The organism is Nocardioides abyssi (genome assembly GCF_030412915.1).
Classification (GTDB): Bacteria; Actinomycetota; Actinomycetes; order Propionibacteriales; family Nocardioidaceae; genus Nocardioides; species Nocardioides abyssi.
Map to the genome: position 1 here is coordinate 677,294 of NZ_JAUHJR010000001.1, position 55,655 is coordinate 732,948.

52 protein-coding genes and 3 tRNA genes (2 of these 55 running past the window's edge) are annotated in these 55,655 nt (G+C 72.4%); 28 read left to right on the forward strand and 27 right to left on the reverse strand.

All coding sequences use genetic code 11. The features are described 5' to 3' along the window. Positions 1 to 1,179 carry the 5' portion of a SpoIIE family protein phosphatase gene (locus QWY29_RS03365; RefSeq protein WP_300959237.1) on the reverse strand. 1,071 nt of this gene lie to the left of the window's left edge, so only the first 1,179 of its 2,250 coding nucleotides appear in the window; it begins with the start codon at positions 1,177 to 1,179; the stop codon falls past the left edge of the window. A gap of 64 nt (positions 1,180 to 1,243) precedes the next feature. After that, positions 1,244 to 1,957 (reverse strand): HAD family hydrolase, encoded by a 714-nt coding sequence (locus QWY29_RS03370; RefSeq protein WP_300959238.1) that lies wholly within the window; start codon positions 1,955 to 1,957, stop codon positions 1,244 to 1,246. A 176-nt stretch (positions 1,958 to 2,133) separates the two neighbouring features. Here QWY29_RS03370 and QWY29_RS03375 point away from each other — a divergent pair, with 176 nt between their 5' ends. Next, positions 2,134 to 2,631, forward strand: coding sequence for a pyridoxamine 5'-phosphate oxidase family protein (locus QWY29_RS03375; RefSeq protein WP_300959239.1), 498 nt, complete (start codon positions 2,134 to 2,136; stop codon positions 2,629 to 2,631). 289 nt (positions 2,632 to 2,920) lie between these two features. On the opposite strand, the gene QWY29_RS03380 is transcribed toward QWY29_RS03375, so the two are convergent. Next, positions 2,921 to 3,250, reverse strand: coding sequence for an STAS domain-containing protein (locus QWY29_RS03380; RefSeq protein WP_300959240.1), 330 nt, complete (start codon positions 3,248 to 3,250; stop codon positions 2,921 to 2,923). A gap of 155 nt (positions 3,251 to 3,405) precedes the next feature. Here QWY29_RS03380 and QWY29_RS03385 point away from each other — a divergent pair, with 155 nt between their 5' ends. The 3 genes from QWY29_RS03385 to QWY29_RS03395 are packed head-to-tail and all read left to right on the forward strand — an operon-like array spanning position 3,406 to position 4,762. Continuing rightward, positions 3,406 to 3,549, forward strand: a complete 144-nt coding sequence (locus tag QWY29_RS03385) for a hypothetical protein (protein WP_300959241.1) — start codon at positions 3,406 to 3,408, stop codon at positions 3,547 to 3,549. Continuing rightward, positions 3,549 to 4,517: an iron-containing redox enzyme family protein gene (locus QWY29_RS03390; RefSeq protein WP_300959242.1), complete on the forward strand. Its 969-nt coding sequence runs from the start codon at positions 3,549 to 3,551 to the stop codon at positions 4,515 to 4,517. Before QWY29_RS03385 ends, QWY29_RS03390 begins: the two co-directional genes overlap by 1 nt. After that, positions 4,514 to 4,762, forward strand: a complete 249-nt coding sequence (locus QWY29_RS03395; protein ID WP_300959243.1) for a CDGSH iron-sulfur domain-containing protein — start codon at positions 4,514 to 4,516, stop codon at positions 4,760 to 4,762. Before QWY29_RS03390 ends, QWY29_RS03395 begins: the two co-directional genes overlap by 4 nt. Before the next feature lie 149 nt (positions 4,763 to 4,911). Here the strand turns inward: QWY29_RS03395 and QWY29_RS03400 are convergent, their stop codons facing one another. Both QWY29_RS03400 and QWY29_RS03405 read right to left on the reverse strand, forming a co-directional pair. Then, positions 4,912 to 5,547, reverse strand: a complete 636-nt coding sequence (locus tag QWY29_RS03400; RefSeq protein WP_300959244.1) for a methyltransferase — start codon at positions 5,545 to 5,547, stop codon at positions 4,912 to 4,914. After that, positions 5,544 to 5,738 carry a hypothetical protein gene (locus tag QWY29_RS03405; RefSeq protein ID WP_300959245.1) on the reverse strand — a complete coding sequence of 65 codons (195 nt, stop codon included), beginning with the start codon at positions 5,736 to 5,738 and terminating at the stop codon, positions 5,544 to 5,546. The genes QWY29_RS03400 and QWY29_RS03405 overlap by 4 nt, the downstream gene beginning before the upstream one ends. Before the next feature lie 115 nt (positions 5,739 to 5,853). On the opposite strand from QWY29_RS03405, the gene QWY29_RS03410 reads away from it, so the two are divergent. After that, on the forward strand, positions 5,854 to 6,522 hold the full coding sequence (locus QWY29_RS03410) for a response regulator transcription factor (RefSeq protein WP_300959246.1): 669 nt from the start codon (positions 5,854 to 5,856) through the stop codon (positions 6,520 to 6,522). Positions 6,523 to 6,570: 48 nt separating this feature from the next. Here QWY29_RS03410 and QWY29_RS03415 read toward each other — a convergent pair whose 3' ends face one another. Continuing rightward, a complete protein-coding gene (locus QWY29_RS03415; RefSeq protein WP_300959247.1) occupies positions 6,571 to 7,011 on the reverse strand; it encodes an SRPBCC family protein in 441 nt (146 codons plus the stop codon). Further along, positions 7,008 to 8,186, reverse strand: a complete 1,179-nt coding sequence (locus QWY29_RS03420; RefSeq protein WP_300959248.1) for a zinc-dependent alcohol dehydrogenase — start codon at positions 8,184 to 8,186, stop codon at positions 7,008 to 7,010. Before QWY29_RS03420 ends, QWY29_RS03415 begins: the two co-directional genes overlap by 4 nt. A gap of 254 nt (positions 8,187 to 8,440) precedes the next feature. Between QWY29_RS03420 and QWY29_RS03425 the strand changes: the two genes are divergently transcribed. From QWY29_RS03425 to QWY29_RS03445, 5 genes are read left to right on the forward strand one after another with little or no spacing between them, the layout of a single operon-like run. Further along, positions 8,441 to 9,526 carry a glycosyltransferase family protein gene (locus QWY29_RS03425; protein ID WP_300959249.1) on the forward strand — a complete coding sequence of 362 codons (1,086 nt, stop codon included), beginning with the start codon at positions 8,441 to 8,443 and terminating at the stop codon, positions 9,524 to 9,526. After that, on the forward strand, positions 9,511 to 10,578 hold the full coding sequence (locus QWY29_RS03430) for a glycosyltransferase family 4 protein (RefSeq protein WP_300959250.1): 1,068 nt from the start codon (positions 9,511 to 9,513) through the stop codon (positions 10,576 to 10,578). The genes QWY29_RS03425 and QWY29_RS03430 overlap by 16 nt, the downstream gene beginning before the upstream one ends. Next, positions 10,575 to 11,588, forward strand: a complete 1,014-nt coding sequence (locus QWY29_RS03435; protein WP_300959251.1) for a glycosyltransferase — start codon at positions 10,575 to 10,577, stop codon at positions 11,586 to 11,588. Before QWY29_RS03430 ends, QWY29_RS03435 begins: the two co-directional genes overlap by 4 nt. Positions 11,589 to 11,590: 2 nt before the next feature. Then, complete coding sequence (locus QWY29_RS03440) at positions 11,591 to 12,436, forward strand: glycosyltransferase family 2 protein (protein ID WP_300959252.1); 846 nt, start codon at positions 11,591 to 11,593, stop codon at positions 12,434 to 12,436. Between the two features lie 30 nt (positions 12,437 to 12,466). Beyond that, positions 12,467 to 13,096 (forward strand): flavodoxin family protein, encoded by a 630-nt coding sequence (locus tag QWY29_RS03445; protein WP_300959253.1) that lies wholly within the window; start codon positions 12,467 to 12,469, stop codon positions 13,094 to 13,096. Positions 13,097 to 13,287: 191 nt separating this feature from the next. On the opposite strand, the gene QWY29_RS03450 is transcribed toward QWY29_RS03445, so the two are convergent. Further along, a complete protein-coding gene (locus tag QWY29_RS03450) occupies positions 13,288 to 14,238 on the reverse strand; it encodes a TIGR03557 family F420-dependent LLM class oxidoreductase (protein WP_300959254.1) in 951 nt (316 codons plus the stop codon). 186 nt (positions 14,239 to 14,424) lie between these two features. On the opposite strand from QWY29_RS03450, the gene QWY29_RS03455 reads away from it, so the two are divergent. Both QWY29_RS03455 and QWY29_RS03460 read left to right on the forward strand, forming a co-directional pair. Next, positions 14,425 to 15,753, forward strand: a complete 1,329-nt coding sequence (locus QWY29_RS03455) for a serine/threonine-protein kinase (protein ID WP_300959255.1) — start codon at positions 14,425 to 14,427, stop codon at positions 15,751 to 15,753. A 51-nt stretch (positions 15,754 to 15,804) separates the two neighbouring features. Beyond that, a complete protein-coding gene (locus tag QWY29_RS03460; RefSeq protein ID WP_300959256.1) occupies positions 15,805 to 15,978 on the forward strand; it encodes a hypothetical protein in 174 nt (57 codons plus the stop codon). A gap of 43 nt (positions 15,979 to 16,021) precedes the next feature. Here the strand turns inward: QWY29_RS03460 and QWY29_RS03465 are convergent, their stop codons facing one another. The 3 genes from QWY29_RS03465 to QWY29_RS03475 form a co-directional block, all read right to left on the reverse strand. After that, positions 16,022 to 16,969, reverse strand: a complete 948-nt coding sequence (locus QWY29_RS03465) for an alpha/beta hydrolase fold domain-containing protein (RefSeq protein WP_300959257.1) — start codon at positions 16,967 to 16,969, stop codon at positions 16,022 to 16,024. Positions 16,970 to 17,050: 81 nt separating this feature from the next. After that, positions 17,051 to 17,123, reverse strand: a tRNA-Lys gene (locus QWY29_RS03470). A 71-nt stretch (positions 17,124 to 17,194) separates the two neighbouring features. Beyond that, on the reverse strand, positions 17,195 to 18,781 hold the full coding sequence (locus tag QWY29_RS03475; RefSeq protein WP_300959258.1) for a phytoene desaturase family protein: 1,587 nt from the start codon (positions 18,779 to 18,781) through the stop codon (positions 17,195 to 17,197). A gap of 164 nt (positions 18,782 to 18,945) precedes the next feature. Between QWY29_RS03475 and QWY29_RS03480 the strand changes: the two genes are divergently transcribed. From QWY29_RS03480 to QWY29_RS03490, 3 genes are read left to right on the forward strand one after another with little or no spacing between them, the layout of a single operon-like run. After that, positions 18,946 to 20,991: an ATP-binding protein gene (locus tag QWY29_RS03480; RefSeq protein WP_300959259.1), complete on the forward strand. Its 2,046-nt coding sequence runs from the start codon at positions 18,946 to 18,948 to the stop codon at positions 20,989 to 20,991. Positions 20,992 to 21,018: 27 nt separating this feature from the next. Beyond that, entirely contained in the window at positions 21,019 to 23,109 is a 2,091-nt protein-coding gene (locus tag QWY29_RS03485) for a penicillin acylase family protein (RefSeq protein WP_300959260.1), read from the forward strand. Beyond that, the gene (locus QWY29_RS03490) at positions 23,106 to 23,630 is read left to right on the forward strand and encodes a GNAT family N-acetyltransferase (RefSeq protein ID WP_300959261.1); all 525 of its coding nucleotides are present in this window, start codon (positions 23,106 to 23,108) and stop codon (positions 23,628 to 23,630) included. Before QWY29_RS03485 ends, QWY29_RS03490 begins: the two co-directional genes overlap by 4 nt. Positions 23,631 to 23,752: 122 nt before the next feature. Here QWY29_RS03490 and QWY29_RS03495 read toward each other — a convergent pair whose 3' ends face one another. The 3 genes from QWY29_RS03495 to orn form a co-directional block, all read right to left on the reverse strand. After that, positions 23,753 to 24,364 (reverse strand): helix-turn-helix transcriptional regulator, encoded by a 612-nt coding sequence (locus QWY29_RS03495; RefSeq protein ID WP_300959262.1) that lies wholly within the window; start codon positions 24,362 to 24,364, stop codon positions 23,753 to 23,755. Positions 24,365 to 24,501: 137 nt separating this feature from the next. Beyond that, positions 24,502 to 24,577 (reverse strand) — tRNA-His (locus QWY29_RS03500). A gap of 45 nt (positions 24,578 to 24,622) precedes the next feature. Beyond that, complete coding sequence (orn, locus tag QWY29_RS03505) at positions 24,623 to 25,273, reverse strand: oligoribonuclease (protein WP_439117390.1); 651 nt, start codon at positions 25,271 to 25,273, stop codon at positions 24,623 to 24,625. A gap of 143 nt (positions 25,274 to 25,416) precedes the next feature. Between orn and QWY29_RS03510 the strand changes: the two genes are divergently transcribed. From QWY29_RS03510 to QWY29_RS03530, 5 genes are read left to right on the forward strand one after another with little or no spacing between them, the layout of a single operon-like run. Then, positions 25,417 to 25,956 carry a MauE/DoxX family redox-associated membrane protein gene (locus QWY29_RS03510; protein ID WP_300959264.1) on the forward strand — a complete coding sequence of 180 codons (540 nt, stop codon included), beginning with the start codon at positions 25,417 to 25,419 and terminating at the stop codon, positions 25,954 to 25,956. A gap of 40 nt (positions 25,957 to 25,996) precedes the next feature. Next, positions 25,997 to 26,734, forward strand: coding sequence for a DsbA family protein (locus QWY29_RS03515; protein ID WP_300959265.1), 738 nt, complete (start codon positions 25,997 to 25,999; stop codon positions 26,732 to 26,734). 15 nt (positions 26,735 to 26,749) lie between these two features. Continuing rightward, positions 26,750 to 27,817: an adenosine deaminase gene (locus tag QWY29_RS03520; protein WP_300959266.1), complete on the forward strand. Its 1,068-nt coding sequence runs from the start codon at positions 26,750 to 26,752 to the stop codon at positions 27,815 to 27,817. 44 nt (positions 27,818 to 27,861) lie between these two features. After that, a complete protein-coding gene (locus QWY29_RS03525) occupies positions 27,862 to 28,518 on the forward strand; it encodes a response regulator transcription factor (protein WP_300959267.1) in 657 nt (218 codons plus the stop codon). Between the two features lie 17 nt (positions 28,519 to 28,535). Continuing rightward, positions 28,536 to 29,780 (forward strand): cytochrome P450, encoded by a 1,245-nt coding sequence (locus QWY29_RS03530; RefSeq protein WP_300959268.1) that lies wholly within the window; start codon positions 28,536 to 28,538, stop codon positions 29,778 to 29,780. On the opposite strand, the gene QWY29_RS03535 is transcribed toward QWY29_RS03530, so the two are convergent. From QWY29_RS03535 to QWY29_RS03545, 3 genes are all read right to left on the reverse strand, one after another. After that, positions 29,719 to 30,525, reverse strand: coding sequence for a sigma-70 family RNA polymerase sigma factor (locus QWY29_RS03535; RefSeq protein WP_300959269.1), 807 nt, complete (start codon positions 30,523 to 30,525; stop codon positions 29,719 to 29,721). The two genes, QWY29_RS03530 and QWY29_RS03535, sit on opposite strands and share 62 nt — an antisense overlap. 131 nt (positions 30,526 to 30,656) lie before the next feature. Next, positions 30,657 to 34,493: a SpoIIE family protein phosphatase gene (locus QWY29_RS03540; protein WP_300959270.1), complete on the reverse strand. Its 3,837-nt coding sequence runs from the start codon at positions 34,491 to 34,493 to the stop codon at positions 30,657 to 30,659. Between the two features lie 7 nt (positions 34,494 to 34,500). Then, on the reverse strand, positions 34,501 to 34,863 hold the full coding sequence (locus tag QWY29_RS03545; protein WP_300959271.1) for an STAS domain-containing protein: 363 nt from the start codon (positions 34,861 to 34,863) through the stop codon (positions 34,501 to 34,503). 332 nt (positions 34,864 to 35,195) lie between these two features. Here QWY29_RS03545 and QWY29_RS03550 point away from each other — a divergent pair, with 332 nt between their 5' ends. After that, positions 35,196 to 35,534 carry a transglycosylase family protein gene (locus QWY29_RS03550; protein ID WP_300959272.1) on the forward strand — a complete coding sequence of 113 codons (339 nt, stop codon included), beginning with the start codon at positions 35,196 to 35,198 and terminating at the stop codon, positions 35,532 to 35,534. 76 nt (positions 35,535 to 35,610) lie between these two features. Here QWY29_RS03550 and QWY29_RS03555 read toward each other — a convergent pair. The 3 genes from QWY29_RS03555 to QWY29_RS03565 all read right to left on the reverse strand — a co-directional run bounded on the left by QWY29_RS03555 (position 35,611) and on the right by QWY29_RS03565 (position 38,612). Then, positions 35,611 to 35,684: transfer RNA gene (locus QWY29_RS03555), tRNA-Arg, on the reverse strand. Positions 35,685 to 36,023: 339 nt separating this feature from the next. Continuing rightward, on the reverse strand, positions 36,024 to 36,794 hold the full coding sequence (locus tag QWY29_RS03560) for a TIGR02391 family protein (protein WP_300959273.1): 771 nt from the start codon (positions 36,792 to 36,794) through the stop codon (positions 36,024 to 36,026). A 117-nt stretch (positions 36,795 to 36,911) separates the two neighbouring features. Then, entirely contained in the window at positions 36,912 to 38,612 is a 1,701-nt protein-coding gene (locus tag QWY29_RS03565; protein ID WP_300959274.1) for a hypothetical protein, read from the reverse strand. Positions 38,613 to 38,897: 285 nt separating this feature from the next. Between QWY29_RS03565 and QWY29_RS03570 the strand changes: the two genes are divergently transcribed. After that, on the forward strand, positions 38,898 to 39,284 hold the full coding sequence (locus tag QWY29_RS03570) for a hypothetical protein (protein WP_300959275.1): 387 nt from the start codon (positions 38,898 to 38,900) through the stop codon (positions 39,282 to 39,284). A gap of 320 nt (positions 39,285 to 39,604) precedes the next feature. On the opposite strand, the gene QWY29_RS03575 is transcribed toward QWY29_RS03570, so the two are convergent. Further along, positions 39,605 to 40,807: a hypothetical protein gene (locus QWY29_RS03575; protein WP_300959276.1), complete on the reverse strand. Its 1,203-nt coding sequence runs from the start codon at positions 40,805 to 40,807 to the stop codon at positions 39,605 to 39,607. 143 nt (positions 40,808 to 40,950) lie between these two features. After that, the gene (locus QWY29_RS03580; protein ID WP_300959277.1) at positions 40,951 to 41,073 is read right to left on the reverse strand and encodes a hypothetical protein; all 123 of its coding nucleotides are present in this window, start codon (positions 41,071 to 41,073) and stop codon (positions 40,951 to 40,953) included. On the opposite strand from QWY29_RS03580, the gene QWY29_RS03585 reads away from it, so the two are divergent. Both QWY29_RS03585 and QWY29_RS03590 read left to right on the forward strand, forming a co-directional pair. Further along, positions 41,074 to 42,323 (forward strand): IS3 family transposase gene (locus QWY29_RS03585; RefSeq protein WP_300959278.1). Its coding sequence is split into 2 segments (ribosomal slippage): positions 41,074 to 41,347 and positions 41,347 to 42,323, totalling 1,251 coding nucleotides; the frame shifts between segments, so codons are not numbered across the junction. 34 nt (positions 42,324 to 42,357) lie between these two features. After that, positions 42,358 to 42,663, forward strand: coding sequence for a MerR family transcriptional regulator (locus tag QWY29_RS03590; RefSeq protein WP_300959279.1), 306 nt, complete (start codon positions 42,358 to 42,360; stop codon positions 42,661 to 42,663). A 118-nt stretch (positions 42,664 to 42,781) separates the two neighbouring features. Here the strand turns inward: QWY29_RS03590 and QWY29_RS03595 are convergent, their stop codons facing one another. The 3 genes from QWY29_RS03595 to QWY29_RS03605 form a co-directional block, all read right to left on the reverse strand. Then, complete coding sequence (locus QWY29_RS03595; protein WP_300959280.1) at positions 42,782 to 43,609, reverse strand: PIN domain-containing protein; 828 nt, start codon at positions 43,607 to 43,609, stop codon at positions 42,782 to 42,784. A gap of 55 nt (positions 43,610 to 43,664) precedes the next feature. Beyond that, on the reverse strand, positions 43,665 to 45,710 hold the full coding sequence (locus tag QWY29_RS03600) for an AAA family ATPase (RefSeq protein WP_300959281.1): 2,046 nt from the start codon (positions 45,708 to 45,710) through the stop codon (positions 43,665 to 43,667). A 244-nt stretch (positions 45,711 to 45,954) separates the two neighbouring features. Then, a complete protein-coding gene (locus tag QWY29_RS03605) occupies positions 45,955 to 49,929 on the reverse strand; it encodes an SIR2 family protein (protein WP_300959282.1) in 3,975 nt (1,324 codons plus the stop codon). Between the two features lie 228 nt (positions 49,930 to 50,157). Here QWY29_RS03605 and QWY29_RS03610 point away from each other — a divergent pair, with 228 nt between their 5' ends. After that, positions 50,158 to 51,120, forward strand: coding sequence for a S1 family peptidase (locus QWY29_RS03610; protein ID WP_300959283.1), 963 nt, complete (start codon positions 50,158 to 50,160; stop codon positions 51,118 to 51,120). A gap of 320 nt (positions 51,121 to 51,440) precedes the next feature. On the opposite strand, the gene QWY29_RS03615 is transcribed toward QWY29_RS03610, so the two are convergent. Beyond that, positions 51,441 to 52,061 (reverse strand): TetR/AcrR family transcriptional regulator, encoded by a 621-nt coding sequence (locus tag QWY29_RS03615; RefSeq protein WP_300959284.1) that lies wholly within the window; start codon positions 52,059 to 52,061, stop codon positions 51,441 to 51,443. 23 nt (positions 52,062 to 52,084) lie between these two features. Between QWY29_RS03615 and QWY29_RS03620 the strand changes: the two genes are divergently transcribed. After that, positions 52,085 to 53,338 (forward strand): MFS transporter, encoded by a 1,254-nt coding sequence (locus QWY29_RS03620; RefSeq protein ID WP_300959285.1) that lies wholly within the window; start codon positions 52,085 to 52,087, stop codon positions 53,336 to 53,338. Between the two features lie 26 nt (positions 53,339 to 53,364). Here QWY29_RS03620 and QWY29_RS03625 read toward each other — a convergent pair whose 3' ends face one another. Then, positions 53,365 to 53,994: a hypothetical protein gene (locus tag QWY29_RS03625; protein ID WP_300959286.1), complete on the reverse strand. Its 630-nt coding sequence runs from the start codon at positions 53,992 to 53,994 to the stop codon at positions 53,365 to 53,367. 147 nt (positions 53,995 to 54,141) lie between these two features. Here QWY29_RS03625 and QWY29_RS03630 point away from each other — a divergent pair, with 147 nt between their 5' ends. Both QWY29_RS03630 and QWY29_RS03635 read left to right on the forward strand, forming a co-directional pair. After that, positions 54,142 to 54,576, forward strand: coding sequence for a hypothetical protein (locus QWY29_RS03630; RefSeq protein WP_300959287.1), 435 nt, complete (start codon positions 54,142 to 54,144; stop codon positions 54,574 to 54,576). Further along, positions 54,573 to 55,655, forward strand: the 5' portion of a protein-coding gene (locus QWY29_RS03635; RefSeq protein ID WP_300959288.1) for a hypothetical protein. It continues 378 nt past the right edge of the window; 1,083 of the gene's 1,461 nt are visible here — the first part of the coding sequence; its start codon is at positions 54,573 to 54,575; its stop codon lies off the right edge, out of view. Before QWY29_RS03630 ends, QWY29_RS03635 begins: the two co-directional genes overlap by 4 nt.

The window sequence follows — 55,655 nt, forward strand, 5'->3', positions numbered from 1 at the left end:
GCGCACGACGTCGTCGTCCGGCACCTGCCCGGCCGTGTGCAGCTCCTGGTCGTGACACAGCGCGACGCCGCCGGCGTCCATGAGCCGCAGCAGGTCGGGGTCGGTGACGAGCCCGTCCAGCGGCGCCGCACTGGAGGCCGAGAGACGGGCGGTCATCTGGGCGAGGGTCGACTGGGCGACCAGGGCGGCCTCGCGCTGGTCGGCGCGCTCGCGCTCGGAGACCATCTGGGAGGCGACCTGCCCGAGGAACTCCGCGGCGGCGCGGGCGTCCTGGCTGGGCCGGTGCGGGCCGGAGTAGTGGTGGCACGCGACCAGGCCCCACAGGTCGTCGTCGACGATGAGCGAGACCGACATCGACGCCGTGACGCCCATGTTGGACAGGTACTCCACGTGGATCGGCGAGACGCTGCGCAGCGTCGAGTGCGACAGGTCCAGCGGCGCGCCGGTCGCGGGGTCGAGCACCGGGTGCAGCGGCACCGGGGTGTAGCCGATGTCGGCGATCAGGCGCGTCCAGTTGGCGGTGTAGAGCCGCCGGGCCTGGGCGGGGATGTCGGTGGCGGGGTAGTGCAGCCCCAGGAACGGGTTGAGGTCCTCGCGCCGCTCCTCGGCGACGACCTCGCCGTTCCAGTGGTGGTCGAAGCGGTAGACCATGACCCGGTCGAAGCCGGTGATCTGCGCGACCTCGTGCGCGAGCTGCGCGGTCAGCTCGTCGACCGTCGTCGAGGCCGCGAGCCGGCCCATCGCGCTGCGCGCGGAGCGGTAGGACATCGGCAGGGCGCGGCCGCGCTCGAGCGACTCGACCTCGACGACGAGGCGCTCGCCCGAGACGTGCACGCCCACGTCGACCGTGCCGCCGGCCAGCGCCCCGCCGCTGTCGGCGGGCAGCAGCAGGGTCAGGGGCTCACGGGCCGTGGCGAGCTCCGCGTGCTGGAGGACCGCGTCGGTCGCGCCGGGGCCGATGAGGTCGGACAGCGGCCGGCCGAGGGCGTCCTCGAGCGGGATGCCGAGCATCTCCTCGACGTTCGCCGAGACCATGACGGTCGCGCCGGAGGACCGGTCGACCGAGAGCAGCACGCCGTGCGGCTGGATGGCGCCGGGGATGTGGATCGGCTCCCGGTCGCAGTTGTTCAGGTCGACGTGGCCGTACGCCGGGGTGTGGGGCGACGCCGTCTCGGTCATCGGGCTCCATCGGCAGTCGCAGCAGGTCGGGGGCCACTTTACCGGTCGGTGACCTCCCGCGGGCTCACCCCTCCAAGGGTGCTGCCGAGGCGGCCTCGGCGACCGCCGAGAGCACCTCGTCGAGCCGCTCCGCCAGCTCGCGGGGCCCCTCGACGACCACGACCGCGCCGGCGTCCTCGAGCTCGGCGCGGGTGATCCCCCCGGTGAGGACCCCGACGAACGAGACCCCGGCGGCCTTCGCCGACTCCGCGTCCCACACGGTGTCGCCGACGGCGAACGAGCGGCCGGCGTCGACCCGCTCCAGGCTGAGCGAGAGCAGGTCCGGCGCGGGCTTGCTGGCCTCGGCCTCGTCGCCGGCGAGGGTCGAGCGGATCGCCGAGGTGCTGGGCACGAGGTCGAGCAGCCGGTCGGTCAGCTCGCGCTGGCCGGAGCTGGCCAGCACCACCTCGAGGCCGGAGGTCCGCAGGGTCTCCAGCAGCTCCTCGGCACCGTCGAGCGCCGCGACCTCGCCGAAGCGGTTGTCGAGGTGGTGGGCGTGCCGCGCGCGCACGTCGTCGCCGACCGACCGCTCCACGCTGTCGTCGGTCACCGCGGCCACGAGACGGTCGCCGCCCATGCCGATCGCGCGGTGCAGGCGGTGCGCCGCGACGTCGAGGCCGACGTCGCGGAACGCCGCGCGCCAGCAGCCGACGTGGACGTAGACGGAGTCGACCAGCGTGCCGTCCAGGTCGAGGACGACGGTGTCGGGTCGGGCGGGGGCAGGGGTGCGCTCGTTCATCGGGCCCTCGGTGCCCAACGGCCGCGGTGCGCAGTCACGCGCGGGCGTCGGGCGGGGCCGCCGGGGGACTGACGACGGGGGAGCAGGGCGGGTGTGCCGGGCCCCGGCGGGCGGGTACCGCACCGGTGCGCCGCGCCACGCGGCGTACGCACGTCCGACCACGGGAGGGAACCCACGTGAGCAACACCGGCCAGGACACCCCGCACGCCGAGGAGCGCAAGCTCGTCGACCTGATCGACGGCATGCCGATCGCGATGATGACGACCGTCGACGCCGAGGGCCGGCTGCGGTCGGTGCCGATGGCGCGGCAGGAGGTCGAGCCGACGGCCGACCTCTGGTTCATCACCGCCCGCGACACCCAGCACGTGGCCGACGTGCGCGCCCGCCCCCAGGTCGGCCTGACCTTCTCGGCGCGCGACTCCTGGGTGGCGCTGCGCGGGACGGCGACCGTCGTGGACGACGAGGCCAAGCTGCGCGAGCTGTGGAACACCTTCGCGGAGGCCTGGCTGCCGGGCGGGCCCGAGGACCCGCAGGCGGTGCTCATCCACGTCGAGGCCGAGCACGGGGAGTACTGGGACACCCCGGGCGGCAAGGTCGCCTCGCTGATCAGCTTCGCCAAGACCAAGCTCACCGGCGACACCTACGACGCCGACTCCGGCAGCGTCGACCTGTAGCCGCCTGGCGTCGGCCGGCGGCCGACCGGTCCGGGGGCAGCCGCCCCCGGGTGCGACGAGGCCCGGCACTCGATGAGTGCCGGGCCTCGTGCCGTCCGGACGTCGCGACCATCCGGGAGAGATGTGCCGCCGTCTCCTGCTGCAGTCACCCGGGTCTGCGTGAGCCCCGTGCATCGGATGCGCCGGCGCTCGGGAAGTACCCGGGGGTCGCGACGACAATCACATCCGATGTCGTTTTCACCCCTTGGGGTGACCGCGGGGGGTCTGCGGCGGTGGGTCGGCCAGTGGGTCAGGCGCCGGGCGTGCCGCGCTCGGGCACGGCCTCGAAGTAGGGCATGCCGGTGATGAACAGGACGCGGTGGGCGATCGTTCCCGGAGCCGCGACCAGGGCGAGCTCGGCACCGTTCTCCTCGGCGCGGCGCAGGCCGGTGGCGAGCACGCCGATCGCGACGCTCGGGAGGAAGTCGACGTCGCTGAGCTCGACGGTCAGCGAGCGGCGGTGCTCGTCGGAGTGCTCCTCGACCGAGGAGCGGAGTGCGGCCACGGCGTACTCGTCGAGGGAGCCACCGAGGGTGAGCACCCCGTCGGCGTACGAGGACGAGAAAGGCCGTTCCAACATGCTCCGACCCTAACCGCCGCGCTCAGAGGGCCGAAACCCGTGGCCTCACCCCTCGGGGTAGTTCCCGGACGTTCGACCGCGCCGGCGGGGCCGGTGTGGTGCGAGCGGCGGGCGGGGCACGTTTCCGGCAGCGGGGGCGCGGACACCGGGCCCGCATGACGCTGCTGACCGACGGGCGCCCGGTGCCGCCCGCCCAGGTGGACCACCACCTGCTCGCCGACGGACCCGGGACGGGCTTCCGGGACTGCCGCGGTGTGTGGCACCGCCTCGACCGCGACGACGACGGAGGGCGGGACTGATGCGGCTGCCGAAGGCCCGCGGGACCCTGAGCGAGCAGCTCTTCACCGCGCTCCGCGAGGAGCCCGGCACCCCGGTGACGATCGACGCGGCCGTCGCCGACGACGCCGAGGACCGCGCGATCGCGCTGTGGGCGTCCTACGAGCTGCACTACCGCGGCTTCGAGGACGTCGACGACCGCTGGGAGTGGAGCCCCGACCTGCTTCGCGTCCGCGCCGGGCTCGAGGAGGTGCTCGAGGCCGACCTGCGCGAGCGGTACGCCGCGCACCGGCCCGACCGCACCAGCGACCGGGTCGAGGACCTCGCCAAGGACCTCTTCGACTACGTCGCCGCCCACGACGGCCCGTCGATGGCCCGCCACGTGCAGACCGACGCGACCGAGGCGCAGGTGATGGAGCTGCTGCGGCAGAAGTCGGTCTACCACCTCAAGGAGGCCGACCCCTCCGCCTGGGTCGTCCCGCGCCTGCCCACGGGCCCCAAGGCCGCGCTGATGGAGCTGCAGTTCGACGAGTACGGCGACGGCAACCCGGCCCGGCTGCACCAGCACCTCTTCGAGCGTGGCCTGGAGGCCGCCGGCCTGCGGTCGGAGTACGGCGCGTACGTCGACGAGGCCGCGACCACCGTGCTCGAGGCCAACAACGTCCAGTCGTTCCTCGGCCTGCACCGACGGTTGCGCGCCGCGTCGCTCGGCCACCTCGCGGCGTTCGAGGCGACCTCCTCGATCCCGTCGCGCCGGATGGCCCAGGGGCTCGAGCGCCTCGGCTTCCCCGACGAGATCGTCGAGTACTACCGCGAGCACGTCGAGGCCGACGCCGTCCACGAGCAGCTCGCCGTGCGCGACATCTGCGTGCCGCTCGTCGAGCTCGAGCCGCACCTCGCCGACGACGTCTTCCTCGGCGCCTTCGCCTGCCTCGACACCGAGGACCGCCAGGCCCGCGACCTGCTCGCCCGCTGGGGGGTGGCCGCATGAGCGCCCAGCCCGCCGACGGGACGCCCGACGTCGCCGCTCGCCCGGTGGTGGAGGAGCGGCCGACGATCGTCATGTGCCCCGAGGGCCCGATGCTGCTGCGTGGTGACGCGGTCATCGAGGACGCCGAGGGCAACCGCCACCGCACCACCCGCCCCGTCAGCGCGGTCTGCCGGTGCAACAAGTCCGCCACCAAGCCGTGGTGCGACGGCACCCACAAGCTGCTGCCGAAGAAGCTGCGGCCCTAGCTGGTCGGTGCGTCAGGCGGTCGGTCGATCGGGTTGTGAGGTTCATCGGCTGGCCGACGAAACTGTCGGTGAGCCGACGAAATTTCATCGGCCCACCGACAGCTCCAGCGGCCAGCCGATGAAACATCCGACCGGCTGCCGCGGCCGGCTCAGCCGCGGACGAACCGCGCGACGACGCCCCGCTCGAAGAGGCGGGTGGAGTCGAGGCTGAGGCCGGAGGTGGACGCGACCGAGCCGGCGAGGGCGTCGACCTGCTCGACGTTGCCGAGCTGGATGAGCAGCGAGGCGCCGGGCAGCAGGTGGGCGGCGGCGACCTCCACGCAGGCGACGGCCACGACGAGGCCGTCGACACCGCCGTCGATCGCGAGCAGCGGGTCCTCGGGGAAGCGGCCCGTGTCGGAGGCGGGGACCCACGGCGGGTCGGCGACGACGAGGGCGTACCGCTCGTCGGCGGGCACCATGGCCGACAGGTCGCCGTTGCGGACCTCGACCCGGTCGCCGAGGCCGGCGGCGGCGGCGTTCTGCAGGGTGTAGGCGCAGGCGACGGGGTTGGCGTCCACGCAGACCAGCCACCGGTCGCTGTCGTGGACGGCGAGCAGCCCGATCTGGCCCGCGCCGGAGCACAGCTCGAGCACCGGGCCGGCAGGGGCGCCGGCGAGGAGCTCGGCCGCCCACGCGGACTGAGCCGTGGTCCAGGGCCGCGGCCGCAGGACGCGCTCGTCGAAGGTGATGGTCAGGGGTCCGAAGGCGACCTGCTCACCGACGGCGGTGCCGGAGTGGTTCACCGCAGCTGCCCCGTGAGCGCCGGGACCGGGACGAGCTCGGACGTGGGCTGGTCGGGTCCGGTCGACGTGTCGTCGCCGCGGATGATCCCGATCAGGAGGAACGTGCCGCCCACGACGACGAGCAGGACGAGCACGGCGGCGGCGATCAGGTAACGGGCTCGCCGGTTGTCCACCGGCTTCTGGTCGGTCATGACGGCTCCCCGTCTCGGCGCAGGCACATGCCCGCCCTGTGTCCCGAAGCCGCGGGCGCCATGCAGCGTGGCCGAGCCCGGGCGACCGTCACTAGGGCTGTGGTGGGATGGCGTCATGGCCGAGCACCCGCGTCCCGTGCGCCTCGCGATCGTGAACGACTACGAGCTGGTGGTCGCCGGCGTGGCCGCGCTGCTCGAGCCGTTCCGCGAGCGGGTCGAGGTCGTCGAGCTCGACAGCCGCACGCCGGTCGTCAGCGACGTCGACGTGGTCCTCTACGACTCCTTCGGGCAGGTCCAGGGCGACCGGATCGACGTGGACGGGCTGCTCCAGGACACCGACGCGCGGCTCGTCGTCTTCAGCTGGAACGTCCAGCCCGAGATCGTGCAGCGGTCGCTGGACAACGGCGCGACGGCGTACGCCTCGAAGGGCATCAGCGCCGAGGAGCTCGTCTCGCTGATCGAGCGGGTGCACCGGGGCGAGACCGTCACGCCAGTGGTGACGACGCCGGAGGAGTCCGGTGAGTTCGGTCGCTGGCCCGGCGAGGAGCTCGGGCTCAGCCAGCGGGAGGCGGAGGTGCTCGCGCTCATCACGCAGGGGCTGTCCAACGACGAGATCGCCAAGCACGCCTACCTCGGCATCAACACCGTCAAGACCTACATCCGCACGCTCTACCGCAAGATCGAGGTCACCCGCCGGGCGCAGGCGGTGGCCTTCGGCATCGAGCACGGCTTCCGACCCGACCGGGTCCGGCACGTAGACGGCCGGACCCAGCGCCAGCGCTGAGCCCGGCCGTCAGGTCGAGCAGAGGATCGCGGTACGCCGCGGCGCGGGTCAGCCCGCGACGCGGCCCTCGACGACGTACGCCAGGCGCCGCAGCGACTCGACGTTGCGCCAGCCGAGCTGGAGGTCGCGCAGCGGCTTGGGCATCAGTCGACCGGGTCCGTCCTCGACGTCCTCCTCGATCGTCACCTCGGTCTCGGTGCCGACCGCCTCGAGGCGCAACCGGACCCGGGCGGTGCCGGCGGGCCAGCCGCGCGCCTTGAGCTCCAGCAGTGCGGGCGGCCGTGCCTCGAGCACCTCGGTGTTGTCGTCGATGAGCAGCGGCCAGGTGCCGACGGAGTGGTGCAGCTTGGCGCCGACCTGGGGCCAGTGCTCGTCGACGTCGCGCATGCGCGACGCGCCGACCACCCACAGCGGGTAGAGCCAGCCGTCGCAGAGCACCTCCCAGACCTGCTCGGGGGTGGCGTGGATGCGTCGGGTGTTGGTGCTCACGGGCGGAAGACCACCTTCACCATGCCGTCCTCCTTGGCGCGGAACTTCGCGTACGCCTCGGGCGCGGCGTCCAGCGGGAGGTGGTGGGTGGCGAAGTCCTCGGTGCCGAGCGGGTCGCCGTCGGTGAGCAGCGGGAGGATGTCGTCGCTCCAGCGGCGCACGTTGGCCTGGCCCATCCGCAGCTGCACCTGCTTGTCGAAGAGCTGGAACATCGGCATCGGGTCGGTCGCGCCGCCGTAGACGCCCGAGAGCGAGACGGTGCCGCCGCGACGGACGCAATCGATCGAGGCGTGCAGCGCGGCGAGCCGGTCGAAGCCGGCGTTCATCATCAGCGGCTCGGCGACGGCGTCGGGGAGCAGGCCGACGAGCTTGATCGCCTTCTCGGCGGCCGGGTTGCCGTGGGCCTCCATGCCGACCGCGTCGATGACCGAGTCGGCGCCGCGGCCGCCGGTGCGGCTGCGGACCTCCTCGGCGAGGTCGTCGACGGCGTCGAGGTCGATGGTCTCCGCGCCGCGGGCGCGCACGCGCTCGAGCCGCTCGGGCACGCGGTCGACCACGATCACGCGGTGGCCCTCGTGCATGGCGATGCGGGTGGCCATGTCGCCGATCGGGCCGGCGCCCATGACGAGCAGCACGCCGTCGGGCGGCAGCTCGGCGTACCGCACGGCCTGGTACGCCGTCGGCAGCACGTCGGAGAGGTAGAGGAAGCGGTCGTCCGAGGGGCCCTCGGGGACCTTGATCGGCAGGGTGTCGGCGAACTGCACGCGCAGGAACTCCGCCTGGCCGCCGGGCACCTGGCCGTAGAGCTTGCTGTAGCCCAGCAGGCTCGCGCCGGTGCCGTGCTCGCGGTTCTGCGTGGTCTCGCACTGGCTGTGCAGGCCCTGGGAGCACATCCAGCAGGTGCCGCAGCTGACGTTGAACGGCACGACGACCCGGTCGCCGACCTTGAGGTCCTTGACACCGGGGCCGACCTCCTGCACCACGCCCATCGGCTCGTGGCCGACGACGTCGCCCTTGGTCATGAACGGCGACAGCGGCTCGTAGAGGTGGAGGTCGGAGCCGCACAGGCCGGTCGAGGTCACCTTGATGATGGCGTCGGTGGGGTCGACGATGGTCGGGTCCGGCACCTCGACCACCTGCATGTTCTGGGATCCCTGCCAGGTCACTGCCTTCATCCGGTGCTCCTCCTCGTCGGCCCTCGCAGGCCGGGTTCGTCCGTGGGGTGTCTCCCTGGGAGGTCCGGTTACCCAGGCCGTCGTCGGGCACACGGGCCGTCCGCGGGCCGGTCGGGTCCGCCCGTCCTCGGGGTCCTTTCGTCCTTTGGGGTGAGGTCGCCGACCCCCGGGTGGGGCACCGGCCATCAGTGACGCTCCTCGACCCGGCCCCGACGACCTCGGCCCGCCGTCGCCGCACACCCGGGGGACGCCCGGTGACGGTGGCCTCCGTGCCCGCCGGCCACGTCTACGTCCGCCATCTCGCCCCGGAGGCGGGCGGCGGCCCGCGCCGCCTGCCCGACCCGAGGCCTCAGGGCCGCCCCGCGGACTCGCAGGTCTGGTGGCCGCCGCGGATGCTGGAGCCCGACTGGGTGCGTGAGCACGAGTTCGACCTGCTCCACCTGCACTTCGGCTTCGACGCCCGCACCCCCGAGCAGCTCGCCGAGCTGGTCCGCGCGCTGCGCGAGACGGGCCGCCCGCTGGTGCAGACCGTCCACGACCTGCGCAACCCCCACCACGAGGACCGCACCCTGCACGACGCCCAGCTCGACGTGCTCGTCCCCGCCGCCACCGAGCTCGTCACGCTCACGGCCGGCGCCGCGGCGGAGATCGAGCGGCGCTGGGGCCGGACCGCCACGGTCGTGCCCCACCCGCACGTGGTCGACCTGCGCACGATGGCCGTCGCCCAGGACGCGCGCGCCCGACGCCGCACCGACGACGTCCGGGTCGGCCTGCACGTCAAGAGCCTGCGCGCCGGGATGGCGCCGATGACGATCCTGCCCGCGCTCGTCGAGACGGTCGCCTCCCTGCCGGGGGCGGTCCTGCAGGTCGACGCCCACCACGACGTGATGGACGACGACGGCTCCCGCCGCGACGACCGCCTGGCGACGTACCTGCGCCGGCTCGAGGCCGACGGCCTCGTCGACCTCCGCGTCCACGACTACTTCAGCGACGCGGAGCTGTGGGCCTACCTGTCCTCGCTCGACGTCTCCGTCCTGCCCTACCGCTTCGGCACCCACTCCGGCTGGCTCGAGGCGTGCCGCGACCTCGGCACGACGGTGGTCGCGCCGACCTGCGGCTACTACGCCGACCAGGGTCCGGTGCTGTCCTACGTGCACGCCGAGGGGTCCTACGACCCCGAGAGCCTGGCCGAGGCGATCCGCACCGCGCACGCGACGCGGCCGCGGCTCGGGGCCTCGATCGACGAGCGCCGCCGGCAGCGTGCCGACGTCGCCGCCGCGCACGACCGCGTCTACGCCGCGGCGCTGGAGAAGGTGGGGCAGCGGTGCGCATCTGCCTGATCGCGTCGAGCCGCTTCCCCGTCGCCGAGCCGTTCGCGGGCGGCCTCGAGGCGATGACCCACGCGCTCGCGCGCGAGCTGGTCGACCGGGGCCACGACGTCGCGCTCTTCGCCGGCCCCGGGTCGGACCCGCGGCTGCCGGTCGAGCTGCTCGACCTGCCGGACTTCGAGCCCAGCGAGATCGCGATGGCCGACGTCAACGCGCCGTCGCGGCGCTGGATGGCCGAGCACCACGCGTACCTCTCGCTCATGCTGGGCCTCGCCGGCGGGCAGGACCGCCGCTTCGACGTGGTCCACAACAACAGCCTCCACCACCTGCCGATCGCGATGGCGCGCACGCTGTCGGTGCCAGTGGTGACCACGCTGCACACCCCGCCGCTGCCGTGGCTGGAGTCGGCGATCGCGCTCGCGCCGGAGGAGTCGTCCTTCGTCGCGGTGAGCCGGGCGACCGCGCGCGCCTGGTCCCACGTCACCGACGCCGCCGCCGTGCACAACGGCGTCGACGTCTCGACCTGGCTGCCCGGACCCGGCGGCGGGCCCGCGGTGTGGACGGGCCGCCTGGTGCCGGAAAAGGCGCCGCACGAGGCCGTCGACGCCTGCCGCATCGCCGGCGTGCCGCTGGTGCTGGCCGGTCCGCTGTCGGACCCCGACTACTTCGCCGAGCACATCGCCCCCCGCCTGGGGGACGGCGTGTCCTACGCCGGCCACCTCGACCACGCGGCGCTCGCCCGGCTGCTCGGCCAGGCGTCGGTCGCGGTGACGACGCCCGCCTGGGACGAGCCCTACGGCCTGGTCGCGGCCGAGGCGATGGCGTGCGGCACCCCGGTGGCGTCGTACTCCCGCGGCGCCCTGCCGGAGGTCGTCGCCCCCGGCGCCGGAGTGCTGGCCCACCCGGGCGACGTCGCGGACCTCGCGCGGGCCGTGCTCGCCGCCCGCGGCTGCGACCGCGGTGCGGTCCGGCGGCACGCCGAGCTGCACTGCTCGCTGACCCGGATGACCGACCAGTACGAGCGGATCTACGCCCGGCTGGTCGACCGGGACCTCGCGGCGTGACCCGCGCCGTCGGCTACTACGTCCACCACGTCGGCCGCGGCCACCTGCACCGCGCCATCTCGATCGCCGCCGAGCTGGCGCGGGACGGGGCCGAGGTCACCGGGCTGTCGACGCTGCCGCGTCCGGCGTCGTGGCCCGGCCCGTGGGTGCCGCTCGCCCGTGACGACGAGGGCGTCGACCCGGCCCGCGACGCGGTGACCGCCGGCGGGCGGCTGCACTGGGCGCCGCTGCACCACCGCGGCCTGCGGGAGCGCACCGCCGCGGTGTCCGCCTGGATCGCCGAGGCGGCGCCGGCGGCCCTCGTCGTCGACGTCTCGGTCGAGGTCTGCCTGCTCGCGCGGCTGCACGGCGTCCCGGTCGTCTCCGCGGTGCTGCCCGGCGTCCGGGACGACGGCCCGCACCTGCTCGGCGCCGACGTGCCCGACGCGCTGCTGGCCTTCTGGCCGCCCGAGGCGGCGGGCATGGTGGCGCCGCCGTCGCTGGCCGAGCGGGTGACCGCCGTCGGCGGCCTGGCGCGGTACGCCGTCGCCGAGCCCGGCCCGCGCCGGCCGGGGCCGCTGCGGGTGACCTACCTGGCCGGCTCCGGCGGCCACGAGCTCGACCCCGCGCTGCTCGACGCCGCGCGGGCGCAGACGCCTGCGTGGGAGTGGACCGTGCTCGGCGGCACCGCGGCCTGGGTGGACGACCCGCACGCGACGATCGCCGAGGCCGACGTGGTGGTGAGCCACGCCGGGCAGAACGCGCTCGCCGAGGTGGCCGCCCTCCGCCGCCCGTGCGTCGTCGTCCCGCAGGACCGCCCGCACGAGGAGCAGCGCACCACCGCCCGCGTGCTCGGCGCCGGACCGTGGCCGGTGGTCGCGCTCGACGCGTTCCCCGCCGACGGCTGGGCCGCGCTGCTCGACGAGGTCCGCGCGCTCGACGGCGCCGCCTGGGCCGGGTGGTGCGACGGAGGCGCGGCCGGGCGCGCCGCCGAGGTGGTACGCCGCGTCGCCGGGCGGGGCACCTGGTGAGCATGCCCGGCACGACCCCCGCCCCCGAGACCCCGGTGCGGGTCGGCGTGGTCACGGTCGCGCACGGCCGTCACGACCACCTGCACCACCAGCACCGCGCGCTCGCGCGCTCCGACCGGCTGCCCGACGACTACGTGGTCGTCGCGATGGGCGACCCCGAGATCACCTCCCGCGAGGTCGACGGCCTGGCCGCGCGCGTGCTCCCCGTCGGCCTGCCGCCCGACGGCCGGCTCCCGCTGGCCACGGCGCGCAACCACGGGGCGCGGGCCGTGCTCGAGGCCGGTGCGGACGTCGTGGTGTTCCTCGACGTCGACTGCCTGGCCGGGCGCGAGCTGGTGGCGGCGTACGCCGATGCGGCCCGGCGCGAGCCCGGCGTGCTCTGGTCGGGCCCGGTCACCTACCTGCCGCCCGGCCGGGGCGGCGCCGACCTCGACCGGCTCGACGACCTCGACGACCCGCACCCCGCCCGACCGGCGCCGGCCCGTGGTGAGCTGGTCACCGGCGGCGACCCCGACCTGTTCTGGTCGCTGTCGTTCGCCGTGTCCGCCGACGGCTGGGCGCGGGTGGGCGGCTTCTGCGAGGACTACACCGGCTACGGCGGCGAGGACACCGACTTCGGCCGCTCCGCCGTCGCCGCCGGCCTCGACCTCGGGTGGGTGGGCGCCGCCCGCGCCTACCACCAGCACCACCCGGTCGAGAGCCCGCCGGTGCGCCACCTCGACGACATCCTGCGCAACGGCGCCCTCTTCCACCAGCGGTGGGGCGAGTGGCCGATGCGCGGGTGGCTGCTGGCCTTCGAGGAGCAGGGGCTCGTGCGGCGCACCGCCGACGGGTGGGAGCGCACCTAGGTGACCTGGGTCGGTGGGTACCGGTGCGGCATGACGAACTCCACCGACGGCTCCACCGGGGACCTCCGCTCGCTCGTGCTCGTGTGCACCCTGAAGAAGGGCACGGAGGCGTCGAGCTCGGAGCTCATCGGCACCCAGGTCCTCGACCGGCTCGCGTCCTACGGCGCCCCCGGCGAGGTGGTCCGCGTGGTCGACCACGACGTGGCCTTCGGGGTCACCACCGACGAGGGCGACGGCGACGGCTGGCCCGCGATCCGCGAGAAGATGCTCGCCGTCGACGTGGTCGTCCTCGCCACCCCGATCTGGTTGGGCCAGCCCTCCGCGGTCTGCAAGATGGTGCTCGAGCGGCTCGACGCCGAGATCGGCGAGACCGACGACGAGGGCCGGATGCTCACCTTCGGCAAGGTCGCCGCCGTCGCGGTCGTCGGCAACGAGGACGGCGCGCACCACGTCGTCGCCGAGTGCCTCCAGGCGCTCAACGACACCGGCTTCTCCGTCGCCGCCAACGGCAGCACCTACTGGGTCGGCGAGGCGATGCAAGGCGTGGACTACCAGGACCACGACCAGACGCCGGAGCAGACCGCCGGCACCAACGACACCGCCGCCAAGAACAGCGTGCACCTGGCGCGGCTGCTCAAGGCCGCGCCGTACCCCGCCTGAGCCGGCGCTGGGGAGGCAGGGAAGCAGCGCGCATCCCACGTTAACTTGGGATCCTCACGCTTCCCTGCCGATGCATCGGCCGCGGAGCGGGAGAGATGGCCGCACAGTGGCGGCCGACCGGGCCGGATCGACTCGCCGCCACCCACTCCGAGCCGGCCGGGCCGCGCACGGCCCGGCCGGCGCGCCCCGGGTCAGCCGCGCAGCTGGGGGAGCACCTCGGCGCCGTAGGCCTGGATCATGTCGAGGTAGTGCGGGCCCATGTTGGCGACGTACACCTCGTCGTAGCCGGCGTCGACGTACTGCTGGAGCTGCTCGACGTGGCGGGCGATGTCGGGGCCGGCGACGATGCTCTCGGCGGTCGACTCGCGGGTGACCAGCTGCGAGGCCTGCTCGAAGTGCTTGGGCGAGGGCAGCACCTGGGCCAGCTCGCCGGGCAGGCCGGCGTTGGCCCAGAGCCGGTGGGCGTGGTCGACGCCCTCGTCCTCGGTCGGCGCCCAGGAGACCTTGACGCCTCCCTGCGTGGGCTTGCCGCCGGTCGCCTCCTTGAACTCCGCGACCGAGTCGGCGTCCGGCGCGGTCGACACGAAGCCGTCGCCGATCGCGATCGCGGTGCGCAGCGCCTTCGGGCCGAAGGCGGAGACGTAGACCGGCACCGGCTGCTCGGGGAGCGTGTAGAGCCGGGCGGTGTCGACCTGGTAGTGCTTGCCCTGCCGGGTGACGGTCTCGCCGGTCCACAGCTCGCGCATCACCTCGACGGCCTCCTCGAGCATCTCCAGGCGCACGTCGAGCGAGGGCCACGGGCCGCCGAGGATGTGCTCGTTGAGCGCCTCCCCGGTGCCGACGCCCAGGGTGAACCTCCCGTCGAGCATCACCGACGCGGTGGCCGCGGCCTGCGCGACGACGGCCGGGTGGGTGCGGACTGTCGGGCAGGTGACGGCGGTGGTCACCGGCAGCGAGCAGACCTGCGACAGCGCACCGATGACCGACCAGACGAAGGCGCTCTCGCCCTGCTCGTCGTTCCACGGGTGGAAGTGGTCGCTGATCCACAGCGCCTCGAACCCGGCCTCCTCGGCCGCGACAGCCTGCTCGACGAGCTGCTGGGGCGTGTACTCCTCGCAGGACAGGAAGTATCCGAAGCGCATGGGGTCTCCTCGCGGGTCGTGGTGGGGCGCGGGAGAGGTACCCCGCGCACCACGGCGGCAGCCGCCCCAGGAACCGGTGGTTGCGACCTCCGCCGGTGGGCACCGGACCTCCAGCGCGGATCCCCCGCCGCGCGAGGACGGTCCCCCGGCCGTCCGTACCGTGCCCGACCCTGCCCGGAGGCCCGGATGGACCTGCTCGACGAGCGGTACGAGCTGCGAGCCCTGCTCGGCCGCGGCGGATCAGCCGACGTCCACCGCGCCTGGGACCGCGTGCTCGAGCGCGAGGTCGCCGTCAAGGTGCTCCTCGCGCCGGGCGCGCTGGAGGAGGCCACGACCGCGCGGCTGCGGTTCGAGTCCGAGGCCCGGCTGCTCGCCCGCCTCGACCACCCCAGCCTGGTCCGCCTCATGGACGTGGGTACGTCGGCGGGGCGCCCCTACTTCGTGCTCGAGCTCGTCGACGGCGGCACCCTCGCGGCGCTCCTGGACGCGGCGCCGCTCGACCCCGTGCTGGTCGCCCGGGTCGGCGCGCACGTCGCCGACGCGCTGGCCCACGCCCACGCCCGCGGGATCGTCCACCGCGACGTGAAGCCCGGGAACGTCCTGCTCACCTCCGACGGGCACGCGAAGCTCGCCGACTTCGGGATCGCCCGCCTCCTCGGGGAGAGCACGGGCGTCACCCGCACCGGCCACACCGTCGGCACGATCGCCTACCTCGCCCCCGAGCAGGTCCGCGGCGAGGGCGTCGGCCCCGCCGTCGACGTCTATGCGCTCGGTCTGCTGCTGCTCGAGGGCCTGACCGGGGTACGCGCCTTCCCCGGCACGTCGACCGAGTCCGCGTTCGCCCGCCTGCACCGTGGGCCCACCATCCCCGTCTCGCTGCCCGCCGGGTGGCCCCGACTGGTCGCCGCGATGACCGCCGCCGACCCGGCCGAGCGGCCCGACGCCGCCGCCGCGGCCACCGCCCTGCGCGCGCTGGCCACCACCGGCCCGGTCGCCGCGCCCCTGCTCGACCTGCCCCTGACCGTCGACACCGTCGCCGCGGCCGCCGGGCCGCGGACCCGCTCGACCCGGCTCACGCCGGCGCGGCGGCGTACGACGCGGTGGGTGGGTGCGGCCGCGGCGCTCGTGGTCGGCGCAGCGGTCGGGATCGGCACGCTCGGTCCCGAGCCCGCCGTCAGCGACGAGGTGCCGCCGGCGCCGGCCCCGACCCGGATCCAACCGGCCTCGGAGCTCTCGCGCGTCGCGACCACCGACGACGACCCGGCGCGGACGACCGCGCCGCGCGGTCCGGCGGCGGCCCGGGGAGGGGCCGGCCAGCGCGCGGACGGACGCCACGGCGGGAAGGCGGGGCCGACGGGCGGCCCCGGCAAGGCCAAGGGCAGCCCCGGCAAGGCGAAGGGCGGCCCCGGGAAGGCCCGCGGCGGCTCGCGGAGCGGCCCGCAGGGCAAGGCCAAGGGCCACCAGCACGGACACCCCGGTCGCGGCAAGGGCGGGAGGGCCCGAGGTCGCGGCTGACCGGCGGCGCACGCCGCCGGCGGTCACCGGGGGACGAGGGAGGGAGAACGGATGACCAGCAGGACGAAGGAGAAGGAAGACCGACCCCGGGACGACCCGGGCGCCTGTCCACGGTGCGGGGAGGCGCTGCTGCCGCAGCTGACGGCGACCGCGCGCCCGGCCGACGAGGAGGGGCCGCTGTGCGCCGAGCCCTCGGTGCGGCTGGCGTGCCCGAGCTGCGGCTGACCACGCGGGCCGGCGCCACCGCCGGCCCGCGAGCCGGGCCCGGTTAGCGGCCGCCGCCGACCTCGCGCACCAGCGCCGCAAGCCGGCGCCGGGTGCGGGCCGCCTCCGGCACGGCGCGGGTCATCCAGACGTGGAACATCGCCGGGACCTCGTGCACGTGCACCTCGACCGCCTCGCCGCGCGCCCGGGCGGCGAGGTCGTCGACGGCCGGTCGGAGGATGTCGCGGTCGCCGATGTGCAGGTGGACCGGCGGCAGACCGGCGAGGTCGTCGTGCAGCGGGTCGACGAGCGGGTCGGTCGGGGGCCGCGAGCCCGCCCACCACCGCGCCGCCGCGCGCAGGCCCGACTCGGCCAGCATGGGGTCGGTCGGCTCGAGGTCGCGCACGGCGTCCTCGTCGAGGGTCGGGTCGAGCCACGGGCTGAGCGCGACGGCCCGGTCGGCCTGCGGGCCGCCCTCGTCCCGCAGGCACCGGGCCAGCACCAGCACGAGCGCGCCGCCGGCCGAGTCCCCCATCAGCACGAGCGGGAGGTCGTCGGCGGCCGCCTCGCGCGCGAGGTCGAGCAGGCGGGGGAGGACGTCGTCGACGGTGGCGTCCGGGGCGAGCGGGTACGCCGGCACGACCACCTCGGCGGCCCCGACCCGGCCCGACAGCGCGCGGACCAGACGCCAGTAGTCGGGCGTCAGCGGGTGCACGTAGCCGCCGCCGTGCACGTAGAGCACCCGCGCCCGCGGCTCGGCCCGCCGCGGCCGGACCACCCAGGTGGTCATCCGGTCGCGCTGCCCGTCGCCCGGGGCGGTCGCCACGCGGCGCACACACCGGGTCAGGCGGGTGGGCGACGCGTCGCCCTGCCGTTGCGCCTCGCGCGCCTTGCGGAGCGTGTGCTCCTCGCCCTCGAAGGCCTCCTTGTCGCGACGGGCGCGCATGCCCAGGACGTAGAGCCTCGTCCAGGGCGTCGGCGCGCGGCCGTCGACCTCCCAGTGCACGGTCATGCCCGACGGGTGTCCGTCCAGACGGTCCGCAAACGAGGACCGGCTCCGACCTGCATCTCTGCTGGTCGGAGCCGGTATCTGTACGCCATCAGGGACTCGAACCCCGAACCCGCTGATTAAGAGTCAGCTGCTCTGCCAATTGAGCTAATGGCGCCCGGTGAAGCGACGACTACGTTACCAGCGGCCGGCCGCGGGGAGAAATCGGGAACGGTCGGGAGGCGCCGGTCAGCGGGCGGCGAGCACGGCCTGCGCGGCGTTGTGCCCTGCGATGCCCGAGACGGCCCCGCCGCGGCGGGCGCCGGACCCGCACAGCAGCACCGAGTCGACGTCGGTCTGCACGCCCCACTGCTGCGCCGGGGTGTCCAGGCGGGCCCGGTTCGGAGCCCAGGGCCAGTCGAGGTCGCCGTGGAAGATGTGGCCGCCGGGCATGGCCAGGTCGCGCTCGACGTCCTGGGGGATCTTCGCCTCGATGCACGGGTTGCCGGCGGCGTCGCGGGCCACGCACGACTCCAGCGGCTCGACCAGGTGCTCGTCGATCGAGGCGATCGCGCGAGCGACCGCGGCGGCCTTGGCGCCCTCGGGGTCGGCGTCGAAGAGCGTGGCCGGGGTGTGCAGCCCGAAGTAGGTCAGCGTGTGGGTGCCCGGGGGCACGTCGCCGAGGATCGAGGGGTCGGTCAGCGAGTGGCAGTAGACCTCACCGGGGAGCACCGACGGCACCCGGCCGGCCGCGGCCTCGGCGTGCGCCCGGGCCAGCTGGCTGTAGTCCTCCGCGAGGTGCAGGGTGCCGGCGAACGCGACGGCCGGGTCGACCCCCGAGCGCAGGCGGGGGAGCCGGTCGAGCAGCACGTTGATCTTCAGCTGGGAGCCGACCGGCTTGGTCTCGGGGTCCTCCGCCTCGCCGAGCAGGATGCGCAGCACCCACGGCGCGACGTTGGCGAGCACCGTGCGGGCCCGGACGGTGCGCCGCCGGTCGCCGTCGTGCCAGTCGACCTCCGCGCCGTCGCCGTCGGCCCGGATCGCGCTGACGCCCGCGCCGGTGCGGATCGTCGCGCCGGCCTCGGTCGCCGCCTTGGCGAGCGCGGTGGTCACCGCACCCATCCCGCCGACGGGCACCCGCCACTCGCCGGTGCCGTTGCCGACGAGGTGGTAGAGGAAGCAGCGGTTCTGCACCAGCGACGGGTCGTCGAGGGAGGCGAAGGTGCCGATGAGGGCGTCGGTGGCGACCACGCCGCGGACGGTGTCGTCGCGGAAGCGGCGCTCCACGGCCTCGCCGAGCGGCCGCGTGACCACGTCGCGCCAGATGCCCGGGTCGACCCGCTCGCGCAGGGCCCGCTCGGTCGGCAGCGGCTCGAGCAGGGTCGGGGCGACGACGTGGGCGAGGTCGGCGACGTCGGCGTAGAACTCCCGCCAGGCGGCGTACTCGTCGTCGGAGCCGGTGAGGTCCCGGAACGACGCCGCGGTCGCCGGGCCCTCCGGCCGCTCGACCAGCAGCCCGCCGGGCCGGCCGTCGCGGACGACGGGGGAGTAGGAGGCGGTGGAGCGCGAGACGAGGGAGACATCGAGGCCGAGGTCGGCCATGAGCGCCTCGGGCATGAGGGAGACCAGGTAGGAGTAGCGCGACAGCCGGGTCGGCCGACCGGGGAAGGTCGCGGCGGACACGGCCGCGCCGCCGGTGGTCGCGAGCCGCTCGAGGACGAGCACGGAGAGCCCCGCGCGGGCGAGGTACGCCGCCGAGACCAGCCCGTTGTGGCCGCCGCCGACGACGACCACGTCGTAGTCGGAGCGGGTCAGGTCAGCATCTCCCGAGGTCACCGGGCCAACCTAGGCCATCACCGCCGGCCGCCGGCGGCACGGGCGACGCCCCGGTGGTGGACGCGCTCGGGACACGGGGAGGTCACGAAACGCCTCATCCGCCTGCAGCACCGGCGCCGCTGGTGCACGATCTGCTCGTGAGTCCGCTCGGGAGGGGTGGAGCCGTGAGGCTGGACCCGGCGGTGCGGGTGACAGGCCTGCTCGTAGCGCTGGTCGCGAGCGGGTTCCTCGCCGTGCACGCTGCCCCCGACGACGGCCACGTCATCGGCATCTGGCCGGTCGGCGTCGCCTCGGCCCTCGTCCTCGAGGCCCGCCGCCGCTGGGCGCCGGCGCTCGTCGGGGTCGTGCTGGCCGTCGCCGTGGTGACGATCTGGTTCGGCGGCCGCCCCGGCGAGGTCGCGGCCGGCTACGCGACCGGCATCGCGCTGGAGACCGTCGCCGTCCTGGCGGTGCTCACCCGGGGCCGGCCCGGACGCCCCGCCCTGCGCACCGACGCCGACCTGCGGCGCTACTTCGCGGCCTGCGCCTCCGCCGGCTCGATCGCCGCGGTCACCGGCGCCATCACCTCGGCGCTGACCGGGTTCGGCGACCCGGCCGCGGTCGCCCTCTCCCTCGGCGCCGCGCACCTCGCCTCGCAGCTGACGCTCCTGCCGTTCTTCATGGGGCTCCCGCGGCACGGGTCGGTCGGTGGCGGTCTCGAGCGGGTCGCCCAGTGGACCGCGATCCTCGTCATCACGCCGCTGGTGTTCCTCCCGCAGGACCTGCCCTCGATGGCCTTCATGGTCGTGCCGCTGCTCGCCTGGGGCGCGCTGCGGATCCGGCCGCTCGAGGCGCTCGCGCAGATGGCCGCCCTGCTGTTCTTCGCGATCCTGATGACCACCTACGGCCGCGGGCCCTTCGCCGCCGTGCCCGAGGTCTTCGACCTCTCGCCGGACGCGCGGGGCCTGCTGCTCGCGGCGTTCGCCTGCACGTGCGCCCTCATCGTCGTGCCGCTGATGATCCGCGTCGGCCAGCACATCGTCACCTCCCGCCAGGCCCGCAGCGAGCGCGACAAGGTGCAGAGCATCGTCGACGGCGCGACCGGCATCGCGATCATCGGCGCCGACGCCGACGGCCTGATCACGCTCTTCAACCCCGGCGCCGAGCGACTGCTGGGGTACGCCGCCGACGAGGTGCTCGGCCGCTCGACCCGCATCCTGCACTCCATGCGGGCCGTGGTGGAGAAGGCCGACGAGCTCGGCACCGCCCGCGACTTCAGCTCGGTCGTGCGCGAGGTCGTCGGTGCCGAGCACGCCGGCACCCACATGCGCTTCCGGCGCAAGGACGGCGTCGAGCGCGTGCACTCGATGACGCTGACGCGGATGGTCGACGAGCGGGGCGACGTCGTCGGCTACGTCAGCACCTCCGAGGACGTCACCGACCAGGTCGACGCCCAGCAGCGGCTGCACGACGCGCTGGACGCCGAGCGCGAGGCGGTCGACCGGCTGCGCGAGGTCGACCGGGCCAAGGACGCGTTCGTCTCCTCGGTCAGCCACGAGCTGCGCACGCCGATCACGAGCATCCTGGGCTACCTCGAGCTGCTCGGGGACGGCTCCTACGGCCACCTCGCCCCCGAGCAGGCCCGGGCGCTCCAGCGGGTCTCCGACAACAGCGACCGCCTGCTCGGGCTCATCGACGAGCTGCTGACCCTCTCCCGCCTCAGCGAGGACGGCCTGGCGCTCACCTCGCGCGCCTTCGACCTGCGCGAGGTCGTGCAAGAGGGGTACGACGTCGTCGCCCCCGCCTGGACGCACCGCCGCCTCGACGTCACCCTCGACCTGCCCGCCGAGCCGGTGCCGTTCGTCGGGGACCGCGAGATGCTCGAGCGGGCGGTGGTCAACCTGGTCGGCAACGCCGTGAAGTTCACCCCCGAGCACGGCTCGGTGGTCATCGGGCTCTCGACGGTCGGGACCGGCCCGGGCGTGCCCGAGGGCGGCGAGGCGCGCCTCGACGTCCGCGACACCGGCATGGGCATCCCGCAGCAGGAGATCCAGCAGCTGTTCTCCCGGTTCTTCCGCAGCTCCATCGCCCTCGAGCGGGCCATCCCCGGCTCGGGCCTGGGCCTCTCCATCACCCGCGCGATCGTCGAGAAGCACGGCGGCGTCATCGACGTCGAGTCGGCCGTCGACCGGGGCACGCTCTTCCGCGTGCGGATGCCGCTGACCGGCTGACCACCGGCCTCGCTAGGGTCCGGGCCCATGGCCCGCACCTACCGCGACGCGTGGGGGGTCCCGCACGTGCGGGCCACCTCGGTGGCCGACCTCGCCCACGGCCAGGGCGAGGTCACCGCCCGGGACCGGGCCTGGCAGCTGGAGCACCTGCGCCGTCGCGCCACCGGCACGACCGCCGAGGTGCTCGGCGCGCCCGCCCTGCCCTGGGACCGGCTGGCCCGCCGCGCGTGCCTCGTCGACGTCGCCCGCCGGGCCCACGCGGGCCTCGACGACGAGACGCGCGCCTTCGTGGCGGCGTACGTCGCGGGCGTGAACGCGGGGCTGGCGGCCACCCGCGGCAGCGTCCACGAGCTCGACCGGCTCGGCATCGAGGCGCAGCCGTGGGAGGAGTGGACACCGCTGGCGGTCTTCCTCGCCCAGCACCTGCTCTTCGCGAGCCTGCCGGGCAAGCTGTGGGCGCACCGGGCTCGCGAGGTGCTCGGCGACGACGCCCGGCTGCTCTCCCACGAGGGGCCCTCGGCGTCCGGATCGAACGCCTGGGCCGTCGGCGGCGCGCGCACCGCCTCGGGGTCGCCGCTGGTCGCCGGCGACCCGCACCGGGTGATCGAGGCGCCCGGCGTCTACGCCCAGGTGCGGCTGGCCTGCGAGGACCCCGACGATCCGTTCGACGTCGTCGGGTTCGCCTTCCCCGGCGTGCCGGGCGTGCAGCACTTCGCGCACGCGGGCGACGTGGCGTGGGCGATCACCAACGGCATGGCCGACTACCAGGACGTGTACGCCGAGCGGTTGCGGCGCACGGCCGGCGGCGTGGAGGCGCTGGGGCCGGCCGGGTGGGAGCCGGTGACCACCCGGACCGGGACGATCGCCGTCCGCGGCGCCGCGGACGAGCCGGTCGAGGTGGTGGTGACGCCGCGCGGGCCGGTCTTCGAGGGGTCGGTCCCGGACGCCCCGGGCGGGGAGGGGACCGGGCTGTCGGTGCGGTTCGCCTCCGACGTGCTGGGCGACCTGGGCTTCGGCGCGTTCCTGCCGCTGCTGCGCGCGCGGACCGTCGACGACGTCGACGCGGCGCTGGACCGCTGGGTCGAGCCGGTCAACAACGTGGTCGCCGCCGACACCCGCGGCGCGGTCCGATACCGGCTCGCCGGCCGGGTCCCGGTGCGGGCGGAGGCCAACCGGCGCGGGATCGTCGACGCCGCCGACCCGAGCACCACCTGGACGGGCTGGCTGGAGCCGCTCCCGCGCCACGACGTACCTCCCGACGGGCAGGTGGTGACCGCCAACGACCGTCGCGGCCCCGAGAGCGAGCCGGTCGGCACGTCGTTCGCCGCCCCGCACCGCGCCCGGCGGATCGCGGCGCTGCTCGACGGACGCGACGGGCTCACGCCGGACGACTTCGCCGCGATCCACGACGACGCCCTGCTGCTCCCCGCCCTCGCGCTGCGCGAGGCGCTGGTCAAGGACCAGGAGCCGTCTCCGGCGGGGGCGGAGGTCCGCGACGCGGTCCTGGCCTGGGACGGGCGGATGACGGCGGGCTCGGCGGGTGCCGCGGCGTTCGCGGCCTGGCGGGCGGCCCTGGTGCGCCGGTTGGCGGCGGAGCCGGTGCTGGCGCCCCTGGCCGAGCCCCGCCACGACGTGGTCTTCCTGCCCTGGATGGACCCGGTCGGCCGGGTCGGGCACGCCCTCGACACCCTGGTCGCTGCCGGCACGCCGTTCGGCCTGGACCTGCGTCGGATCGCCCGCGACGCGCTCGACGACGCCGCCGGCCATGCCGCGACCTGGGGTGCGACCCACGTCGTCACCCCGGTGCACGCCTTCGAGGTCGCCGACGACGACCTCGAGCCGCCGCCGCTGCCCCGGGTGCCCGTCGGCGGCGACAGCGACTGCGTCCGGTGCACCGGCTCGGTCCCCGGCTGGACCGACGAGTGCTACCGCGGCTCGGTCGCCCGCTACGTCTGGGACCTCGCCGACCGCCGGGCCAGCGGCTGGGTCGTGCCCCTCGGCGCGGCCGGCGACCCCGCCAGCCCCCACCACCGCGACCAGCTGCCGCTGTGGGCCGCCGGCCGCCTGGCCCCCGTCGTGACCGACTGGGACCGCCTGACCGAGGAGACCCGACCGTGACGTCCCCGACCTTCCACCTCGACCGCTTCGACCCCGAGCGCGACGGCTCGGTGCTGCACGCGTGGGTCACGGAGGACCGCGCGCAGTTCTGGATGATGCAGGAGCACACCCTCGAGGAGGTGCGCGAGATCTACACCTGGCTCGACGAGCAGCCGACCCACCACGTGTGGTTCGTGCGCGACGCCGACGCCACCCCCGTCGCGCTCCTCCAGGACTACGAGCCGACCGCGGAGGAGGTCGGCTCGACGTACGACGTCCGCCCCGGCGACCTCGGTGTCCACTTCATGCTCGCCCCGGCCACCACGGTGCGGCGCGGCTTCACGGCCCGGGTCGTCGACTTCCTGCTCGGCCAGGTCTTCGCCGACCCGGCCGTCCAGCGGCTCGTCGTCGAGCCCGACGCCCGCAACGACAAGGCCGTCGCGCTCGTCCGCCGCCTCGGGTTCGAGCTCGGCCCGGTCGTGCAGCTGTCCACCAAGCCTGCCCAGCTGGCGTTCCTCACCCGCGCGGCCGCCGGCCGCTGAGCCGGCCCGCCGCATGTAACGCGACGTTCGCCACGGTGTAGGCACGCTGCAGCGTGCCTACAGAGCGACGGACGGTCCGTTACAAGCGCCCGAGGGTCCGCGCACGCGGCCGGGCGGACGGGTCAGCCGGCGACCACGCCGTGGCGGGCACACCAGACGACGGCCTGGGCGCGCCGGTCGACGCCGATCTTGCGGTAGCCGGCCCGCACGTAGGTCTTGACGGTGTTGACGCTGACGAAGAGCCGTTCGGCGATCTCGACGTTCGACAGGCCGGCGGCGACCAGGCCGAGCACCTCGAGCTCGCGCCTCGTCAGGCCGCGGGGGAGCAGCACCGTCCGCGCGTCGACCTGCCGGGGCCGGCGTCCGGGCACGCCGCGGGAGACCCGGGCCAGCACGTCGACCACCTCGTCCGCCGAGGCCTCGATGGGTACGACGCCGGCGACGCCGCGCTCGAGGGCCGACGTGGTCAGGGTGGGCTCGTGCGGGCGGACCAGGGCGACCACGCGTGCCTGGCCGCGGACCAGGTGGTCGAGGTCGCCGCCGAGGGTCGACCGGGCCGGGTCGAGGCAGGCGGCGTCGAAGATGACGACGTCCAGCCCGGCCGGGTGGCCCTCGCGGCCGGAGACGTCGCTCACGGCGATCCGTGCGGGGTGTCGCCGCAGCATGGTCGTCAGGCCGGTGAGCACGAGCTCGTAGGGGCTGATGACGCCGACGGTGAGCGGCTGGGGCGGCATGGCCCCCGGTTCCCCGGGGAGCCCCGGGCAACCTGCCGGCGTACACACCTCGCACGGCCCGCCCGCCGGGCGGCGACGGAAGCGAACGAGCCCCTGACCGGACTCCGGTCAGGGGCTCGCACCGCACCTTGCGGCACTGGGGTGAGTAACGGGACTTGAACCCGCGACATCTGCGACCACAACGCAGCGCTCTACCAGCTGAGCTATACCCACCATGGTCCTCCGGTGGTGCCGGAGGCCGCGAGAAGCATACGGGACTCAGGCGCCCGCCGTGGAATCCGGGTCGGCGGCCGGCTGCCCCGCGTCGGTGCCGGCCCCGGTGGCCCCGTCAGGACCGAGCCCGGTGAGCGCGCCGGCGTGCTTGGCGGCGATGCCGCGCGCGGTGTCGGAGTCCGGGCCGGGCTGCGGCACGAAGACCGCCTCGCGGTAGTAGCGCAGCTCCTCGATGCTCTCGCGGATGTCCGCGAGAGCGCGGTGGTTGCCGCGCTTGGCGGGGGCCTGGTGGTAGGCGCGGGGGTACCACCGGCGCGAGAGCTCCTTGATCGAGCTGACGTCGACGATCCGGTAGTGCAGGAACCCCTCGAGCTCGGTCATGTCGCGCGCGATGAACGCCCGGTCGGTGCCGACCGTGTTGCCGGCGAGCGGCGGCCGGCTGCCCGCGGGGCAGTGCTCGCGCAGGTAGGCCAGCGTGCGCTCCTCGGCCTCGGCCAGCGGGACGCCCTTCTCCAGCTCGGCGAGCAGGCCGGAGCTCTCGTGCATGCTGCGCACGAAGTCGCCCATCTGCTCCAGCGCCTCGTCGGGCGGGCGGATCACGATGTCGACCCCCTCGCCCAGCACGTTGAGCTCGAAGTCGGTGACGAGCGCCGCCACCTCGATCAGCGCGTCGGCGCGCAGGTCGAGGCCGGTCATCTCGCAGTCGATCCAGACGAGTCGGTCGTTCACGAGGGGTCACCCTACGGGCCGGTGCCGACGGCGCCGCCCGACCCGGCTTCTCAGGTGCTGCTGGCGGGGAACTCAGCGAGGGCTCAGGTGGGGTGCCTAGCGTCCGGGGCGTGAGCAGGGACGTGTGGGGGTGGGTCGGGCTGGTGGCCCGCGCCGTGACCGGCGGGGTGTGGCTGGTCGCCGGCGCGCTGAAGCTGCCGGACCCCTACGAGAGCGTCCGCGCCGTCCGTGCCTACGACCTGCTGCCCGAGGCGGTCGTGCCGACGGTCGGCCACCTGCTGCCGGTGCTCGAGGTCGTCGTCGGCCTGGCCCTGCTGCTCGGCCTGCTCACCCGCGGCGCGGCCGCGGTGTCCGCGCTGCTCTTCCTCGCCTTCGTCGTCGGCATCGCCTCGGCCTGGGCCCGCGGCCTGGAGATCGACTGCGGCTGCTTCGGCGGCGGCGGCTTCGAGGAGGGCGCGTCGGCGCAGTACCCGTGGGAGATCGCCCGCGACCTCGCGCTCCTGCTGCTCTCGCTCCTGCTGGTCCGCCTGCGGGCGACGCCGTGGTCCCTCGACGGCGTGCTGCTCGGCCGGCCCTCCGGCAGCCCCGACGAGGTGCCCGACCCGGACCGAGCTCGAGGCCACAACCACGACCCCCAGCACCACCCCTGAACCCACCACCCCTGAACCCACCCACCTGAGAGGCCCACCCGTGTCGACCACGTCCCGCCAGAGGTCGCGCGCCGAGCGCGCGGCCGCCGCCCTCCGCGAGCAGCAGCGCCGCGAGCGCCGCCGCCGCGGGCTCACGATCGGGGCGGTGGTGGCGGCGCTCGTGCTGGTCGTGGGCATCGGCTTCCTGGTGCAGGCCGGCCGCGACACGACCGGCGCCTCCGCGACGCCGCCGGCGGGCGCCACCGACGACTACTCGCTGGCGATCGGCGACCCGGACGCCCCCTCCCACGTGGTGGTCTACGAGGACTTCCTCTGCCCCTTCTGCGCAGCGCTCGAGGCCGAGACCCGCGACGACCTCGCGCAGCTCGCCGCGGACGGCCAGGTGTACGTCGAGTACCGGCCGTTCGACCTCCTCAGCCGGTACGGCGACTACTCGGCGCGCGCGACCAACGCCTTCGCCGCCGTGCTCGACGTCGCCGGCCCGCAGGTCGCCAAGGACTTCCACGACCTGCTCTTCGACCGCCAGCCGGGCGAGTCCGGTCCGTTCCCCTCCGACGACGACCTCGTCGACCTCGCGGTCGAGGCGGGCGCGGACGAGTCACAGGTGCGCGCTCCGATCGAGGACCAGGCCTTCGACCAGTGGGTCCGCAACGCCACCGACGCGGCCTCGCGGGCCGGCGTCAACGGCACCCCGACCGTGCTCGTGGACGGCGAGCCGTTCACCGACGGCAGCACCGTGGAGGAGCTGGCCGACAACTTGGTCGCCGCCGTCGGCTGAGCCGATGATGCCGGGATGCGCGTGACCCCTGAGTTCGTCGCCGGTCTGCCGAAGGCGGAGCTGCACGTCCACCACGTCGGCTCCGCCTCGCCCCGGATGGTCGCCGAGCTCGCGGCCCGCCACCCCGGCGTCGTGCCCAGCGACCTGGAGGAGCTGCGCCGGTTCTACGAGTTCCGCGACTTCGCGCACTTCATCGAGGTCTACCTGGCCGTCGTCGACCTGGTGCGCACCCCGGAGGACATCCGCTACCTGACCTACGAGGTCGCCCGCGAGATGGCCGAGGGCCAGTCGCTGCGGTACGCCGAGCTCACCTGCACGCCGTACACCTCGGTCCGTCCCCACGACGCCCAGCCCGGCATGGCCATCGAGGCCTACACCGAGGCGATCGAGGACGCCCGGGTGGCCGCCGAGCGCGACTTCGGCCTGGTCCTGCGGTGGGTCTACGACATCCCCGGCGAGGCCGGTGTGCCGAGCGCGGACGCCACGCTGCGGTTCGCGCTGGACCACGCCCCCGACGGCCTGGTCGGCTTCGGCCTGGGCGGGCCGGAGATCGGCGTGCCTCGGGCGCAGTTCCAGCCGCACTTCGACGCCGCGCGTGCCGCCGGCCTGCGGTCCGTGCCGCACGCGGGCGAGACGACCGGCCCCGGCACCGTCTGGGACGCGCTGCGGCTGCTCGGCGCGGAGCGGATCGGCCACGGCACGTCCGCCGCGCAGGACCCGGCGCTGCTCGCGCACCTCGCCGAGACCGGCATCCCCCTCGAGGTGTGCCCGTCGTCCAACATCGCCACCCGGGCGGTCGCGGACCTCGCCGAGCACCCGATCACGGTGTTCCGCGACGCCGGGGTGACCGTGACGGTCGCCTCCGACGACCCGCCGATGTTCGGCACGACGCTCACCCGGGAGTACGAGATCGCCGCCGAGCTGCTCGACCTCGACGCCGACGGGGTCGCCGACCTCGCCCGCACCGCGGTCCGCGCTTCCTTCGCCGAGGACGGCACCAAGGCGCGCCTGCTCGCCGAGATCGACGCGTACGTCGGCGACGGCACCCGCCCCCAGGACGCCACCGCCGCCCACCGCCCCTGATCGACCACGGCGCGGACGTGCTGGGCGGCCCTATATTGAGGGGCATGTCCGTCCAGCCCATCCGAGTCGCGGTGGCGAACGACTACGAGCTCGTCGTCGCCGGCCTCGCGGCCATGCTGGCGCCGTTCAGCGAGCAGGTCGAGGTCGTCGAGCTCGACAGTGGCGTCCCGGTCGCCGGTGACGTCGACGTCGTCCTCTTCGACACCTTCGCGCAGGGCGATGGAGAGCACGTCGACCTGGCGGACATCCTGGGCTCGCAGGAGGCCAAGGTGGTCGTCTACAGCTGGAACGTCGACCCCGACGTCGTCGACCGCACGATCGACCGCGGTGTCGCGGGCTACCTGTACAAGGGCGTGGGCGCCGAGGAGATCGTCGCCGCGCTGGAGAAGGTCCGAGACGGCGACGTCGTCCGCCCCGACGGAGACGTCGGCCTCCCCGACGACGGTCTCGTCGACGGTGACTGGCCCGGCCGGGAGCACGGCCTGAGCCCCCGCGAGTCGGAGATCCTCGCGCTGATCACCCAGGGCCTGTCCAACCAGGAGATCGCCGAGCGCACCTACCTGTCGATCAACTCGGTCAAGACCTACATCCGCACCGCCTACCGCAAGATCGGGGTCACCCGGCGCGCCCAGGCCGTCGGCTGGGGGATGGGCCACGGGTTCGCGCCGCGCCGCGGACGCAAGGTCTCCGCCCTGGACTGACGGGGCACAGGGCGCGCATGGACCTCAGTCTGCGCCTGCTCCGCCACGGGTACGACGCCGTCGCGGCCGACCGTGCCGCCCACGGAGTGCCCCCGGACGCCGGCGCCCACGCCACCCGCCTGGTCGGCCGCCGGGCGGTGGTGGTGCGCAGCGAGGCGGGGGTGCGGTTCTTCTACGACGAGTCGGCCGCGGAGCGGAAGGGCGTGGTCCCGCCGCCGCTGGGCTGGCTGCTCTTCGGCCGCGGCGCGCTGCACGGCCTCGACGGCGACCCCCACCGCGACCGCAAGCGGGTGATGGTCGACGTGCTCTCCGCCGACGGCCTCGGGCCGATGGTCGCCCGCGTCACCGACGAGCTCGAGGCGGCCACCACCGGCTGGCCGGGCCGCGAGGTGACGGTGCACCCGACCCTCGTGTCGGCGTACGGCCGGGCCGTCCTGCGCTGGGCGGGCCTGGACGTCGACGACGAGCGGGCCGACATGCTGGCTCGTCGCCTGGCGCAGCAGGTCGACGGCTTCGGCTTCGCCGGCCCCGCCTACGCGCGCGGCTGGGCCTCCCGGCTGTGGTGGGACCGCTGGGCCTCGCGGCTGGTCGGCGACCTCCGGAGCGGCCGCGCCGGCGTGCCGGACGACGCGCCGGCGATGCGGCTCGTGCGCGGCATCGACGGCGACGACCGCACGGCCGCGGTCGAGCTCGGCAACGTGCTGCGGCCGACGATCGCGGTGTCGTGGCTGGGCACCTTCGCCGCGCTGCGCCTGGCCGGCCTGCCGCAGTGGCGCGAGCGGCTCGCCGACCCGGGGGAGGAGCTCGCCCGGATGGCCTTCGCCCAGGAGGTACGCCGGACGACGCCCTTCGCCCCGGTGCTCGCGGCGCGGGCCACGCGGCCGGCGACCCTCGACGGGGTGCGCGTGCGTCGGGGCGACCGCCTCGTCCTCGACATCATGGGCGTCGACCACGACCCGGCCCGGTGGGAGGCGCCGCACGAGTTCCGCCCGGAGCGGTTCCTGACCCACGCCCCGGGTGCCTACGACCTCGTGCCCCAGGGCGGTGGCCACCCCGCGGGGCACCGCTGCCCGGGGGAGTCGCTGACCCTGCGCGTGCTCGAGGCGACGCTGCGGGTGCTCGCGACGGTGCCCTACGACGTGGTGGACCCCGGGGTGGACCTCACCCGGATGCCCACCACGCCGCGCGACGGGCTGCGGATCAGGGTGCCGGCGGGTGCTCCGCACCGATCTGGTCGCGCATCGATCCCAGGATCCGCGTGAGCACGCGGGACACCTGGACCTGGCTGACGCCGAGCTCGTCGCCGATCTCGCGCTGCGTCTGGTCCTCGTAGAACCGCAGGTAGAGCACGCGCTTGTCCCGCTCGGAGAGCCCGCGCATGACCGGGGCGAGCACGGCGCGCGCCTCGGCCGCGCCCTCGTCGGGCTCCTGCGGCAGCACCTCGCCGAGGCTGGTGCCGGTGTCGCCGCCGACGGGCTGGTCGAGAGAGGTGGGCTGGAAGCAGCCGAGCCCCTGGAGCGCCTCCCGGTGCTCCTCGGGGGTGATGCCCAGCGCGTCCTCGACCTCCTCGGCGGTCGGCTCGCGGCCGAGCTCCTGCTCCAGGCGGTCGGTGGCCATCGACAGGTCGCGCTGCAGCTCCTGGACGCGGCGCGGCGGCCGCACCATCCAGCCCTGGTCGCGGAAGTGGCGCTGGATCTCGCCCCGGATCGTCGGGACGGCGTAGGTCAGGAGGTCCTCGCGGACCGTCGGGTCGAACCGGCGGACGGCCTTGACCAACCCCTCGTAGGCGACCTGCTGGAGGTCCTCGAGCGGGATGCCCCGGCGGCGGTAGCGGTTGGCGACGGCGTCGGCGACGCGCTGGTTCAGCAGGACGACCTCGCCGAGGAGCTCCTCGCGCCCGCTGCCGGTGGCCTCCTGGGCCCGGCCGAGCAGCTCCGCCGTGCGGCGCGAGCGTTCCTCGCGCGACACCGTGCGGTGGTCCTCAGTGAGGGTGGGGTGATCGTGCATGGGCGGTCCGCCTCCTTCCGAGTAGGTGCGATCCGCGCGCCCGCTTCCGGGCGCGCAATCGACGTTGCCCGGAAGCGGTCTGGTCCACCACCACCCGAAGGGGTGTGAGCTCGCCTGGCCACACCCAGGCCTCAGCGCTGGCCGGGGCCCCATCCGACGAGGGCCCACACGGTCTTGCCGTCCTCGGTCGGCCGGCTGCCCCAGTCGTCGGCGAGGACGGTCACCAGGTTGAGCCCCCGGCCGGACTCGTCCTCGGGCGCCGTGCGGCGCCGGCGCGGGCGGGCGAGCTCGGGGTCGCGGACCTCGAGCAGGACGCTCCCGTCGAGCCGGCGCAGCTGCACCACGACCGGCGGCTCGGCGTGCACCAGCGCGTTGGTCACGAGCGCGTCGGCGACCTGCACGGCGTCGCCGACCCGGTCGGCCGGCATCCCCCAACCGGTCAGCTGGGCGGCCACCGCACGGCGGAGGTCCCGCACCTCGGCGGGGGAGGAGACCTCGAAGCGCGCGACGCCCCCGGCCGGGTCGGCCTGCGCCCGCGCCACCACCATCGCGACGTCGTCGTCGACGCCCGAGCCGGTCAGCACGGTGACCACCTCGTCGAGCAGGTGCCGGGCCGGCAGCGTCGTGCGCGGCGCGACGGCCGCGCTCAGCCGCTCGAGGCCCAGCTGCAGGTCCTCGCCCCGGCGCTCCACCAGGCCGTCGGTGTAGAGCACCAGCACGTCGGCGGGGTCGAGGTGCACCGTCGTGGGGGCCAGGCCGTAGTGGCCGGCCCCGAGCGGCGGGCCGACCTCGCGCAGCAGCGACAGCCGGCCGTCGGCACGGGCGTGCACCGGCGGCAGGTGGCCTGCGTTGGCGTAGGTCAGCGTGTGGTCGGCGGCGTCGAAGACGGCGTACACGCAGGTGACGATCTGGTCGCCGGCGAGGTCCTGGACGAGCGGGTCGAGGTGCTCGAGCACGTCGGTCGGCGGCAGGTCGAGCTTGGCGAAGGCCCGCGTCGCCGCGCGCAGCTGGCCCATCACCGCGGCGGCCCGCACGCCGCGGCCCATCACGTCGCCGATGACGACGGCGGTGCGGCCGGCGCCGAGGTCGATCACGTCGTACCAGTCGCCGCCGACCTGGGTGCCGACGACGCCGGCGCGGTAGTACGTCGCCACCTCCAGGCCCGCGACGTCCGGGTCGGTGCGGGGCAGCAGGCTGGCCTGCAGGTCGCGGGCGATGGAGCGCTCGCGCTCGTTGACCTCGCGCTCGGACTCCGCGGCGACCAGCCGCTGCTGGAGGGCGCGCTGGTCGGTGATGTCCTGTAACGACCCGCGCACGAGCCGACTGCCGTCCGGTCCTTCGGCGGGCTCGCCGAAGGACTGGAAGAGCCGCACCTCGCCCGCGGGCGTCAGCACCCGGACCTCGTAGACGATCGTCTCGCCGTTGCGCGCGGCCTCCAGCCGGTCCTCGACCAGCCCGAGGTCCTCGGGGTGGACGAGCTGGCCGATCACCGCTCGGGCGCCACGGGCCTCGGCTTCCTCGCGGGTCGTCCCGAGCATGTCGAAGAACGTGCGCGATCCCGTGATCGTGTCGCGGTCGAGGTCGACCTCCCAGCTGCCCAAGCGCGCGAGGCGCTGAGCCTGGTCGAGCAGCTCGCGGCTGCGCTCGAGCGCGATCCGCACCCGGTGCGCCTGGTCGAGCTCGAGGTTGACGCGCACCCGGGCGAGCAGCTCGCGCGCGGAGAAGGGCTTGACCAGGTAGTCGTTGGCCCCGGCCTCGAACCCCTCGAGCGTGCCCTCCTCGCCGGCGCGGGCGGAGAGCATGATGACCGGGACCGAGGTCAGGGCCGGGTCGGCCTGCATCCGACGCAGCAGCCCGAAGCCGTCGAGCTCGGGCATCATCACGTCGGTCAGCACCAGGTCGGGCACGTCCTCGGCCATCTGCGCCAGCGCGTCGAGCCCGTCGACGGCCGTGCGGACGTCGTACGCCGGGGCGAGCAGGTCGTGGATGTAGCGGCGCATGTCGTCGTTGTCGTCGACGACGAGCACCCGCCCGCGCTGGTCGCGATCCGCGGCCGCGGCGTCCTGCTCGGGTGCCTGCCCGTCGGGGGAGTCGTCGGGGGAGTCGTCGGGCCCGGGCAGCCAGCGGAAGGTCTGCTCGACGAACGCCCGGGCGCTCGCGTCGGAGCCCGGGCGCAGCGGCGCGTCCACGGCGTGGCGCACGCGGTCCTCGGGCAGGTGCGCCCAGCCCAGAGGCACGGTGACGGTGAAGGTCGTGCCCCGGTCGGGCCCCTGGGTGCGGCTCGTGGCCCCCACCCGGCCGCCGTGGAGCTCGACCAGCTCACGGACCAGCGCCAGCCCGATGCCGGTGCCCTCGTGCGTGCGCGAGCGCGTGCCCGCGACGCGGTGGAAGCGCTCGAAGAGGCGCGACAGGTCGGCGGTGGGGATGCCGCTGCCGGTGTCGGTCACGCTGAGCACGGCCCGGTCGTCCTCGACGCCGAGGCGGACGGTGATGCCGCCCTCGAAGGTGAACTTCAGCGCGTTGGAGACCAGGTTGAGCACGACCTTCGCCCACGCCTCGCGGTCGACGTACGCCGTGACCGCGTCCCCGCACTCCACCTGCAGGGTCAGGCCGCCGTGCTCCGCGGCGGACTCGAACATCGCGGCCAGCTCGGAGGTGTAGGCGCACAGGTCGGTGGCGACGAACTCGGAGGACTCCTGGCCGGACTCGAGCCGGGAGAAGTCGAGCAGCGTGTTGACCAGCTGCAGCATCCGCTGGCCGTTGCGGGCGATGACGCCGAGCCGCGCCCGGTGCTCGGGCGGCAGGGGGTTGGTCGTGTCGGTGAGGGCGTCCTCGGCGGGGCCGAGCAGCAGGGTCAGCGGGGTCCGCAGCTCGTGGCTGACGTTGGTGAAGAAGTCGGTCTTGACCTGGTCGAGGCGGGCCAGCTCCTCGGCGCGGTGCATCTGGTGCTCGATCGCCCGGGCGTCGCCGATGGCGGACGAGAGGTGGGCCGCGAGCAGCTCGAGGAAGTCGCGGTAGCCGGCGTCGAGGGGGCGGTAGCGGTTCAGGCCGACCACGAGGGCGCCGTACGGCGTGCTCTGGCCGGGCTGCAGGAGGGCGGTGACGTACGCCCGGGCCGGCGGCTCGCCCCAGGCGCCCGTGGGCAGGTCGGGGAAGAGCTCGTCGATCGCGTTGACGACGACGTCCTCGCCGCGCCAGGCGCTGTGCAGCGGCCACACGGCGTCGGGCGCGCCGACCTCGACCACCGGCGGCGCGGCGGGGTGCTCCACCGAGATGCCGGCCTGTCCCCGGCGGTGGGCGACGGTGCCGTCCTCGCTGAAGAGGTAGACCACGGCGAAGGGCAGCGACCGGTCGTTGGCGCCTAGGTGCTCGCACGCCGCGGCCACGGCCGCCGCCTCGCTGCCGGCGGCCCCGACCCGGATGCCGAGGTCGCGCAGGGTGGTCATCCGCCGCGTGGAGACGACCTCCTCGGTGTCCTCGGTGACCACGCAGAGCATGCCGGCGACCGAGCCGTCGTCGTCGGCGAGCGGGCTGTAGGAGAACGTGTGGTAGGTCTCCTCGACGTAGCCGCTGCGCTCGAGGAAGAGCAGCAGCTTCTCGTCCCACGTGGCCTCGCCGGTGGCCATCACCCGCTCGATGCGCGGCCCGATGTCGGGCCAGATCTCCCGCCAGACCTCCGAGGCGGGGCGGGCCAGCGCCCACGGGTACTTGGTGCCGAGGGTGTCGCGGCGGTAGGCGTCGTTGCAGAAGAACGTCAGGTCCTCGCCCCACGCCATCCACATCGAGAACTTCGTGCTCAGCAGGATCCGCACCGCGTTGCGCAGGCTCAGTGGCCAGGTCTCCGGCTCGCCGACCGACGTGAGCGACCAGTCGACGTCCAGCAGGTCCTGCCCGACGGTGCCCGCCGTGCGCAGGAAGTCGGTCATGGAGCCGGGGCCGCCGCTCCTCGGGGTGCCGGTCGTGGTCATCGGTGCGTCACCTGGTGACGGCGTCGCGGGCCGTGGGGTACGCCGCCAGCACCCGGTCCAGTCCCGTCAGCTCCAGGATGCGGGCGACCGGCGCCTGGATGCCGGCGACCGCGAGCGAGCCGCCGAGGCCGCGGGCGCGCCGGTGCGCGGCGACCAGCGCCCCGAGCGCGGAGGAGTCGATGAACGGCACGTCGGCCAGGTCGACCACCACGTGCACGTGCCCGTCGACCATCAGCTCGCTGAGCACCAGCCGGAAGCCGCCCACCGTGGCCAGGTCGATCTCGCCACGCGCCACCACGACGGCGTACCCCTCGGTGTGCTCGACGCGCAGGCTCAGCAGCTCCTCGCGCGAGGCGTCGTCGGGCGTCATGGGCAGGCAGGTCTCTCCGAGATCGGCGGGGCGGACGAGCCACAGTCTCCGGTACCGCTGCGCGGACCGGCGGATTTCCGCGCGATTGGTCCCGCGAGGTGGGCTCGGGACCCGCCCATCCTGCCAAGCGGGGCGTCCAGGACTTGAACCGGCCCGGGGGGCGGGTCCTACGGTCGAGGGGTCCCGGTGACCGGGGCGTCCACCTCGTGCCCGCTGCACCCGCCCGGCGCGAGGGGTCGAACGCAACGCACCCCGGGCGGGGGCGAGAGCCACGCGACCGAGGCAGGAGCCCGGCGCGTCCGGCCCGCAGGCGGCCTCGGAGGTTCCTCCCCATGCGCATGCGCACGTTCGTCTCGACCGCCGCCCTCGCCGCGGCCACCCTCGTCCCCGTCGTCGGCGCCCAGGCACCCGCCGGTGCCGCCCCCGAGCGCACCTGGGACCGGCTCGCGGAGTGCGAGTCCGGCGGCCGCTGGCACGTCGACACCGGCAACGGCTACTTCGGCGGCCTGCAGATCAGCAAGAGCACCTGGGACGGCTTCGGCGGCCGCAAGCACGCCCGCTTCCCGCACGGGGCCAGCAAGGGCGAGCAGATCCGGGTCGCCGAGCGGATCCAGGACGCCCAGGGCTGGGGTGCCTGGCCGGCCTGCTCGTCCGAGCTCGGGCTGCGCTGACCCGACGCTGACCCGGCGCTGACCCGGCTGGCTGACTCGGCTGACCGGGCTGCGCTCGGCGCAGGACGGAGAGGGGCGCCCCCGGCAGGATTCGAACCTGCGACCGGCGGATTAGAAGGCCGCTGCTCTATCCAGCTGAGCTACGGAGGCGGAGGATCGGAATTACAGTCGGGAGAACCCTCGGGATAACACCCGTGTGATCCAGACGACGTGCTTGGCCGATCCGTGGGCCAGTCTAGGGGCCGCCCGTAGGGGTTGCAGGGGCACCCGCTCGGCGCGTGCCAGACGCGGGGACGACCCGCTCCGTGCGGCGGTGGTTCCCCGCCCCACCGCGGGGCGGCCGCAGGGAGCAGGGTTGCCCCAACGGCTTCGAACCTCCCAGGCGACTAATCAGTGCACATCGCCGCCTGCCGGCTACGTCGATCCGTCTAGACCTGGAGGCGACAGTGGGTCATCCGAGGCAACACCCCTATCGCCATCGATGCCGCTCTACTCGAGCGATGAAGGCTCGTCCTCAACGCCGGAATCGGCCCCCGTTTGGATGTCCTCGATCAGTTCCCCGTGCTCGTGGCGAAGTTGCGTGAGCAGCAGGCTTCCCAATCCGAGCACACCTACTGCGTATCGCCGGGCGTCGTCACGCCTCTGAATGCGGTGGCGGTCAACGTTGCTAAGTGCTCCGGCGAAACCGGTCGCGAGCGCGCGCCAGGCTTCGCGCTCAGCGGTGCGCGATCCGACTCGCCAGTCGCTGTCGTCGGAGAACACGCGACCCATAAGTTCCCTACCAACTAGGGACTCCCCCTTACCTGACTTGGGGTCCCCCGCCCACTCCCGCACGCGGTCCTCAACGAAGATCGCGGTCTGGGAGGCGACCTTCCCCCAGTCCTCGTCGTGGACCAGGTTCTTCACGTGTTCCCACAGTTCCGGATCGTAGGAGCGGTGGTCGACCGGCTCGTCGCCGTCCGTCGTCTGCAGCCTGAGTTGATAGATCGCGGCCTCGATGATGCCGCACACATCTCGGATCCCACTTCTATGTGCAGCTTGGAAGGCCGAATCTGGAGTGTTTTCTGTCCAGAAGCCCAGCGAGTACCGCACGTTGTCGAAACGATCCAGCAAGTGGTCATCAGCTCCCAGCGAGGCTGACAGAAGTCCACGAACCTTCGCCTTCCATGAGGTGAAGTGCTCTCCTCCACGAACCACCTCGTCGCGTTCAGCGTCGCTCTTAAGTAGTTCCAGTTCCTCGATCGCACGCGCAGGTCGCATGGCCGGAGAGTACGCGGCTGCACCGACGACACCAGAGGACACGGAGGTGACCTGTCGCTTCATTCCGCCCACTAAGACGCGCGGCGCCTGAGGGACGTGGCGCTTCGCGACTGACTGCTAGAACCAGCTGGTGAGCTGGCGCCAGATCGCGTCACCGTTGGCCACCGTGAGCGCGGTGATCGACACGAAGAGCGAGGTACCGGACACGAAAAGCGCCCGCCGACCAAGGCGCGCACTCGCCGCGGTGGCTCCCAGCGACGATGCGGTAGAAAGTACCGTCCGGTACGCCGCATCCTCCTCGAGGAGTTTCTCGAACGTGCCCTTGTGGACCTTCCGCAACCGCTCGATGAGGTCGAACTCCTCTGGCGGGTTGGGTACATCGGGTGCGGGCACCGCTCTGACGTCGATCCCGTCCCATCGACGCCAGAAGGGCTTCCACAGGAGTCTTGTGTCGCGAGCCACCGCGGGCAGGTCCAGGCTGGTTGTGAGCAACTCGTGCTTGAGCTGTTCGACCTGCCGAGGACGAAACTCTCGATGCTTCGTGCGGGCCGTGTCGCGGGCGTCCGCAATGGCTTCTCGCAGCTGGTGCCCGTACTGCACCACGGCAACGTAGAGCAGGTAGCTGCGGATCACATCGTCCGCCATCGCTGCCAGGGTGTTGACGGAGTAGGGCTTGCTTCCGTAGCCGTCCCGCTCGTTGAGCCGCGCGAAGGTGTCATAGGAAGCCACGACGCCCCAGCAGTTGCGGAGAAGCTCCCTCGCTCTCGTCAGCGTTTTCCCTTGCACGAAGACCGCACCCGGTAGGTGGGGAGACACGTAGTTGTAAAGGTGGTTGCCCTCCATCCCGAGCGCGCGGAGCGGCTCACCGTGGTCCCGCGAGTCGGTAGCTGAAAGCGGGTCAAACAGCTTGAAGAGGTTGAAGTCCACGACGGGCTGCCGGGCCTCGGTGTCCGCAAAGAACCCGCCACAGCGAGCGGCAAGCCAGTCCCTGGCGAGGTCGTGCAGGCGTTGCCGTTCTTCCTGGGTCGCCAGGATGGCGGCGTGGTAGCGGCCCTCCACCTGCGGACGCCGAAACCCGCGCCATTCAAGCGTAGGTTCCTGCTCGGCCTTCCACACTGAGTTGAGGGCGGAGGCGCCGTTCTCGCTAAACCGTACGAAGGCCACGACGGCCGTGAGGCTACTCCCGAGCTGCACCGCTGTGAGTTCGATGAGGTCGAACTCCTCCGGCAGGACCTCCCGCTTGGCGTTGAAGACGAGGTATGGCGAGTCGGGTCGGGCCACCGTGGCGAGGCGCTTCCAGGCGAAGCCCCTTCCCCGCCGTGCCTTTGCGACTTGGTCTGCATGGGTGCCGTCGATTCCTACCATGTGGTCGTGCGCGTCCCAGCCCGACTTTTTGAGTGCTCGCAGGAGCCTCGCGGAGTAGCTGGGCGGGAAGAACTCCACCACCCAGATGCCGCCCTGGGTCACGTGCTCGTCGTCCGGGACGATCAGATTGTCCAGCGGATCTTTCCGATCCTTCACCTTCAGCCGCTCGTAGTGGTCGAAGGCGAGCAGATAGTTGATCCCGCCGTTGAGCCGCAGCCGCACGCGCCAAGGGATGAGCTTCCGCCGCCAGCCTGTGAGCAGCCAGTGCAGGAACCGGTAGGGCGCGTCGTACCAGCGGCTCCAGCGGGTGCCAATGGCGGGGACAAGCTCGAACTCGCGCTTGATCTTGTCGCTGATGCCGTCCAGGTCAGGGCGCTCGCCGACTTCCGCGGCAGTCGGCACCTCTGGATCGGCATCACCCGCGGCGGCGCGCTCGGGAGGAGCATCAGTCATGCCCCGATTGTCTCCAATGCCACCGACAGGAAGTCCAGTTCACGCGAAAGCGTGTAGAAGCTAGGGCGAGAACGGTTCGGAAGGCGCGCTGACTTCACGTCTTTATGCCTTCGCGGGTCACGCCGGGCGAGCGCGTCTAGCGAAACCCCTGTGGACAAGGATTCGTTCAGAGCCTCAGCGTATCCAGAGACGTCATGCGCTAGCCGCGATGGGACACACAGCCTGCTCGAGGGTTCGTCTTTTCGCCGCGACACCGACGCTCCCGTGTGGGGCTAGAATGCCGCGGTGACGACGACTCAGCGACTTTCAAATGCGGTCATTAGCCGTTCGCGCACTGTTGCGGCATGCGCCTTCGTCGGCGTGGGTTTTGTCAGCGGCTTGGTGTTGTCGGTCTTCATGGAAGAGGACGCGGCTCTGCTGATTGCAGTAGCCACGCCGTTCGTCATTCTTGAAGTGATGGCGAAGATCCTTGAGTTCATCCTCCACGGCAATGACACGCCCGATTGGTTCGCGGAGCGCTTCGAACTAGTGCGAATCCCGACCGGCCTAGCGGCGGCTTCGTTCATCGCGGCGAACCAAGCAGCCGAACACACTGGTGCCGCTGTCATCGGCCTCGTCGTACTCATTGTTGTCCTGGTGGGCGTTAGGTCCGTTCGACCGCGGGACGAGTAGACCGATGCGGTTCTCGTCGTCGGGACGACCCGGCCAGACGTGCACGTAGACGTGCTTGGGTCTTGCTAACGCCCGTGAGCGCGCATTTCGGCCGACATGTGTTGCATATGGCGCCGCGCTCGAAATGCTCGGCGCAGGCCGCAGCTGGATCCTGAGTCGGCACGGCGGGCAGGTCCGCGCCATGGAGGCATGTCAGCGCCGATGCAGACTTACGGAGCCGCCCCGCCGCAGAAGCCGCTTCTCACCGCCACCTTTGTCCTAGAATCCGCCGCCTCTGTCCTAGAAGTTGTGTTTCGGAGCTGGCTAACTGGGGCGAGCGATCAGGCGACGCTGCGCGGAGCTGCCTTCGGGTCGTACAGGTGGCCGGCGTCGACTCGGGCGATGGTGTCGCCGTGTGCGTCGATGACGTGGACCTTGCCTTCGTAGAGGGTGTCGTCGTTGAGGGTGCAGTTGAAGTCGGTGAGCATGTTGTGGGTCTTGCCGCCGTGGACCTTCTTGGCAGCCTTGAAGTTCTCGGTCAGGCGAAGGATTCGGTAGGGGCGGGTGAGGGCGAGGCTCTTGGCCTTGGCATCGGTGTCGGCGATCCCGGCGCGACGCAGGAAGCGTTCGATGACGGGGTTGAGGGAGGCGGAGCCCTCCTTGGTGCCGGGGGATCCGCCCTTGTAGGTGAGGCGCTGGTGACCGTCAGGCATGCAGGCGAGGACGCGGGCGAGTGCATTCGCGGCGTGGTCGTCGAGTTCGATGGTGCGCGGGGGCCAGCCCCAGACGCCCTTGGCGGCGATGGCCCGTGGTTCATGACGGTCGTCGAGGTGTTCGGTGGTGACGGCGCAGCTCTCCATGGTGCGGATGCCGGACTCGGCGACGAGGTAGGCGGCGATGGGCAGCGGCTCGGCGTTCTCGAGGAGGTCGATCTCGACGAGGATGTTGCTGAGTAGGACCTCGTCGTCGGTGAGGGGTCGGCTGCGCTGGGCGAAGCGGTTGGGGAGTTCGGGCAGTCCGGCGTCGAGGCGGTCGCGGGCGGGGCGGTCGCTGCGGCGTCGGTCGGTGGAGTCGCGGACGAAGAGCATGGTGCCGCGCAGCGCGGTGAGGGTGTTGCGGATCAGGTGCAGCTTGTCGAGCTGCCCGTGGGTGAGCCTGCCGTCGAGACTCTTAACGTCGGCGAGGTCGCGCAGCATCCGGTCGGCGTCGATGTCGAGCAGGTAGTAGATGTCGCGCTCACCGGCCCAGGCCTCGATGGCCTCGATGACTGCGTTGACCTCTGCGGGGTTGGCGGGGTAGAGGCCCATGGGCTCCCAGGTGGCGCGGGCCAGCGCGGCTGCATCGCGGATGGAGGCGTGGGCGAGGTCGCTGACCATCGGGTGCTTGTTGCGCTGGCGGCCGGCCAGCTGCGCGAGCTGGGCCTGGATGTCGGCTCGCGCCGCGGAGAGGCCCGCGGCCGGCACGCGGTCCGTGGTGCCGGCGCCAGCGAAGGCGGTGCTGGCCGTGGCGTTGTTGATGGTGGCGGTGGGGCCGGTGGCGTGCATGTCTGCGTCTCCCGAGTCGGTTGGTTCGCACACCACTTTCCGGTTTTGAGGGGGCGCTCGCAGTTGAGCACGCGGTGATGCTGCTCACCCGGCCGGTGAGCAGCCGGGCGGGCGAACAGGGGTACTGGCGCGGGCGCCTGAGATCAGCGCTCGTGGTGGTAGGTCCGCAGGGCGAGGGCGTTGGTGACGATGCCGGCGTAGAGGACGTCGATGTGAACCGTCACGGGTTTGATGCCGCTTCCTTGTGAGTCAAGGAGGATGAGCACATGCCCAAGAAGGTGGATCCCGCTGTGAAGGAGCGGGCGATTCGGATGGTCGCGGAGCACCGCGGCGACTACAGCTCGTTGACCGCGGTCGCCCAGGTCGTGGCCGAGCAGCTCGGTCTCGGCAAGGAGACTGTGCGGCGGTGGGCGGTGCAGGCCGACATCGACGCCGGCACCAGACCCGGTGTCACCTCGGAGGAGTCGGCTGAGATCAAGCGGTTGAAGGCCGAGAACCGTCGGCTGCGCGAGGACAACGAGATCCTGCGCAAGGCCTCGATTTTCTTCGCCGGGGAGCTCGACCCCCGCAACCGCTGATCATGTCCTTCATCGAGGACATGAGAGCCGAGGGCCACGCCGTCGAGTCGACCTGCCGGGTGCTGACCGCACACGGCTGCAGTGTCGCGGCGCGGACCTACCGGGCTTGGCGAGGAGCGAACCAGCCGGTCGCAGCCAGGACCGTCTCGGACGCGATGATCGTCGACGCTCTGCTCGCCACCCGCGGCACCCCCGAGGGGCTCTACGGCCGTCGGAAGATGACCGCCCACCTGCGCCGGCAGGGACTGGCCGTGGCGCACTGCACCGTGGACCGGTTGATGCGCGACCTCGGCATGAACGGGGTTCGCCGCGGCAAGAAGCTGCGCACCACCATCCCCGGCCGTGACGGACACCGGGCCGGTGACCTGCTGGACCGCGACTTCACCGCTGCCGCGCCCAACACCCGGTGGGTCGCGGACTTCACCTACGTGCGCACCTGGGCGGGGTTCGTCTACGTCGCGTTCGTCGTCGACTGCTTCGCCCAGCGGATCGTGGGCTGGCACGCCGCCACCACGAAGGTCACCGACCTGGTCCTGACGCCGCTGCGGATCGCGATGTGGGACCGCGACCGCCACGGCCACCCGATCGAACCCGGCACGCTGGTCTGCCACTCGGATGCGGGCAGTCAGTACACGTCGCTGCGGTACACCGAGCACCTCGCACTCGAGGGCATCGCGCCCTCGATCGGGACAGTCGGCGATGCCTATGACAACGGCCTCATGGAGTCCATCATCGGCCTGTACAAGACCGAGGCCATCGCCACCGACGTCTTCCACACCGGACCACTGAAGACTCTGGTCGACGTCGAGTACGCCACCGCCGGCTGGGTCGACTGGTGGAACCACCGCCGCCTGCACTCCAGCATCGGCCAGATCCCACCAGCCGAGCACGAGCACGACTACTACGCTGCCCTCAACCGAGAGCCGCACCCCGTATAGAAGCGGCAGAGAACCCGTGACGGTTCACCCCGCCATGACCTACAACCTCAACACGACCGACCTGGCCAACGCGCTCGCAGAACTCGGCTTCTCCTACTCGGCACCCACTCTCCGCCGGCACGCGAGCACGGGGCGCATCCCTGCCAAGATCGTCAAGGGTGGCCGCTACCTGTTCGACCTCGAAGAAGTGGTCCGTACCCTCACCACTCCGGGCGCCCACCGCACCCTCAGCCAGCCTCCGTTGAGCGGTGGCCTCGGAAAGCACACTGAGTCCCACCAACAATCAGAGGCCGACCGCCTGCGCACCGCGACTCGCCAGCACCAGAACGAAACGCCTTAGGCTTCGGCGCCAACGGCGATAACCAGTGCGATCGAGATGGGAATGGGGCTGCTGCACTGACCTGGACTCGTCAGGGGGCAGGACGAGTTGTCACACCATCGTGTAGCAACCCCTGGGATCAATCGCCCAGCCGGCGCACGTCCTTGATGCCGGCGCCGCGTGCCCGGAACGCCTGGCTTGTGTCGTAGGTCAGGAGGGTGACGCCACGTCCGGCCAGAGCCTCAACAGCGACGGCGCGGTCGATGATCTCTGCGTCGGCGCTGGGCTGTGGGACGTGTCCAGGTGGGTCGAGCAGGACGTCAAACCAGATGTCGCCCCAGCCGGACGGCCGGCCGCTGGTCGGGGCGTCCTTCCACTTCCCGGACAATCCGTCCTTGGCGTGTTTCTCGAGTACCGCTAGGGCAACCTGGGCCTTGTGCCGGGCGTCGTCCCGGCGGCGCTTGGCTCGGTCTAGCTCTTCGATAACGACGAGGGGAAACAGCACTGTGATGGTGTCATCGGAGCCAAGTATGTCTTGGAAGTCGATGTTCTCGAGGACGTTCGGGTTGCGCAGGAAGAAGCTCGTGTCGGGGAGGACTAGCTGTCCGGCGTTGGGGACCCAGCGGTCAAAAGCCTCCCTGGTCGTCGCAATGGCTGCGTCGATCTCGTGCAGTCGGTCGTCGATCTCGAGGGTGATGAGGTCGTTCGTGACTGCGGTTGGAGGGTTCACGGGAACGGTGAGTTCGACCAACGCCCAGTAGCGGCGAGTGTGCAGGAGGACGTCGATGTCTGTGGGACGAACTTGGCCGCGTAGGAGACGCGCGCCTTCTCCGATGGCGTCTAGGTAGTCCTTGTGCCTCGAAACGGCGCTTGATTGCGGCGTCCTGGCATTCCTGAGTTTGAGTCGGATGTACTCGAGATTGGCGAGAAGGTTGTCGCGGCCCCCGGGTAAAGGGGTGAGAAGCATGCGGTCTCCTGGGTAGTGCGGCTCCCGGCTGACGAGCCAGCGCGCGGTCTGGCGGCTAGAACGGCGGCTGCTCGCCCTCGTCCTGGTCGGCGTCGTCACCGGGCACGGCCCGCGGGTTAGTAGCTGGTTCGGGCTTGGGTGTTGCCCAGGGGTCTGGGGTGGCGGAAGCGTCTGGTGGTGTTGCCCAGGGGTCTGGGGTGGCGGAAGCATCTGGTGGTGTTGCCCAGGGGTCTGGGGTGGCGGAAGCATCTGGTGGTGTTGCCCAGGGGTCTGAGGTGGCGGAGGCATCCGGTGGTGCCCAAGGGTCGGGCGCCGCGGTCCAATCGAAGATCGGAAAGGGAGCAGGCTGCGCCGACGTGGGGGGAGTGAGCGACGACGGGCCCTGCTCAGCCGGGGTTGTCGTCTGCCGCGGCGGCACCGATGGCGAACTGGCCGCCTCCACGGACGACCAATTATTCGCGTCGCCAGCCCCGATCGCCTGGCCAGGCTGGTCACCGCGTATAGCCCGCACTAGAGCGTCGAGACGTTCGGCTGCGTCCGTGTCGAAGACCGTCTCCGGGAGCGCCTGGGCCGCGTATCTGGCACGCAGCGGCTTCGACTCGCCCACAGTGACGGTTGCTTCGGCGTACAAGCGCGACCAATCCCCGCCGAATAGAGCACCCATCGCGCCCTCGAAGTCCGGGTCGAACGTGGCATATCCCGACCCGACCGCCAACGGCTCACCGAGGAGCACGCCCGCCTCAGCCGGGTCGCCGTCGCGGCCCAGGGCTGACGCGATGTCCAGGCGCTTCGCCAGCAACTGCGTCGACTGGCCGGCGGACTTGTCCGAGTCGGTGTCGAAAACGCAAAAGCAACGGATTCCGAGCGCGGAGTAGAACCGGTTCCACTTCGCGATGTTCCCGATGCCCTCCGCGGAGACCACCGCAACGCCTTCACGCAGCACATCAAGTCCACGGCGACGGAGAAGCTCCGGCAGCGCCAGTGCCTCGGTCGGGCCTTCGACGACGACGACGCACCGGGCGAACAAGCCCGACACGAGTTCTGTCGTCGCGCTTGCGGCGTAGAACGGACCCACCGTGTCGGGATTTGTCCGGGTGGGATCGGCCCCGCGCTCAACCAGGTACGCGGCAAAGTCAGCACGGGTGCGCTGCACCACCTGTGTTGTGCCATCCCGGCGCTTGCTCACCATGACCAAGTTCTCCGGCCGAGACAGGTCGACAAAGTGCGGTGAGTGGGTCGTCACGACGACCTGGAGTCCGGGGGCGGCCAACCTACCCAAGCGCGCCGCGAGCCACTGTTGGGCCAGCGGGTGGAGATTCGCCTCGGGTTCATCGATCACCAGGATGGTGCCGTCCGACTGCCCGTAGGCGCGCGCGTACGCGTACGCGAACGCCAGGGCGAGCACTTGAGACTGGCCGGTGCCAAGCTCATCGAAACTGCGAACCTCGCCTGACAGCGACGGATGGATGCGCAGCGACCGGAAGAAGTTCGACGGGTCGTAGGCGCTGAAGTCCACGTCCAGCCGGTAGGGGAGGTTCTGCCCAAAGTCCTCGGCCGTCTCCGCGAGCAGGCGCTTGAACTCCGCGAACTCGCCGACGCCCCCGAACTCGGCGAGGAGGTTGGAGAACAGTTCGGAGAGCCGATCCTTGCGTTGCGCATCCGCGAGCAACCGCTGATGGAAACGGTGCATGAGCTTCGATAGCATCGTGTACTTGCTGGCGTAGCTCAACTGGTACGACAGGCGCCGATCCGCGTCGAGCACCGAAGCTGCCAACGACGAACGCATCGTCGCCTTCGGGAAAGTCCGGTGGCAGTACTCGTTGCTGCACGTAAACCGATATGTGACGGGGTTCCCATCGTCGGCCGGGTTTTGCGGGTCGAACACCCAGTTGAAGTGCGACGCCTCCCCGGTGCTGCAGTACGGGCACGCGATACCGGACACGGCCGCACCAACCTCAACCGCGATGCCGTCGCTGTCCCGGCCATGGAAGTCATGGTCCTCTAGGCGTCGTGTGCCCGGCCACTGCTCGCCAAACAGGATCTCGACCGCACGGGTCAGGTTGCTCTTCCCGGCGTTGTTCTCGCCTAGGAGTACGAGCACGCCAGACTCGGGGAAGCGAATTGAAGCGCGATGCTCTCCTATGGATCGCAAGTTCCGTACGCTTAGACGCTCGATACGAGGACCCATCGCCTGCACCTCTCGCCCCTAGAACCGAGTGCCAGTGTGCACTGCTCGCCGACGCCACGGCTGGAATTGGTGCGATCGGTCGACACGCGGGGGACACGCCGGCCTTGGAGGCCGGCCGCATCCCGTAGCAAGTCGGCACGCTGGGAGGGACGTCGACCTAGACCGCGGTGGCGGGCGACACTACTCGGCAGCACCACTCGACCACGACCGGCTCGGTAGGCCCGGGGGTGGGAAGGGAGATCGCGATCAAACGGCCGATTGCGTCGCGACGGTCATAATTCAAGAAGCCAGCGGCTGGGATGTCAGGTTGGCTGATGAGGTCGTCCCAGACGGCCGGTGCGCTCCTCCCGGCGCAACGTGTGAGTGCGGCGCGGACGCCTTCGAGGTCCGAGAGTTCCGCACCTGCCACGAGCGCCGAGCGAACCAGCTCGGAGAGTAGCGGCACCGTGGACGTGCAGCGCAGATCTGCGAGCCAATCCTCGTCGGCGGCTGCGGGATGCTGGCGAATGGCGAGAGGGTGCTGTGCTAGACGCTCGACGAGTCGCCTCTCGGCGTCGCAGTCGCCCAGCCGGACCAGCACGGGATCGATCCAGTCGACGGAGTGCTCGGCGGCCCACGCGCGGACCGGCTCCGCTCCGGCCGCTGTCGCGGTGGCTAGCGCCGCTGTTGCTCTGAGACCATCTCGAAGTTGGCCGTTGTCGAGGGCGTCGAGGACTCGACCGGCGAGTCCGTCTGGCCAGGGGGCGGGCAGGGTTGCGCTAAGTCGCAGCAACTCGAACTCGGTGAAGTGCTCGCTGTCGACTGCCGCGAGGAGGACGCTGCTTTCAGCGTGTGCGGCGAGCCAACCTTCAAGGGCGGGATCCTCATAGTGGAGCAGGAGCCGGAACAGCTCGACCGTGTCGCGCCCGTCCAGCGGCTCATCCTGCTCGGCAGCTGCGCGCAGCATCGGTGCGACCCGGGGCTCCCACATCGTCGTCTGTTGTGATCGGGTGCCGGCGATCTCGTTCCATCTCTGCAGCTGAGCTCGCCAATCCTCGGTCTGCTCGCTCCCGATGGTCCCGGCCGCTTCGACGATGACGGGCGCGGGCTCTGGATCTTCCTCCGGCTCTGGGGACATGGTGGCAACCCGCTCGAGGCGTTCGATTTCGGCGGTGATCATGCGGGTACCTACAGCGAGGGCATCCGGGCCGAGCTCGAGTTCGTCCCCGCTGAGACCGGTTGACTGGAGGATCTCGGAAAGCGGAGACGACGTTTCCCGATTGAAGTAGCGGAGGAGGGCGCTCAATTGCACTCCGGTCAGCTCGCGAATCAGGAGTTGAAGCTCCCAGACTGCGTGACCCTCAACCGGATGGCGGAGCCAGGCGAGAAGCGCCGGAACGGGGTGACGCCGCAGTAGGCGACGCGCGTCGTGGACGTTGGTCGGATCGGGGTGCATGCCCAAGACGTCGCTGAGAGCAGCAACGTCGGCGGCAGTCCAGGTGGCGTCATCCCGGCTGCGAAGATCCTCGACAAGGGTCGAGAAGAGGGTCTGGTCGAATCCGCCCGGCTGGCGCAACCTGGCCAGAAGGTCCTGGCGGGGAAGGGCACGCGCAACGGTAGCGACCGCCTCAGCTCGTCGGCGGGTCAGACGTTCGAGGGCCACCTCAAGCGCCATGTCCGGACCTCGGCCGAGCGCGAGGTCGACGGCGACGTTGGACAGAGTCTGCGCGGCGAGTTCGTCCGGGTCCCTATTGGCCTGGTCAATCAGTTCGTCCATGAGGTCGTAGCCACGGTCCATGGCTGTGACAGCGGCCATGCGCCGCACGACTGGGTCAGGGTCGCCGAGGAGCGTCGTGACTCTCGGGAGCAGTTGTCGATCGAGGATGTCAGTTGCCGGTAGGACTCGGATGGCGTTGCCGCGCCGGATCCTGTCAGCGTCGCTCGTGAGAGCGAACAGTTCCGCCGCGAAGCCCGGCGGCGTGCCGGCGGCGAGCAATCGTCGCAAAGCCTCCACGTCGGCGACCCCATCGCCACCGCGCCTGGACTCGAGCCACACGCCTCGGCGGAGGGTGTGGTCCCAGATCGTCCGGATCGCAGCCTCGCGCCGAGCCGGATCAGCCGTGACAGGCGTGCCACGCGCCACCATGACGGGGTCAAACTCAGCAATCTCCTCGCACCAGTTCAGCGGTGCGAGCGGCACCAACAGAGCTAACGTGTTCGTCCACTCCGGACGTACCGCACGAACTGGGGCCTTCGCGTCGGTGACGGGCAGTTCGATAAGGACGAACCTGCGCAGCAGATCCAGGCCGTCGGCGCCGGCCGCGAGCAAGGCGTGCGCCGCGCGCGCTTCGCGGATGACGTTGACGGGAAAACTGATACTGCCCTCCACGTCGGTCAGCAGAGCGCGAGAGGCCAAGAGGGCAAGGTCGTCTTGGCTGGGGAAGTTTGACAGCCCCTGGCTCAGTCCGAGGTGGGCCAAGTCGGACTGCTCAATCTCGGTGGTGTCGCTCAGAAGCATGCACAGAGCGAGTCGGTTCAACCAGGTGCGGACCTGTGCGGGGTCGCTGCCGATGCGGAGGTCGTCGGTGATGCCGCGATCGGCGAGGTCCATCACAAGCTCCAGAGCGGTTTCCGGCAGTGGGTCGCCGGCATCGACGCGACTTACGGCGGCGGCAGCGAAGAGCGGGATCTGGATCATGTCGGTTAAATCGCCCGAGTCCGGGAGGGCCGCGTCGAGGTCGGCCATGGGGACGGCTCGCTGGTCTGCGTACTGCATCAGCCAGGTCCGGTCGGGGAGCAGGGTCCAGGACTCGAACGTTGCGTCGAGAGCAGCGGTGTTGGCGCTCGGACGAGTGCCGATGACGATGCGGTGTTGCGGATACTCGGCGGCTACCTCGGCAATAAGCCGGAGGGTCTCGGCGCGTCGTGCGAGGGGAACCTCGTCGAGCCCGTCGAGTAGGAACGTATAGGCCTCGTCGCGCAAGCCGGTCAGCGTCAGACGCGGAGAACCCGGTCGACCCGCTCGCGCTGACATCATCCGCGCGACGAACTGGGCACCAGCGTCAGTCCATTTCGGGTCCGGGTCGAGGTGCCGCAAAGCTTGAACGAGCGCGGGGCCCGCGCAGCGCCGGGCAATTTGGCGCAACTCCTCGCTCTTTCCGTTCCCGCCGGCGCCCACCAGGATCAAGTGCGAGACCCGATCGTCCAGGTCGCGGGCGAGAGTGGGTCCGTGCATCCAGGTGCGCGCCAGGTGGCCACCCATCCCTGTTGGGGTGCTGATCTCGGCGGTCTCGGCCACCGGCAACGGAACGTAGTGCGCGTCGAACTCGACCTCAGTTATGGGTGTTGCCTCGTGTGCGAGGTCGACGAGGGCTGGGCCGCCGATGACGGATGCGGTACGCCGCGTCGCGAGGAAGGCCCCGGATGGATCGGCCGCGATCACTGCCGTGATTCCGGGCGCTTCATCCAGGTCGGCTTTGAACGCCGCGGTTGCCGGGTCATCCAGGGCTGGCCGGTCGGCGATGAGAAGGTGCTGACCGGCGGGCACTCCCGGTGCGTTCGCAGCTACCCAAGAGAGGTCCCGGCGGAGGTGTACCTCGTGCGGGTCCAGGCGGTGGCCCAGGAAGACCAGCCGGTACTGCACTGCCAGAGTGCGTAGGAGCAGTTGCACCCGATCGTCGCTGGCTATGCGTTCGTAGCTGTCGGGTCCAAGGACGATGCTGTCGGGGCGGCTTGCCAGCCCATGCAAGTGCAAGACGCGAAGTTCTTCGCCTGGCGGTTGGAGGGCGCGGTCGAAGTCATCGATCGTTATTGACACGACTGCGCGTCCAATTGCATCAGCGGCGGTCTCGATAGCGGTGTCGTAGTTCGTCGTCAACACAAGCCCGCTGCGAGCCTTGGCGATGGAGCACAGCACGGGTGTCGCCTGGACTTCGCGTGACTCGACGAATCCGGCTACACGAGAGTGCACCCACGCCTCTGATCGTTTCTCGCAGATGAGGTCAATGACCTCGAATGGGTCCGACTCTCCGCTGGACTGATGTCCGGCGGCAGCAGACAGGTCGCTGATGATCTCTTGAAACCCTGGTGCTCCGGCGGCGCCAGCAAGACCGGCGCCGACGACCGGAGCAAAGCTGGCAGCGGAGTCACGCATCGCCGTATAGAACGAGCGGTCAGGTGTGTTCTCATCCTGATGTGCTGTGGTACGTGGCAAAACCGGGCCTCCGGTCGTAGCTGCGTTGATCATCCCGTGCGATCACGTGCGCCCGAGTGGTGCCGCGGGTCGTCTAGTGCCAGCAGGCGTACCGGCATCCGTTCTCGGCTGAACGTCTAGTGTCGCCGAACTGTCATCGGACGGGTGCTCTTATGACAGCATTACGCGATGGCTGACAAACACGTGCCCGGTAGGCATGCAGAGTACGACCGGCAGGACGAGTCTCCGTTCCGTCTCGGCAACCTCAGTCTGGCGCGCGGCGAGGAACGCGACCTGGGTTCGCATGAAGGATTCCGCGACTGGCTCATGCCTGTCATCACAGCGCGGAATGGGCAAAAGCGGGTTGAGGGTACCGCGGTGTGTGTCGGACCGGGTGCATACATCACCGCTGGTCACGTCGTGGCCCACCTCGGGCGAGCCTTAAACGGGACGCCGAACGCGTGGATCGCGAGGACAAAGGGGAGCAACGACCCCGATGATCCCGCGAGTTCCCGCGGACAGATGCTGGCCGTCGATAACTATCGAAGCTTGGGAAGTGCAGACCTTGCATCGATCGGTACATCATTGCCGGCCGGAGGCGACGGACACTTCGCCGCGGTCAGGTGGAGCCTGCGCATGCCGAAGCGCAACGAGTTGGTAGCCATACTCGGATACCCCGAAGGGACCGCGCAGTGGACCTGGGGAGGGGACACAGGCTCGGACCCGACCGACGTCGTTCTGGAGTACCCGTTGCGAGTGGGCGTCGGTGTCGTGACGGCGCAGCAGACGAGCTGGGCGCTCGGTGGAGTCCGCCCATCGCCGGGCTTCGAGACGGACGCACCGATGTACTCCGCCATGTCAGGCGGTGCCGTTCTCGACCAACGAGGCCGCTTGCTTGGGTTCGCGGCTACCTCGACCGAACCGGACGAGTACCCGGATTGGAACGGATTCGTCACGCTCGCAGGTGTGGCGTTCCAACTCGAGGTCGACTTGGCCACGCCAAGCGGCGCGAAGCAGAAGAATGTGCCGGTCGAGGCGCTTCTTGATCAGTTCATCCCGTACGACCTCGACGACACGTTCCAAGGGAAAGACCCAGAGACAGGACGGCCTCGCTACTGCCTACCGGACGTCGATGAGAGTCCTGGTTGTTGAGGGCGAGGAACGTGATCCGGATTCACTGGGGCAGATTAAATCACCGGCTTCGCTGAACACCCGTCCCGTGAGAGCCGCCGCTCATCACGGGAGGCGGTCCGTTCTCTCGAACTAGCGCCAATGAGGGTCACTGGAACGGTGGTGCCGTTCTCGGGGTTAGAAGGTTGCGTTCCCGATCGGTCGACGGTGGTCGCAGCAAGAGGGTCGGAATGCGCTGGTGAGAACTGTATTTCCTACCCCCCACGGAGGCGTGGACCGGTGCGCGTGCGCGCGCCCGGTCCGCGCGCAAGTCTAGGGGCCGCCCGACGCGGGGCGACGACTCAGGCAGGCACGTCGCCGAGCGCGCCGGTGCCTCGCGCAGCGGCTGAGTCCCAGGCCGCCGCTGCGTCCACCAGCACCGCGGCCACGGCCCGGGCGTCCGCCGTCGCCACCGCCCGGCCGGGCCGCAGCCGCATCCCCAGCGCGCCGGTGAAGACCAGGGCGACCGCCTCGGCCAGCTCGTCGGCCCGGTCGCCGGCGACCGGCTCGGCCAGGGTGCGCAGCCGCGTGTGCAGCGACTCGCTCTCCTGGGCGACGGCCGTGGCGAGGACGGGCGGCGGGTCGGCGTACGCCGCCGCGGTGCCGAGGAACGCGCACCACCGCGCCCCCGTGGCGCGGGCGCGGAAGTGCTCCAGCGCGTCGAAGACCGCCAGCAGCCGGTCGCGCTCCGAGCCGGCCCGGGCGACCGCGTCGTCCCAGACGGCCTGCCACTCGGCGTGCCGGCGGTCGAGAGCGGCGGCGACGAGCGCCTCCTTGCTGGGGTAGGCGCGGTAGAGCGTGGCGGGGGAGACCCCGGCCCGCTCGAGGATCCGGTCGACGGGCGTCGCGGGGTCGCCGCTGGCGAGGAGCAGCTCGTCGGTCGCGTCGAGGAGCCGCGTCCGGGTGCTCTCACGGGTGCCCACCAGGCCGAGTCTAGGCTGACGAAGTGAAACGATCGTTTTCGTTCGGGTCGGCTCGGGACACGGCGCTCGTCGTCCTCGGCACCGGGCTCATCGCGGGCACCTACGGACTGGTGCGGCTCGCCTACGGGTTGTTCCTGCCCGACATCGAGCGGTCGGTGCCGCTGGGGTCGGCGCTGGCCGGCTACGTGTCGTCGGGTGCGTCCGCGGCGTACTGCCTCGGCGCGCTCGTCGGTGTCGTCGCCGCCCGGCACCCGCGGTTGCTCGTCGCCGCGGCCTTCGCGACCGCGGCCGGAGGCGCCCTCGGCATGGCGGCGGCGCCCGGGACGGGGCTGCTCGTGCCGTCGGTGGTCCTCGCCTCGACCGGCGCCGGGCTCGCGTCGCCGGCGATGGTCGGGGTCGTCGCCCGGTCGCTCGCGCGCGACGACGTCGACCGCGGCCAGGCGGTCGTGAACTCCGGCACCGGGCCGGGCCTGGTCGGCGCCGGCGTGCTGGCCCTGGCCGTGCCCGACTGGCGCGCGGGGTTCGTCGTCAGCGCCGTGCTCACCGCGGCGGCCGGCGTCGCCGTGCTGCTCCTCGACCGCGGCCCCGGCGCGGCCCCGGAGACCGACGCGTCGGGCACGTCCGCCCCGCGTCGTACGTCGCCGGGCGGCCGCACCTGGATGACCGCGCTCGGGTGGCCGCTGCTGGGGGCGCTGCTGCTGGGCGTGGCGTCGGCGCCGGTGTGGACCTACGGCCGCTCGCACCTGGTGGCGTCCGGCGCCGGCGACACCGGCTCGGTGCTCGCCTGGATCGCCCTCGGCGCCGGGGGAGCGGCGACCGTGCTGACCGCCGGAACCCTGAGCGCGCGCCCGCCGACGCGGGCCTGGGCCCTCACGACCCTGGTCGTCGCGGCCTCGGTCGCGGCCCTGACGGCTCCGGGCCGACTGCCGGCGGCGGGCCTCGCGTGCGCCGTCTTCGGCTGGTCCTTCGTCGCGGCCACCTCCGCCCTCATCGCCTGGGTGACCGAGGTCGACGGCGACCGCGCCGCGGCCGGGACCTCGGCGGTGTTCGTCGCGCTCGTCATGGGGCAGGCGGCGGGCTCCGCGGCCGCCGGGGCGGTCGCCGACGGAGCCGGCCTCGGGGTCGCGTTCGTCGGCGGTGGAGTCGCGGCGGTGGGGGCCGCCGCGGTCGGCGCGGCACGGAGCCACCGCGAGCCGGGCGACCGGCCGGACGGCGGGTCAGGTGCGGCTGCGTCGCCCCGGCCGGCCCCCGCAGGTGCGCGACCGGACCGACCATGACCGGGCGCAGCCGCTCGACGTCGCGGCTACTGCCACTCGACGCTGGCCAGGACCGGCTCGATGATCGCGTCGCGGCGCTTCTGCCTCATGTCCTCGGGCGTGTTGAAGGTGATCGAGACCTGCTGCTGGTCGTAGAGGGTGATGAAGATGTCCTCCCGCCCGAAGACGCCCGGGGCGACGACGTGGGCCACCTCCACCCCGTCAACGACGCGCCGGGGCTGCCTGCGGGTCTTGGACCGGTCGGTCGTCGACTGCACCGTGGCGCGCTCGAGGTCGTCGAGGTCGGCCGTGGAGGACCCGGAGATCGAGGACAGGATCATGTCCACGCCGAACATGAACTCCTTCGGCTGGGCCTGGGCCTGGTTGCCGAACGCGTTCGGGACCTTGCGCCACCCGTCGGGGGCACGCAGCGTGATCCGGTCGCGCTTCAGCACGGGCCCCGTCGCGGGGTCGACGCCCGGCGTCGCCTCCGCGTCGGCCGACCCGTCGGCCGAGGAGCTGGCGCTCGGCGCGTCGCTGGTCGTGCCGGCGGTCGCCCCGGACGTGGCGTCGCCACCGGTCGAGGGCGACGCCGAGGGGTCGTCGTCGCCGGAGCAGGCGCTGAGGGCCAGGGCCGCGGCGAGCAGGATCGCGACGGCAGTGGGACGTCGGTGCACGTGGTCTCCCGAGATCGGCGGAGGGGCGGTCTGCTGACCTGACGAACGGCAGCGTACGGGGGCTGACAGATTGGCGTTTCAGCCGCGCTGTGCTCGGGTAGACCGGGTGGGTCGACCAGGACTCGGTCGGTCAGGAAGGAGACTCGGGTGTATCTCGCGGACCTAGGGGCGTCCTACGGCGCGGTGGCCGGTGCGGCGAAGGACGTCGTGTTCGACCCCCAATCAGCAGCGGACGTGATCGCGCTGCTCGACGAGACCATCGGTGAGATCCGTGCCGACAGGGTGCGGACCGTCGGGCCGACCTCGTTCGGCACCCTGCCCAGCGCGACCTCGCTCGCGCACCACACCCAGCTGGCGCGTGACGCGATCGTCGACTCCCTCATCGACCTCCGCGCCGGCCTCCAGGTGTACGCCGACAACGTCAACGCCTACCGCCAGGACATCTACGGCACCGACGAGGCCGTGATGACCGAGAACATCGCGCCGCTCCAGGCCGGCATCGACTGCACCTCGGGCAACGTCCCGGCCCAGAACGACCCGACCGCTGCCCAGTGCACGGTCCCCGGCGGGAGTGACGCGTGATGAAGGGTCCCGAGCAGCAGAAGCTCGAGCAGACCGTGACCGCGGCCGCGGTCGAGGAGGTCAACACGACCACCGCCAACTGGAACGCGCTGGGCACCCAGCTCGTCGACCTCGCGCGCCGCATGCGGTCCGAGGTCAAGCCGAAGGTCGAGCAGGGCATCGGCGGTGACACCGGCGTCCAGATGCAGACCGCGTTCGAGTCCTCCGCGGACTCGATGGTCGACAAGCGCACCAGCGTCACCACCGGCGCCACCGCTCTCGCCGACGCCGCGGCCGCCATCGAGGAGGGCAAGGCCGCGCTCGCGAAGATGCGTCCGCTCTCCATGCCGACGGCCCCGTCGCCCTCGCCCGGCCCGGCCACCGACGCCGACGTGCAGGCGCAGAAGGACTACGACTCCGCCATGGGCACCTACTGGGCGGACTACCAGCACAACGAGTCGCTGGCCCGGGAGACCACGACCAAGATGGACACCACCTTCACGGCCAGCACCCAGGCGATGAAGGCGGTCCACGGCATCCCCGACCCGCCGCCCGTGCCCCCGCCCTACACCGGTGGCCCCGGCGCGGGCGGGTCCGGTCCCACGACCTCGGCCAAGGCCCGGCTCGCGCACCTGGAGACGATCGGCACGCCGACCCAGCAGACGCCCACCGAGACGCCGGAGCAGACCCCGACCACGACGCCTCCGACGCCCACCGTCCCGACACCCACCGTCCCGACGCCGACCACCCCGCCGATCGACCCGGGCCCGGGCACGCCGCAGGGCCCCAACCTCCCCGGCACCGGCACGCTCGGCCCTGCCCAGCCCGGGGTCGGCGGCTCGCCGGCCGGCTCCATCGGCGTCGGCGCCGGCGGTGCCCTCGGCGGGATCGCCGGCGGTGCCGCGGCCGGTGGCCTGCTCGCCGGTGGCCTCGGCCAGGGCGGCGGCCTCGGCGGCATCCGTGGCGGCGCCGCTGCGTCGGCCGGCCAGGTCCGTGCCATCGGCAGCTCGAGCCGCAGCGGCTCGGCCGGGGCCCTCGGCCGCTCGGCCGTCGCCGGGACCGGTAGTCCCACCTCGCGGGCCGGCGCTGCCGGCCGCGGA

Bases quoted from the DNA above. Each gene is read 5' to 3' on its own strand.
- QWY29_RS03370 (WP_300959238.1), bottom strand. From the start codon at position 1,957: ATGAACGAGCGCACCCCTGCCCCCGCCCGACCCGACACCGTCGTCCTC.
- QWY29_RS03380 (WP_300959240.1), bottom strand. From the start codon at position 3,250: ATGTTGGAACGGCCTTTCTCGTCCTCGTACGCCGACGGGGTGCTCACC.
- QWY29_RS03385 (WP_300959241.1), top strand. From the start codon at position 3,406: ATGACGCTGCTGACCGACGGGCGCCCGGTGCCGCCCGCCCAGGTGGAC.
- QWY29_RS03390 (WP_300959242.1), top strand. From the start codon at position 3,549: ATGCGGCTGCCGAAGGCCCGCGGGACCCTGAGCGAGCAGCTCTTCACC.
- QWY29_RS03395 (WP_300959243.1), top strand. From the start codon at position 4,514: ATGAGCGCCCAGCCCGCCGACGGGACGCCCGACGTCGCCGCTCGCCCG.
- QWY29_RS03405 (WP_300959245.1), bottom strand. From the start codon at position 5,738: ATGACCGACCAGAAGCCGGTGGACAACCGGCGAGCCCGTTACCTGATC.
- QWY29_RS03410 (WP_300959246.1), top strand. From the start codon at position 5,854: ATGGCCGAGCACCCGCGTCCCGTGCGCCTCGCGATCGTGAACGACTAC.
- QWY29_RS03420 (WP_300959248.1), bottom strand. From the start codon at position 8,186: ATGAAGGCAGTGACCTGGCAGGGATCCCAGAACATGCAGGTGGTCGAG.
- QWY29_RS03440 (WP_300959252.1), top strand. From the start codon at position 11,591: ATGCCCGGCACGACCCCCGCCCCCGAGACCCCGGTGCGGGTCGGCGTG.
- QWY29_RS03445 (WP_300959253.1), top strand. From the start codon at position 12,467: ATGACGAACTCCACCGACGGCTCCACCGGGGACCTCCGCTCGCTCGTG.
- QWY29_RS03450 (WP_300959254.1), bottom strand. From the start codon at position 14,238: ATGCGCTTCGGATACTTCCTGTCCTGCGAGGAGTACACGCCCCAGCAG.
- QWY29_RS03455 (WP_300959255.1), top strand. From the start codon at position 14,425: ATGGACCTGCTCGACGAGCGGTACGAGCTGCGAGCCCTGCTCGGCCGC.
- QWY29_RS03460 (WP_300959256.1), top strand. From the start codon at position 15,805: ATGACCAGCAGGACGAAGGAGAAGGAAGACCGACCCCGGGACGACCCG.
- QWY29_RS03465 (WP_300959257.1), bottom strand. From the start codon at position 16,969: ATGACCGTGCACTGGGAGGTCGACGGCCGCGCGCCGACGCCCTGGACG.
- QWY29_RS03485 (WP_300959260.1), top strand. From the start codon at position 21,019: ATGGCCCGCACCTACCGCGACGCGTGGGGGGTCCCGCACGTGCGGGCC.
- QWY29_RS03495 (WP_300959262.1), bottom strand. From the start codon at position 24,364: ATGCCGCCCCAGCCGCTCACCGTCGGCGTCATCAGCCCCTACGAGCTC.
- orn (WP_439117390.1), bottom strand. From the start codon at position 25,273: ATGACCGGCCTCGACCTGCGCGCCGACGCGCTGATCGAGGTGGCGGCG.
- QWY29_RS03520 (WP_300959266.1), top strand. From the start codon at position 26,750: ATGCGCGTGACCCCTGAGTTCGTCGCCGGTCTGCCGAAGGCGGAGCTG.
- QWY29_RS03525 (WP_300959267.1), top strand. From the start codon at position 27,862: ATGTCCGTCCAGCCCATCCGAGTCGCGGTGGCGAACGACTACGAGCTC.
- QWY29_RS03530 (WP_300959268.1), top strand. From the start codon at position 28,536: ATGGACCTCAGTCTGCGCCTGCTCCGCCACGGGTACGACGCCGTCGCG.
- QWY29_RS03535 (WP_300959269.1), bottom strand. From the start codon at position 30,525: ATGCACGATCACCCCACCCTCACTGAGGACCACCGCACGGTGTCGCGC.
- QWY29_RS03540 (WP_300959270.1), bottom strand. From the start codon at position 34,493: ATGACCACGACCGGCACCCCGAGGAGCGGCGGCCCCGGCTCCATGACC.
- QWY29_RS03545 (WP_300959271.1), bottom strand. From the start codon at position 34,863: ATGACGCCCGACGACGCCTCGCGCGAGGAGCTGCTGAGCCTGCGCGTC.
- QWY29_RS03550 (WP_300959272.1), top strand. From the start codon at position 35,196: ATGCGCATGCGCACGTTCGTCTCGACCGCCGCCCTCGCCGCGGCCACC.
- QWY29_RS03560 (WP_300959273.1), bottom strand. From the start codon at position 36,794: ATGCGACCTGCGCGTGCGATCGAGGAACTGGAACTACTTAAGAGCGAC.
- QWY29_RS03565 (WP_300959274.1), bottom strand. From the start codon at position 38,612: ATGACTGATGCTCCTCCCGAGCGCGCCGCCGCGGGTGATGCCGATCCA.
- QWY29_RS03575 (WP_300959276.1), bottom strand. From the start codon at position 40,807: ATGCACGCCACCGGCCCCACCGCCACCATCAACAACGCCACGGCCAGC.
- QWY29_RS03590 (WP_300959279.1), top strand. From the start codon at position 42,358: ATGACCTACAACCTCAACACGACCGACCTGGCCAACGCGCTCGCAGAA.
- QWY29_RS03595 (WP_300959280.1), bottom strand. From the start codon at position 43,609: ATGCTTCTCACCCCTTTACCCGGGGGCCGCGACAACCTTCTCGCCAAT.
- QWY29_RS03605 (WP_300959282.1), bottom strand. From the start codon at position 49,929: ATGCGTGACTCCGCTGCCAGCTTTGCTCCGGTCGTCGGCGCCGGTCTT.
- QWY29_RS03610 (WP_300959283.1), top strand. From the start codon at position 50,158: ATGGCTGACAAACACGTGCCCGGTAGGCATGCAGAGTACGACCGGCAG.